The sequence below is a fragment of the Actinoplanes sp. NPDC051388 genome, assembly GCF_055586225.1.
Genome location: NZ_JBVJIP010000029.1, coordinates 57672 through 110374, shown reverse-complemented (window position 1 = coordinate 110374; position 52703 = coordinate 57672). Strand labels below are relative to the sequence as shown.

The window sequence follows — 52703 nt, the reverse complement described above, 5'->3', positions numbered from 1 at the left end:
CTGGGCAAGCCGGTTGACCTCGGTGAAGGGTTCGCTGCGCATCAACATGAGTGCCACCTCCTGTGTCTCGACTGGTCGGTCAATGCGCGATACCGACTTTCTATCACGTCATCGTAGCGATGACAAGTCTGTTGTCAACGAAAAGATGACGCCGAGGCCGACCCGCGTGCGGGCCATCGGCGCTCCGCTGAGCGCTCGTCCGGTCCTGCTAATTTGACGGCTGTGCGCCGGCTATCGATTGCGGTGGTGATCGCGCTCTTCGCGGCCGTCACCGCCTGCTCGTCAGATTCCACATCGGATGCCGCTGCGCCGGGCGGCACGCCGTCGCCCTCGGTCTCCGCGTCGACCGTGGCGCTCAAGTCGCAGGCCGGCTGGTGTTATGCGCGCAATCGCAAGCCCGCCGGCACGTACCGGAAAGTGGAGTGTGCCGACCCGGCGGCCGAGGCGACGGTCGTGCAGATCAACTTCGCCGACGACACGGCCTCCGGTGGCGAGTACGAGTACGACTGCACCGTCGACGAGATCGACTTCTTCCTCGACCTGGACGCGCAGCCGCCGATCGAGGAGGCCTACACCGGGAAGGGCCGGCAGTTCGCGTGCATGAAGGTCACGAAGGGGCCGCACGCGGGCGAGTCCGGTGGTGGCAAGGCCCCCATCGCTGTCGGTGACTGCGTCCACCCGAGCGAGCCGGTCAAGAGCGGGCTGCTGGAGACGCGGTACGTCGGCGAGATCCGGTGCGCCCAGGCGGACGTGTTCCGGCCCGCCTACCGGGTCACCGCGATCGGCAAGGGCGTCAGCTGTCCGTCCGGCACGGCCCTGACGTTCGTGATCACGCCACTGGGTTCGACCAGTGGCGAGACGGCCTGCGCCGACCAGATCTGATCGTCCTGATCAGGCCGAGCGGGTCAGCCGGCGGACCGCGAGCGCTCCACCGACCGCGGCGATCACGGCCAGCGTCACCAGGGCGGTCACGTCGTTGCCGCGGCCGATCCAGGGCGAGCGGATGGCGTCGACCAGCAGCCCGGTCGGGGTCCAGCCCGCGATCGTGTTGAGCGCGGCCGGCATCACTCCCGGTGGCGGGCCGCCGCCGACCAGGAAGAACGTGCCGAAGAACAACAACAGCCCGACGCCCTGCGCGGCTCGTGCGGTCGGCAGCAGCGAGCCGAGCAGCGTGCCGAGCGCCGCGAACGCGAGAATGCCGAGCACGAAACCCAGGACCACGCCCGGCACCGACTCGGGTCGCGCCACCTCCCAGCCCCAGTTCGCCAGGACCAGCATGAGCACACCGCCGACGGTGGCGAGGGCCGCGATGACCACGGTCTGCGCGACGACCAGTGAATGGGCCGGCACACCCGCGGCGCGGAATCGGCGCAGCACGCCGCTGCTGCGATAGGCGGCGAGGTGGGTGGGAGTGCCCATGAACCCCATCGCCGCGATGGCCGCACCGAGATAGGACGTTACGTAGAACTCGGCGCCGCCGACGCCTTCGAAGACCGGGTCGGTGTCGCCGCTGAACGAGGCCAGCAGCAGCACCATCAGCAGGATCGGGAACAGCAGGCTCACCACGAGCACCACGGGCTCCCGGCACAGCAGTCTGAGTTCGGTCCGGACCACCTCGCCGATCATGATCCGCTCCCATCGGCCAGGCTGCGACCGGTCATCGCCAGGAACACGTCCTCGAGTGAGGGATGGTGCGTGCGGAAGTCGGCGGGCAGCACGTCGTGCGCGACCAGCTCGGCCGCCACCGCCACGGTCGCCGCGCCGGATCCGGTCACCGTGACCAGACCGGCGTCGACGGTGACCGCATCGACTCCGGGCACCGCGGACAGGTAGGACGGGTCGTGGCCGTCGACGCTGAACGTCGTCCGCACGGCGCCGCCACGATCGGCGGTCAGTGCCCGCGGGGTGTCGAGCGCGACCACCCGCCCGCGGTCCACGACGGCGACCCGGTCGCAGAGCACCTCGGCCTCCTCCATGAAGTGGGTGACCAGCACCACCGTGGCGCCGCGATCGCGGACCCGGCGGACCAGATCCCAGGTGGCGCGGCGGGCGGTCGGGTCGAGGCCGGTGGTCAGCTCGTCGAGAAAGACGATCTCGGGCCGGCCGAGCAGGGCGAGCGCCAGGAACAGGCGCTGCTGCTGGCCGCCGGAGAGCGTGGCGTACGCACGGCGCCGCAGATCGTGCAGCCCCCACTCGGACAACACCGAGCTCACGTCGATCGGCCCGGGATGGAGCCCGGCGAAGAGCCGGACCGCCTCGCCGACCCGCAGGCGCTCGGGCAGCGCGGAGGACTGCAACTGTGACCCGGTGCGGCGACGCAGCTTCTCGGCATCGCGGCTCGGATCCAGCCCGAGCACCGTGAGCCGGCCGCCGTCGCGCCGCCGCAGGCCCTGCAGGATCTCCACGGTCGTGGTCTTGCCGGCCCCGTTCGGCCCCAGGAGCCCGAAGATCTCGCCCCGCCGCACGTCCAGGCTGACGTCGTCGACGGCCACCGTGTCTCGGTAGCGCTTCTTCAGATTCTCCGCGGTGATGACGGTTTCCATACCTGGACGCTAGGCAGGCGGCAGCGCCGGGTCGTCCGCGAAAAGTGGTACAGCTTTGGAGGTATGCCGTCACTCGCCGGGCCGGACCAGCCCGGTCTCGTAGGCGAGGGCCGCGGCCTGCACCCGGCTCTCCAGACCCAGCTTGGCCAGCACCCGCGAGACATGGGTCTTCGTGGTCAGTTCGGCGATCCGCAGCCGCGCGGAGATCTCCCGGTTGGAGCAGCCGCGAGCGACCAGCGTCAGCACCTCCCGCTCCCGGTCGGTGAGCGCGTCGAGCCGCCGGGGCGTCGGCCGCTCGCGGGCGAGCCGCGCCGCCACGAGATGGTCGACCAGCCGGCGGGTGGTGGCCGGCGAGATGACCGAGCCGCCGGCGGCCGCGGCCCGGATCGCGTCGAGCAGCTGGGCCGGCGGGGTGTCCTTGACGAGGAACCCGGCCGCACCGGCCTCGAGCGCGTCGAACGCGTTCTCGTCGGTGTCGAATGTGGTCAGGATCAGCACCTCGGGCGGCATGGCCAGGGCGCGGATCTGCCGGGTCGCCTCGATGCCGTTGGTGTGCGGCATGCGGATGTCCATCAGCATCACGTCGAGCCGGTGGCGGCGCGCCAGGTCGACGGCGGTGCTGCCGTCACCGGCCTCGGCGACCACGTCGATCCCCGGATCGGCGTCGAGCAGGGCCTTGAAACCCGCGCGGACGAGTTCCTGGTCGTCGACCACCACCACCCGGATCATGCGTCCGCCCTCATCGGTTCCGTCTCGTCGAGGGGGAAGCGGGCCACCACCCGGAACCCCCGGTCGACCCAGCCGGCCTCGAAGTGACCGTCGTAGAGAGCGACCCGCTCGGCCATCCCGCGCAGACCCTGACCCGGTGCCGGCCCGCCGGCCGCCGGGCGATGGCCGGCGTTGCCCACCTCGACGTCCATGCCGCCGGGCCGGTAGCGGATCGCGACCGTGGCCGCCGCGCCCGGGGCGTGCTTCACCACGTTCGTCAGCGCCTCCTGGACGACCCGGTAGGCGGCGAGATCGAGGCCGGCCGGCGGCTTCCGGACCGCGCCTTCGATGGTCAGGGTGACCGGCACGCCGGCCGCGCCGACCTGGTCGATCAGCCGCGGCACGTCGGCCAGGCCCGGCTGCGGCTCGGGCTGCGGGCCACGGGGATCGGGATCGCGCAGTACGGCGAGCATCCGGCGCATCTCCACCAGCGCCTCCCGCCCGGTCCGCTCGATGACGCCCAACGCCTGCGCCGCCTCGTCCGGCCGCGTGGTGGCCAGGTGCGCGCCGACGCCCGCCCGCACGGTGATGACGCTCATCGCGTGGGCGATCACGTCGTGCAGTTCACGGGCGATGCGGCCACGTTCCTCGGCGACCGCGCGGTCGGCCAGTTCCCGCCGGGCCGCTTCCAGCGCGGCGGTCTTCGCCTCGAGCTGCAGAGCGTACGACCGGCGGCCGGTCATCGCGACCCCCAGACCCCACACCACGAAGTAGATCAGCGCGATGTAGCCGACCTCGCTGGTGTCGGCGTTCCAGAGATCGGCGATCGCCGCACCGGCCATCCAGGTCGGCGCCAACAGCCCGAACGCGCGGATCCACATCGGCTTGTCCCACGCACCGACCGCGTAGACCGCCGCGAGCGCCGGCAGCGACTGCACGATGTTCGGGTCGTGCCCGGTCTCGAGCCAGAACGGGTACGCGACACAGAAGACCGCCACCACCACGAGCGGATGGCGACCGACGGCGAGCAGGGGGAGCGTGTTGAGGGCGAGCAGCGCGACGTCCCGCCCGGTGTGGCCCGGCACGAACCCGCCCTCGCTGAACACGGACGCCGTCCACACCGCCGTCAGCACTGCGGTGACCGCGAGCACGCGCCGGAATGAGTCCGTCATGTCAACCGGTCACGTTAGCGGCTGCCCGGCGCCGCATGAAGACCCCGGGCCGCGGCCGGTCGGCGGGATGTTCGACGATCGCGACGCCGGGCGGTGCGGCGTACCCTCGCTCATTTCGCGCGATCGGTGTCGATCCCGCCGGCGGCGAGCGTCGCGTGCCGGGTGAGATCGACCAGCGACTCGGCCGCCGGCCGCGCGGCGTAGCCGGGGTCGGCGAGCATTTCGGACGCGATCGCGTCGATCGCGCCGTTGAGACCGATCGCAGCGGTGCGGGTGTCGAACTCTCTGAAGTGTCCGCTCCGCTGTCCGCGGGCGAAGATGTCCGCCACCACTCGCCACCGCTCGGGTGCGGTGCGCATGTTGGTGCCCGTGACGAGCTCGGTGGAGGCGACGCCCTCGACCAGGATCCGGACGCCCGCGGGATGGTCGGCCAGGTAGGCGATGAGGGTGTGGACATACGCCGCGATGGCGTCGGGTGGGGAAGCCGCGGCGCTCAACGCCTCGGACAGTCGCCCGGTGAGGTGATCGAGGGTGTCGGTCAGCACCTGCCGGAGGATCTCCTCCTTGTTCTCGAAGTGGTAGAGCACCGCGGCCTTGGAGATGGACGCGCGTTCCGCGATCCGGGCCAGCGTGGCGTTGGCATAGCCGTGCTCGGCGATGAGGTCCACCGCGCAGGCGAGGATCTGCGCCCGTCGTGCCTCCTCGACGAAGGTGCGCCGCCGCCCGTCGTTCGTTCTCGTCACCGGGGTCTCCGATCCGCCGCCGTCGATCTGACCTCGTGGTAGCTTAACTGACCATACGGTCAGTCTACTGCGGGGGGAGTGCCATGTCGCACGACACCAAGGTGCAGGGCACGGGCCGGGTGCGGCGATTCGGGCGGGCCATGCGCAGGCACAAGTGGCGCGCCGGCTTCGCCCTCCTGGGCGTGACCGTGCTCCTTCTGACCGCGGGCATGTTCGGGGCGGCGGAGATCTGGCGAGTCGTCGACGACCGAAAGGCGACCATGACCACCGACGGGCCCTATCGCGGGACGGTCGAGTCCTTGAACTCCCACCCGCTTCCCGACTGGTACTCCGATGCCAAGCTCGGCGTGATGATCCACTGGGGTCCGTACTCGGTGCCGGGCTATGCCCCGAAGGGCACTTTCGCCGAAGTGTTGACCACCGACTACGACAACGCGATGGTCCTGCATCCCTATGCCGAGGACTATCAGAACGCCATGAAGGACCCGAGCTCGCCGACCGGCCGGCACCACGCCGAGCATTACGGCACGAAGCCGTACGAGGAGTTCGGGAAGCAGTTCGAGGCCGGCCTTGCGGAATGGGACGCCGACGCCTGGGCGAAGACGTTCCACGACGCCGGAGCGCGTTATGTCGTCATGGTGGCCAAGTACGCCGACGGCTATTCGCTGTGGCCCACCGACGTCGTCAACCCGCACCAGCCCGGCTGGCACAGCCGGCGCGACCTGGTCGGTGAGCTCGCCGCCGCGGTCCGGAAACAGGGCATGAAGTTCGGCCTGTACTACTCGGGCGGCGTGGACTGGACATTCCAGCGGCAGATCGTCAGGAGCCTCGGCGACTATGCCTACCTGCCCTACGGCGCCGACTACGCCGACTACGCGACAGCGCAGGTGCGCGAGCTCATCCAGCGTTACCAGCCCGATCTGCTGTGGAACGACATCCTCTGGCCCACGGGGCAGGAACGCCTGTCCGCGCTCATGGCCGACTACTACAACACGGTGCCCGGCGGCGTCCTCAACGACCGCTGGACCACCACCAGCTTCTGGCACCGGACCATGGGTCTCAAACCGATGCGCTGGGGCTTCGACACGCTCATGAAACAGGCGATCAAACACCGGCCGGAACTGACCACGTCGAACATCACGCAGCCGTCGGTGCCGCACAGCGACTTCACCACACCGGAGTACACGCAATACCCGACCACCCAGGCGAAGAAGTGGGAGATGGTGCGCGGCATCGGAAACTCGTTCGGGTACAACCGCGAGGAGACCGACGCCGACTACGCCTCCGTGGAAGGGCAACTCCTGCCGGACTTCATCACGGCGGTCGCGAAGAACGGCAACCTGTTGCTGAACGTCGGTCCGAGCGGCGGCGCGGGCGTTCTCGTCCCGGAACAGCTGACCCGCCTGCGCGGCATCGGCGATTGGCTCGCCACCAACGGCGAGGCCATCTATGACACGCGGCCCTGGCGGCAGGCGGAGGCGGTCACGACGACCGGCCTCCCGGTCACCTTCACCGAGAAGGACGGAGTCCTCTACCTGACGGTCATCGGACGGCCCACCGGCGCGAAGCTGGTCATCAAGGACCTCCGCATCGAGGGCGCCGCCCGGGCGCTGGGCGACGACTCCATCGTGCGGATCACGGCGGAGGGCGCGGACACCGTCCTCACCTTCGCCGAGCCACTCGACGGACGGTTCTCGCCCGTCATCAGAGTGGCCGGACCGTAGCTTCAGTTTCAGCCGCGGTCGATGATCTGGTCGGCCGGCAGCCGGGACGCGGAGGCAGCCACCACGTCGGCCGGGTCGGCCGTGCCGAGGCGCAACACCAGGAAGGGATGGCCGACGCTGGCGATCATCGCGCGCAGCGCCTGGCGGCTGGCGATGACCTCGATCGGGGCGCTGTGCGGCAGGACGGAGATGCCGTGCTCGGTGGCGGTGAGCCAGCCGGCGGACAGGGCTTCACCGGCGCGCAACCAGCTGATCTGCTCGTCGGTGTCGCCGTAGAGCATGACGAACACGGCGGCCTCGTCGTGCCCGGCGCTGATCCTGAGCGCTCCGCGGACGCCGAAGTCGCGGCCCGGCACCGTGGTCTGCGTGGCGCGGTCCGGGATGACGTCGTCCGGGACGCCGGTCCCGGCGGGCCGGGTGCCGCCGGTCCAGTAGGCGAGCTCGGTCTGCCAGGCCGGATCCGTGGCTTCGCTGCGCTGGGCGTGATCGGCCGCCGCGGCCAGGTCGAGGAGTTGTTCCGGGCGCAGCGTGTGCAGTCCGGTGTGCTGCGCCTGGATTGCCGTCGTGACGGCCGCCAGGCCGGCCGGGTCGACGGGCGTGTCGGAGACCGGCCGCCGGTCGGTGTGCCGCAGCGGGACGGTCTTCAGGTGCGACGCCGAATCCGGGTCGGCCGGCGCCCGGCCCTCGACGTGCAGGCGGGCGAGCAGGTCACGGTCGCCGCCCGGTGGCATGCGCGTCACGGTGGCCCGCCAGCCCTGTGCGCCCAGCGCGATGCGGGCGTGGTGCAGAGCGGCGCCGCAGCTCAAGGTCGCCAGCCGCTGATCGGGGTCGGTGACGGGCAGGACACGGTCGCGGACGAGATGCAGCTCGAGGGTGTCGGCCTTGAGCCGCCATCGCCACGGCTGGGTGTTGTGGATCGACGGCGCGTATCCCGCGGCGGCAGCGGCTTCGGCCAGGGCGTGGTGGGCGACTTCGGGATCGGTGGGGTGGGTCAGGGCGTCGGTGTCCACGGGTCGAATTCCTTCCGCTGTCAGGGTGCGGTCGGCAGCTGGGTGCCGTTGACGACGGGCGGATCGGTCGTGCGGGATCCGCGCGGCGGGTTGGCGAGCGCCGCGGTGTTCTCGCGGGCGAGGAAGGTGCCGAGTTCGCCGATGGTGCTCATCAGCGGGGCCGGGAAGACCACGGTGCTGTTCTTGTCGACGCCGAGCTCGACCAGGGTCTGCAGGTTGCGCAGCTGAAGCGCCAGCGGGTGCGCCATCATGATGTCCGCGGCGGCGCCGAGCGCGTCGGCGGCGAGCGCCTCACCCTCGGCCGCGATGATCTTCGCGCGCTTCTCCCGCTCGGCCTCGGCCTGCCGCGCCATGGCTCGTTTCATGGTGTCGGGCAGCTGGATGTCCTTGAGCTCGACGAGGGTGACGACCACGCCCCACTCCTCGGTGGCGACGTCCAGGATCTCGCGGATGTTGACGTTGATCCGGTCGGTCTCGGACAGCGTCTCGTCGAGGGTGTGCTGACCGACGACCTTGCGCAGGGTGGTCTGGGCGATCTGATTGATCGCCGTGCCGACGCTCTCGATGGCGACGACCGACTTGACCACGTCGACGACCCGGAAGTAGGCGACGGCGGAGACGTCGACGCTGACGTTGTCCTTGGTGATGATGCCCTGCGACTGGATCGGCATGGTGACGATGCGCAGGCTCACCCGGTGCAGCACGTCGACGAAGGGGATGATCACGGTCAGCCCGGCCTGCCGCACGCCGATCACCCGGCCCAGCCGGAACAGGACGCCCTGCTCGTACTGCTTGACCACCTTCAGGGCGAGCGACGCCAGGGCGAGGATCAACAGGACGATTACGAAGATCCACAGGTACCACATGGGGGATCCTGACTTCGGCCGTGGCCGGATATTTCGTGCCCGGGAACAAGTCTGCGTGCGAAACGCAACCGGTCGCTGCGGGGGCGACGGAACGCCGGACACCGCAAGGGCCAACTACCAGCCACCAGGGTCCGAGGCGACGACCCAATCGTACGCCTACCCAGGTGCTCGCCGGCGGCGGTTGTGCGGGCTGCGCGCTATCGGCGTACGTTGACGTTGTCGTCTCGGACCCGGTGGCCTTGAGCCCACCGCCGCCTTCGAAATCTCCGACAGCCGTGGATGACGGTCCGAGCCCTCGTCGCTGGACGCCCCGCGGACCTGCGTCATGAGCAACGCGAAGGAATGTGAGTGCGATGGTCGACATCGCCAACGGTCACGAAACGTCCGCCCCACAAACGCCTCCGGCCGCCACTGATCTCCCGGGCGCGGGAAACACCTGGGTCTTCCGTCGCATGTGGACGGCGCTGCCTTGGGTGCGCCGCAACACCTGGCTCGCCTGACATCTGATGGAGCCATACCCCGCCGATCCCCGATGGAGATCGGGCGACCGTGTGCTCGGCGCTGGACTGCGGCTGCTCGGCGCAGCGGTGGCCACTGTCGCGGTGCTGGGCCCGCTGGTGCTGGGCCTGCTGCGCTACCGGACCTCCCCGACAAGCTTGAATCAGATCGTCGGAGGTGATGCCGCCGCCCTGACCGTGGTCGCGCCGATCGCTATCGCCGCTGGCATCCTGGCGATCCGCGGGCATCCGATCGCCCCGATGCTCGCCCTGGCGCCGTCGGTCTTCGCGGTCTACACCTACACCCAGCTGATCCTCGGCAACGAGTTCCTGCGGATGCCGGGCAACGTCGAGCGGTACTTCCCCCTGTTGCTCGCGGTTTTCGTTCTGGCCGGCGCGATCGCACTACGCGCCTGGCGGACCGCATCATCGGCGGAGCTGCCGGCGATGTCCGCGGCCGCCGGCCGCAACCCGGCCTATGCGCTGCTGGGCGCCTACACCCTGATCGGCGCCTCGGTCGCCGGCATGGCGATCACCATGGCCGCGCGCGACGATCCCGACGCCTCTGCCGTCATCGTTGCCGGATCGGTCCTGATGACGGTCCTGCTGGCCGCGGTGACCTGCTCCCTCTACCGAGGGCTGTGGCGGCGGAGGCCGCGCGGGCCGGCGACCACCACGGCTCCACCGACCGGGCTGAGGAGCGCGGTATGACCGAGGGGCCCAGCGTGACGCTGTACTGGTTGCCGCTCGGTGCAGGTGGCCACTGCGTCCGCCGGAACGGGCGCGTCTTCGAGGCGCTCGTGGCGGCGCGAGAACATCGGGACGCTTGCGACCTCTACCATTCCGCGCTGCAGGTGCGCCTGGGCGCCGATCGGTTCGTCGTCGAGATGACACCGGTCATGGGCAACAAGGCCGCCGATCGCGGCGTCGTGCTCGAAGGCCCGGTGGGTTCCCGCCTGCTCAGCGGATCAAGGTTGTTCCGATACGAGGTCCGGCGGTGGCGTGGTGGCGCCATCCCCGACGTCCGGGAGGCCGTCGGGGACCCCCGGATCGTCAGTGCCGAGGCCGCCCGCGCCCGCGAGGTGCTGCGACTCGTGCCACTGGTGCCCGCACTCGTCTGGGGCCGCGACGAGAGCCGAGCCGGCGAAATGTGGAACTCCAACTCTCTGACCGCATGGCTCCTCGCCTGCAGCGGTCACCCGATGAGGGCCATCGAGCCACCAGCACACGGCCGCGCCCCCGGATGGCACGCCGGTCTGCTCGTCGCAGCCCGGCAGGGGCACGCGGCCGAAGGTCAGGCTGTGGGCCGGGTCCGGTAAATCGACCGACGTGCCCGGGCCGCCCGAGTAAAAGATCGCAGTCGCGGGTAAAGGCCCGCGAGTGACCACAGATGAGCGGGACCGGAGGACGACAGCCGAGACGATGCGTGCGACCGCCGAGGCTCTGGAGAGCAGCGAAGCGATGCTGCACGACTGCGCCGCGAGGTCGCCGGACGAGGCCACCACCAGGCGGTTGCACGCTCTCGGCGATGCGGTCACCCGTGAGGCCAAGGGCATCGAGAGAAGGGCCGACGCCGTGGAGCCGCGGACGGCTTCGGCCGGCTGACTCCGCGGACGCCGGCGGCTACTCTCCGGCGATGCGGCCGATCATCGCGTGGGCGGTGGCGGTGACCAGCGCCCGGTCGTGGGTGACGGCGAACTCGAACTCGCGGTCCCGGTCGAGCCCGACGCCGCCGAGATCGCGGGCGATCAGAGCGACCGAGACGTGCGCGCCGAGCACCACGACCGTCCACTCGCTGGCCAGGGGGTCCTGGACGGTCAGTGCGGTGCCTCGCACCCCGGGCGCCGGTTGGGCCGGCATGTCGACGCCGAGCGCACCCACATAGGGCAGCCGGCGGGCGAGGTCGGTGAAACGGCGGGCGGTCGACGGCCGGAAGAACTCGGCGCGCTCGAAGCAGGCGAGCAGCACCGGCGGCACGGGCGCCTGCATCGCCGTCAGTTCCAGCGCCTTGGACAGCGGCACCAGCAGGTGCTTGGGCGCGCTGCGGACGCTGCGGACTCCATCGATCAGCTCGTACGGCGTGCCTTGGAGCACCGGGCCGAGCGGGTGTGGCGCGAACCGTTCCGGCCGGAACGCCGACGTGTCGAAGCGGCGCTGCGCGCGGCCCCACAACCAGCCCTGGCCGAGGGTGGCGCCGAGCACCTGGGCCCGAGTCAGATCGGCTTCGGTTTCCACGCCTTCGGCGACGACCTCGGCCCCGGATTCCTCGGCGTAGGCGCGCACGGCGCCGGCCACCGCGATCGTGGCCGGATCGGAGACGGTACGCAGCAGCAGCAGGTCCAGCTTGACGACCTCCGGGCGCAGCAATGGGATGAACGCCAGCGAGGCCGGTTCCACCCCGATGTCGTCCAGAGCGATGCCGCAGCCGGCGGTGCGCAACCGCTCGGCCGCCGTGAGGACGCCGGCGAGATCGTCGGCCAGGGCCCGCTCGGTGATCTCCACGACCACCTGGACGTGATCCGCGCGGCCGGCGAGCTCTTCGAGCACGACGTCGAGGTTGCTGGTGAGAGTGCTGGGCTCGATGTTGACGAACAGGGTCACCGGCCGCCCGCCGGTCAGCCGTGCCGCGTCGGACAGCGCCGCGCGCAGCGAGGCCCGCTCGAGGTCGGCCAGGCGCCCGGTGGCGCGAGCGGCGTCGAGCAGCGTCAGCGGCGACTCCCAGGGCGTGCCGGCGGGTCCGCGGAGCAAGGCCTCGAAGGCCAGCACGGATCCGCCGTCAAGATCAACGAACGCCTGATAGACGCAGTGCAACTCGTCCGCGCCGGGAGCCAGCAGGTGGTCGAGGACCCTCCCGGTGTCGTCCAGCCGGGGGAGGATGGTGTTCGCTGAACCCATGTCCACCTCATCGGCCGGCTCGGCGCGCGGTTGAGCATTCCGAGGAGATAGCCGGGCCTAACTCCCGGCGTCGTGCGTCGCGCGGTTGGCCAGCACGTCGTCCATGTGCGTCTCGGCCCAGCTCTTGAGGTGGCGCATCGTCAGGTGCAGGGACAGGCCGAGGTCGGTCAGCTCGTAGGAGACCGTGACCGGGACGGTCGGCACCACGGTGCGGCTGATCAGCCCGTCACGCTCCAGCGAACGCAGGGTCTGCGTCAGCATCTTCTGGCTCACGCCGGCCAGCAGGCGGGACAGCTCCGAGTAACGCATCGGCCGGGGCTCGCCGGCGCACGCGGGTCCGCTGCCGAGCGCGGCCAGGATCAGCGCGACCCACTTGTCGGAGATCCGGTCGAGCAGCTTGCGGCTGGGGCAGACCGCCAGGAAAGCGTCGTACTCCGCCTTGGCCCGAACCCGTTTCTGGGCCGCCGTCGTGGTTGCCATCAACCGCTCCTCCCCACCGCCGGGTGACCAACGCACCTGGAAGTGCCTACTTCCCGATAGGAAGTTACTCCCTCAGAGTGAGCGGATGTCCAACGAACCGAAATACTCACTTCCCGGCGGCACCTGGATGCTGGGAGACCTGACCGTCACGCGGTTCGGTTACGGCGCCATGCAACTCGCCGGCCCCTGGGTCATGGGTCCACCCGCGGACCACGGCGGTGCGCTCGCCGTCCTGCGCGAGGCCGTCGGCCTCGGCATCACCCATCTGGACACTTCCGACGCGTACGGGCCCCGCGTCACCAATCGGCTGATTCGTGAGGCGCTGCACCCGTACCCGGCGTCGCTTCACGTGGCGACCAAGGTCGGCGCCGTCCGCGACGAGCAGGGTGGGTGGCCGCCGGCCCGCGACCCGCGGAGCCTGCGCCGAGCCGTGCACGACAACCTGGAGACGCTCGGCCTCGACCGGCTCGACGTGGTCAACCTGCGACTCGGCAACGCCGAGGGACCGCAGCCGGAATCCGTCGCCGAGGCGTTCGGAACCCTTGTCGAACTCCAGCGGGAGGGGCTGATCCGGCACCTCGGCGTGAGCAACGCGACGGCCGAACAGGTCCGCGAGGCGAAGGCGATCGCGCCGATCGTGTGCGTGCAGAACATGTACAACCTGGCGCACCGCCGGGACGACGAGCTGATCGACGCGCTCGCCGGCGAGGGCATCGCCTATGTCCCCTTCTTCCCCCTCGGCGGCTTCAGCCCGCTGCAGTCGTCGGCGCTCTCGGCCGTGGCCGCCCGGCTGCGGGCGTCACCGATGGCGATCGCCCTGGCCTGGCTGCTGCGGCGGTCGCCGAACATCCTGCTGATCCCGGGCACCTCGTCCACCGCGCACCTGCGCGAGAACGTCGCCGGCGCCGGCCGCACGCTCTCCGACGACGACTTCGCCGAGCTCGACAAGATAGGCGACTGACAGGTGGCTGGGCTCAGCGGGCGGGCATGACGCCGCTGATCTCTAAGCTGGGGTGATGAGGGTTCTGTCCATCCAGTCGGCGGTCGCGCACGGCCATGTCGGAAATTCGGCGGCCGTGTTCCCGCTGCAGCGCATCGGTGTCGAGGTCGTGCCGGTTCCGACGGTGAACTTCTCCAACCACACCGGATACGGCGCCTGGCGAGGGCCGCTGATCCCGCCGGCGGATGTGGCGGAGATCCTCCTGGGCGTGCAGGAGCGTGGGGTGTTTCCGCAGGTGGACGTCGTGTTGTCGGGCTACCAGGGCGGGGTGGGGATCGGTGACGTCATCATCGATGCCGTCCGCCGGGTGAAGGCCGCGAACCCCGCGGCGGTCTACGCCTGCGACCCGGTGATGGGCAACGCCAAGTCCGGCTGCTTCGTCGCTCCGGAGATTCCCGACCTGCTGCGCGACCGGGTCGTGCCGGTGGCCGACATCATCACCCCGAACCAGTTCGAGCTCGGCTACCTGACCGGCACCGAGCCGGCGAGCGTCGAGTCGACGCTCGCCTCGGCCGACCTCGCCCGCGCCATGGGGCCCTCGACCGTGCTGGTCACGAGCGTCGAGCGTCCCGACCGGCCGGAGGGCACGATCGAGATGCTCGTCGTGGACGGCGCCGGCGCCTGGCTGGTGAGCACCCCGCACCTGCCGTTCAAGGCGAATGGGTCGGGTGACGTCACGGCGGCGCTGTTCACCGCCCACTACGTCGAGACCGGGAACGCGGCGGTGGCGCTGGAGCGCACGGCCTCCAGCGTCTTCGATCTGCTCGAGACCACCCACCGGTCCGGCGAGCGTGAGCTCCAGCTGGTGCAGGCCCAGGAGTTCTACGCCACGCCGCGCATGCAGTTCAGCTCCGTGCAGGTGCGCTGAGCACGCTCAGCGCGAGGTCGAGCCGGGCCTGCACGTGGCTCGCGCGCAGGCGCCCGCCGGCCTGGAGGGTCGCCAGGCCGTGCAGCGTCGACCAGACCACTTCCGCCCTGGTGCCGTCGGCGTCGGGGAAGGCGTCGCGGATGCCCGCGAACGCCCGCGTGAGCGGCCCGGGTGTGTCGTGGGCGGCGAACGCCAATCCGGAGGGCAGCGAGAACATCGCTTCGTAAACCCGCGGGTGCGCGGCGGCGAAGTCGAGGTAGGCGCGCGCCCGCGCCATCGGCGTGTCGTCCACCGCCTCCAGCGCGGCGGCGATGTCGTCGAAGCCGGTGAGCGCCACCGCGTCGATGAGCGCCTGGCGGCCGGCGAAGGCCGTGTAGAGCACCGGCTGGGTGACGCCGAGCTCCCCGGCGAGGCGGCGCATCGTGACGGCGGCCCAGCCGCCGGCCTCGGCGAGCTCCCGGGCGGCGCGGATGACCTGATCACGCCTCAGGACGAGATCAGGAGCGGGTCTGGGGGACATGCGAGGTAGTCTACCATCGTTAAATAACGTCGTTAGACAACGCCTCGAAGGGACCCCTCCCATGCAACTCACCGCCCTGCTGATCGGGCTCCTCGCCTGTGTCGCCATCATCGTGCTCGGCGCCCGCTTCCTGTTGTCCCCCCGGCGGGCGACGCTCGACTTCGGCGTCGCCGCGGACAACGTCCGCGCGCTGACCCAGATCAAGGGCGTCCGGGACATCGCGTCCGGGGTGGTGCTGCTGGCGGTGTGGGCGGCGGCCGGCCGTACGGCGCTCGGCTGGGCGCTGATCGCCGCGGCCGTCACCCCGACGGCGGACGCCGTGATCGTGCTCGCCAACGGCGGGAAGCGTGCGACCGCCCTGGGCATCCACGGGGTCACCGCCGCCGTGCTCGTCGCGGCGGGCCTCATCCTGGCGCTGGGATCCTCATAGCGCTCGCAGGAAGGCGTCGAGTTCCAGCAGATTGATCTGCCCGTAGTCCGTCGGCTGCAGCACGATGACGAGTTCCCGGCAGACCAGCTCCTGCCGGGACCGCGCGACGAACGACAGCAGGACCATCCGCAACAGGCTTTCGCGGTCCAGCCAATGGATTCGGGCCAGGTCCGCGCCGACCAGCGGCATGGCGAGCCGTCCGTGCTGGGCATGCTGGAACGTCGCGTCCCAGAGCCGGGCCAGGCTGTGCCACAGGTCCTCGACCCCGGAACGGGCCACCAGGTCGTTGCCCATCCGGCTGTACGCGACGGCGAACACCCGGCGGTCCGGTGGCCCCACCGTCGCGACCGTCCCGATCGGATAGCGCGACAGCTTGCCGATCGGCTTGCGCGACCGGGGCTCCTCGCCGATCACCGGCGCGGCGGCCAGGGCGGCGTCCAGTTCGGCGTCGAGCCGGCACACGTCGCCGCCGTAGCGCCGGTGCAGGACCTGGCCCTGGACACTGCGCCGGTTGATGACCAGGTCGTCGGTGGTGTCGGTGTCGAAGGTGTCGGTGAAGCCGGCGACGATGTGCCCGGTCTCGTCGAGCAGGTCACCGGCCTTGAGGGTGATCGATAGATGCGGCCGGCCGAAGTCGCGGTGCACCTGGCGCCTGGGCAGCGTGCGGACCAGACCCCAGAGCAGGCAACACCCGACCAGGGCGATCGTCAACGCGAGCGGCTCGCGGAACTTGGTCCCGAACACCTGCCCGATGAGCTGCACGGCGGCCGCGACGAGTCCGAACGCGATGAGCGCGTGCGCGGCGAGCCCGACCAGGCCCCTGCGCGTCGTGAGAACGAGCAGCAGCCGCCTACCTGAGGTCATACAGCGCATCACCCGAGAACAGATGGAAGACCCAGTCGCCGACGGTGGAGAAGGCATCCGCGGAATTCTGCGGCGCGAACGCGATGGACAGCGTGCCGCCGCAGCACAGCAGGATCACGACGACGATGACGACCCGCAGCGACACGCGCAGGCGGGGCCCGAGCCCGGGCCGGCGGCCGCCGTCGGTGCGGTCGACCCGGCGCGCGACGCGGGTGAGGTACCGCTGCGCGTCGGCGGTGCGGCGAACCGGTTGAGCCGCGCGGTGTCGACGTACCCCGGCCGGCGGCGGCCGTCGAACTGCAGCCGCGACCGCATGTAGGGCGAGTCGAGCGCCCGCCGGGCCGCCTCGCCGATGCGGTCGCTGATGCTGTGGACGAACTCGATCCCGTCCGGCCCGACCGCCGGGTTGCGGCGCAGGATCGGCAGCTCGCGGCGCCACAGGTACGTCTTGGTGTGCGCCGAGTCGGTGAACACCAGCACCCGCCCGCTCGCCTGGCGGGCGAACCGTTCGGACAGCCGTTCCCACAGCTCTGCCCGTTCGCGCGGGCTCACGAGCCTGCGCCGCACGCTCGGGTTGTCCAGCACCTTCGCGAACCACGCGCCCCCCGGGGTCAAATGGATCGGCAGTGGGCGCGGCGCGTGTCCGGGGCGACGTGGATCGCGGGCGTAGGCCGCGGCCAGGTCCTGGTTGCTGACCGGTGCGCCGCGGCGCACCTGGTGCACGTGCGACCACAGCAGCGTGCCGCCGGCCGGTGTGCGCACGTCGGCAGTGTCCGCGAGCCGGCGCAGGTGCTCGATGACCGTGGTGCCGGCCGCCGCCTCGACCACGCTCCTGGCCAGCTCGGCCGCCTCCCGCGTCCGCCGGGTCTCGGCCCGGCGCTCCGCCGCGATTCGCCGGGCGTCCCTGACGAGCCGGTCGTCGTCGCCGGGTGCGGTCATGGCACGCTCTCCGCCGGGAGCAGGCTTCCCGCCGGGAGCAGCAGTTCCGAGACGACGGCGGCGCCGCCGGGGCGGCGCATGGTGGCGGTGCCGGTGAAGACGTTGACCCAGAGCAGCAACTCGGCGGCCGGGACGGTCCAGCGGGCCAGCCGGAACGGCTCGCGCTCGGCGGCGCGGATCTCCGGGTCGTCCCAGCGCTCGATCGCCGGGAACGCCGGATCGTCCCAGGCGCTGACCGCGCCCGGCGGACCCGCGACCACGGCGACCGCGCCGACGTACGCCTCCCAGGCCCGCCCGGCAGCGGCGAACAGCAGCTCGTTCTCACTCGGGTTCGTGACGCCGGCCTCCCACACCCAGTGGCTGACCGAGTCCTCGACCCGCTCGAACGTGTACACCGACCCGGTCGGCAACCGCACCGCCGGGTCCGGGTCGAGGTCGGTCAGCGCCCAGCCGGCGCCGGTCAGCATCGCCTCGAACGCGTCCGCCGCGCCCAGCGACGCCGCGGCCAGCGCCGGCCAGTCGACCCGGAGCAGCTCACGAACGTCAGCGGTGAGCCGCCCGGGATCGGCATCGGTGCGCTCGGTGACGGCCAACGATCCTCCTCCAGATCAGTGGCCACGAGCGTACGGACGCGGCCGCCGGACCGCCCCCGGGCGAACGGGCGACCCGCGACGGGGGATCAGATGCGGGCGCCGACCGGTGCGCCGTTGGACGGGCGCAGGAAGGAGGAGGTGCGCAGGGAGCCGTCGGCCTGCCGGGCGCCGGTGGTGGTGGCGGGATCGGTGCTGACGAACGACCACGAGCCGCCGATGTTCCAGGAGTTGCCGCTTCCGCCCGAGTCCGCGCCGAGGGAGACGTTGACGCCGTTCGCCACCGCGAGATTCCCGGTCAGCGTCGCGTCCGCGTCGGCGAAGTCGAAGCCGGTGCCGGGGTTGTCCCAGGCCGTGCACCGCTCGATCACCAGGCGCCCGGGGTTGGCGTTGTCGATGAATCCGCCCGACGCGTTGTCCCAGGCCATGCTGTTGCGCACGACATGCGCCGCGGGGAGGTCCTCGTCGCCGCCGCCGAGCTTGAAGCCGTTGCCGTCCCCGGTGAAGCCGGGCAGTCCCCAGCGGTTGAACCCGTTGCCGTACGCGATGCTGTCCTGCACCGACACGGGGGAGAGGAATTCCCAGAAGTCGAGCCCGTCGTCGGAGTTGTTCCACAGCCGCGCGCCGCGCACGACATTGCCCGCGCCGGAGCCTTCCTTGATGGCCAGACCGTCGGCGCTCTCCCCGCTGTTGCGCGGGTCGCGGTTGCCGTAGCTGTCGAGGTTGATGATCTGGTTGTCGCCGGACGCGCCCTGCAGATGGAAGCCGGACTCGTAGTTGTTCTTCGTGACCAGGCGCTCGAAGACGTTGTGGCCGGTGTCCAGGCCGAAGATCCCGTACGGGCCGTTCACGATCTCGATCCCGCTGAGGCGCCAGTAGTCGCCTTCCAGGTGAATGGCCCCGCGCTCGGCCCGGGGGATGCTTCCGCCGACCGGCGCCGGTGTGTGCGGCATGTTCTCGCCGTCGATGACGACCCGCTCGCCGGCGTGGTTCCGCAGGGTGATCGGCGCGCCGGCGGTGCCGTTCTTCAGCAGCCGGATGTTGGTGCTCGGCGCGTAGGTGCCGCCGCGCAGGGCGATGGTGTCGCCGGGCTGGGCGAGATCGACGGCGCGCTGGACGGTCCGCAGCGGCTGCGGGAGCGTCCCGGGATTGCTGTCGCTCCCGGTGCTCGCGACATACAGCGTCACCGCGGCGACGGCCGCGGCGGGCGGGGTCAGGCCGCCGCCGAGGAGCGTGGCGGCGGACGCGACGAGGGCGATCAGCTTCATGAGGCTTCTCCAGTGGTCATGGTTCGTTCACCGGCGGAGCCCACGCCGACACATCGATGAACCTGAGGCTAGGTATCGCGCGTGCCGGTCTCAAGCCCCGGGCGTGCGCAGGTTTGTTGCAGTGCGGCCAGCCAGGCCCGACGCTCCGGAAGTTTCGGCAAATGTGGCGGTCTCATGTGTGGATCAATGGTCGTCCGATCGGCAGGTAATGAGTCTCTAGCAGGTGATGCTTCGGCATCCTGCCGACTGGGTTTCCGAGATGTTTCTGGAAGTTGTTGACAAGTCTTCTGGCGACGCCATAGCGTCACGACCACAGCAATCAATGTCGATCGATGTCACGCAGGACGACGGAGGGAGCAGATACATGAACGACACCGCCACCCGATCCGGAGGACGCAGACGGATGCGGCTGTTCCTCGGTGCGATCTGCGCCACGGTGCTGGCCGCCGGCGGCACGATGGTCGCGGCGCCCAGCGCGTGGGCGGAGGCCGACCGGACCGTCTCCTCGAACACCGTCGGCACGCACAACGGCTACTACTTCTCGTTCTGGAAGGACAGCGGCAACGCCAGCATGACGTTGCGCGCCGACGGCCGATACTCCAGCAACTGGGGCAGCGGCACCAACAACTGGGTCGGCGGCAAGGGGTGGGCCACTGGCACCCGGCGGACGATCAGCTACTCGGGCAGTTACAGCCCGAACGGCAACAGCTACCTCGCCCTGTACGGCTGGACCCGCAATCCGCTGATCGAGTACTACGTCGTGGAGAACTTCGGCACCTACAACCCCAGCAGCGGCGCCACCTACATGGGCTCCGTGACCAGCGACGGCAGCAACTACGACATCTACCGCAGCCTGCGGGTCAACCAGCCGTCGATCGACGGCACCGCGACGTTCTACCAGTTCTGGAGCGTGCGCTCGCAGAAGCGCACCGGTGGCACCATCACCACCGCCAACCACTTCGACGCCTGGGGCCGCTCCGGCCTGAACCTCGGCACCAACCACGCCTACCAGATCATGGCCACTGAGGGCTATCAGAGCAGCGGCAGCTCCGACATCACGGTCAGCGAAGGCGGTGGCGGCGGTGGTGGCGGTGGTGGCGGCGGCGGTGGCAACTGCACCGCGACGCTGTCGGCCGGCCAGCAGTGGGGCGACCGGTTCAACCTCAACGTCGCGGTCAGCGGCACCAACAACTGGAACGTGACGCTCGGTCTGGGCGGCGGCCAGAGCCTGCAGAACAGCTGGAACGCCGCCGTCACCGGCACCAGCGGCAACATCACCGCCCGGCCGAACGGCAACGGCAACAACTTCGGAGTGACGATCATGGCCAACGGCAACTGGACCTGGCCGACGGTCACCTGCCAGACGAGCTGAAGCGGGCAACCGCAGCGTGGCGCGGCGGCTCCGGCCGCCGCGCTCGCAGCGCTCGCAGCGCTCAGGACAGGACCGGCTGCGGGGTTCTCAGGAAGTCCCGGATCTGTTCGGCGGGCATCGGCCGCCCGAAGTGGAAGCCCTGCATGAGCGGGCATCCCAGTCGCCGGAGCCGGTCGGCCTGGTCGGCGGTCTCCACACCCTCGGCCACCACCCGCAGATCGAGCACCTGACCCAGGTTGAGGATCATCTCCACGATCGCCTCGTCCTCCCGGTCGTGGCCGATTCCGGCGACGAAAGAGCGGTCGATCTTCAGCGCCTCGACCGGGAACCGGCGCAGATAGGTCAGCGACGAGTAGCCGGTGCCGAAGTCGTCGAGTTCCAGGTGGACGCCGAGCCCGGCGATCGCCCGCAAGGTTTCCGCGGCGGCGTTCGTATCCGTCATCAGGGTGGTTTCGGTGATCTCCAGTGAGAGCGCGCGGGCCTCCAGGCCGGTTTCGGTGAGGACCGCGGCAACCGTCGAGACGAAGGAGGGGTCGGCCAGTTGAGCACTCGCGACGTTCACCGCCACCCGCAGACCGGGCCGATCCTGCTGCCAGCGCACCGTCTGGGCGCAGGAAAGGGCCAGGATCTCCGCCCCGAGCGGCACGATCAGTCCGGTCTCCTCGGCCAGCTCGATGAAGTCGTGCGGGCCGAGCAGCCCGCGGGCCGGGTGCTGCCAGCGGGCGAGCGCCTCGAACCCGACGACGGTGGCGGTGGCGCCGTCGACGATCGGCTGGAAGAAGGGCCGGATCTGCCCGTCGCTGATCGCGTGCCGCAGTTCCTCCTGGGTCTGTAGCCGCAGTTCGGCGGCGATGCGCAGCGCCTCGTTGAAGACCGCCACCCGGCCACGGCCGAGCTGCTTGGCCCGATACATGGCGACGTCGGCGTCGCGCACCAGATCCTCCGCCGTCTGGTCCTGGGTACGGTCCGCGTAGGCGATCCCGATGCTGGCCCCGACGGTGACCTCTCGGGCGCCGGCGGTGCCCGTGACGATCGGCCGGCTCAGCTCCGCCACCAGCCGTTCCGCCGTCTCCAGCGCGGCTTCCGGCGCGGCCAAGCCCGTGCAGACCACCAGGAATTCGTCGCCGGCCAGCCGGGCGACCGTGTCCACGCTGCGTGAGATCGAGATCAGCCGCCGGGCGATCTCGATGAGGACCTCGTCGCCGATGTGGTGCCCGAGCGAGTCGTTGATCGGCTTGAACCGGTCCAGGTCGATGAAGAGAACGGCCATCAGGTTGCTGTCGCGCCGGCTGCGGATCAGCGCCTGGTCCAGCCGATCGAGCACGAGAGCCCGATTCGGCAACCCGGTGAGCGTGTCGTGGGTGGCCTGTTGGGCGAGCCGGTTCGTGGCGGCTTCGGTCTGCGCGACCGTCTCGTTGAGTGCTCGCGCCACGAAGCTCAACTCGTCGCGCGTCTCCACCGCGGCCCGCCGCGTGAGATCGCCGCCCGCGACGGCGTGCAGGGTCGCCACGATCCGCCGGATCGGCCACGCGACCGACAGATAGAAACCGACGAAGAGGTACGCCGCGAGCAGCACCGCCAATCCGGTGGCCAGTTGAATCCGGTCGGCCCGGCCGGAGAAGCCGTCGATGCGGACCTGGAGGAGCCGGTCCAGCGCGGTCGCGGTCTGGGCGGCGAAGGCGGTGGCCGCATCCCGGACGGCATCGGAGGCATTCGCCGGTATGTCGCTCGGCCGGCGGTTCTTGACGGCCGCCGTCAGGGTGGCGTTCAGGGTGCCGATCGCCTCGTCCAGGCGCCGGAAGTTCTGGCCGGTCTCGGCGCGTACGCCGGGGTCTCCGGTTACGGCCATGGTGGTCGTGACCGCGCGGGCGATCGTCGCGCGGGTGGCCGCGAGAATCCCGTTGGTGAGCCCGAGATCGATCAGCGCGTCCGTCCGGGTGCTGGCCGGCGCCGAGGTGGCCAGCACGGCCAGATCCGCGCCGCGCCCGGCGTTGTCGAGCACGACGGGCAGGCGGAACTGCAAGGTGTCCATCAGGTAGTAGCTGTCGAGGTCCGGATCGAGAGTCAGGTTCGATGCATCGCCGACGCGCAGGATCAGATCGGTGAGCGCCCGCATGGCCGCGTTGTAGGCCTCGTAGCGCCGGCCGGCCGGACCGGCGGCCCGCTGCGCGGCGATGATCTGGCGCCGGGTGGCAGCCCAGGCGTCGCCGATGCCGAGACCCGAGGACAGGCGGCGGTCGACGGCATCCACCGTGCCGAGCTCGCGCTCGAACGCCATGGCGGGCCGGTCGCCGGTGACCGCGACGTGGCGGGCCTGAGCCACCCGGGAGGTCAGATCCACCAGTGGCGCCAGGTAGGCGACGCCGTTGCGCTCCTTGGCGCTGAAGGCGACCTGGTCGCGCTGCAGATCGACGTACGCGGCGGTCACGAACCCCAGCGGGATCAGCAGCACCAGCCCCACCACGACGAACTTCTGCGGGTAACGCAGGCGGCCGATCAGCGCGGCAGCCGCCCCGAACAGTAGACCGACGGCTCGAGTGACCACGATCTCCGCTCCTCGTCAGCCGCAGCCGATGCGACTCCCTTCCTATCGGCAGTTACTCGCGCATCGTGAGGCATTCGCACAGTTGCGTTACTTCGTGACTTCGATGACCTGGCCGGCGGCCCGCCGGCGTCACCGCGGCGATGAGTTCGGCGCGTCCATTCCGTGTCCAAGGATCGTCATGCCGCCGGTGGCCGCCCGCGTTTCCCGGGTCCAACGGCCCTGCTCGGCTCGCGTCCCGGCTCCTACGGTCAAGGCAGGCGAACAGACCCCAGAGGAGACCGCGATGGAAGCCGTGACCAGGTGGCGGCGCTGGATGTACCGCTCCGGCCGTCCCAACCGGCTCGCCCGGGCCATGAACCGGCTGTCCGCCTGGCAGTTCGGGTCGACCCTCGCGCCGTCCAACTGGGTGACGCTGGAGGTGACCGGCCGCCGGAGCGGACGGACCGTCACGTTCCCGGTGGTGGTCGCGGACCACCGGGGCGCGCGCTACCTGGTCTCGATGCTCGGGGAGCGGGCGAACTGGGTGGCCAACGTCAGGGCGGCCGGCGGTGCCGGAGTGCTGCGGCACGGGGTGCGGGAGCCGATCCGCCTGATCGAGGTCGACGTCGCCGAGCGGGCGCCGATCCTGCGGGCGTATCTGGCCGTGGCGCCCGGCGCGAGAGCGCACTTCCCGGTCGACCGGGGCGCGCCACTCGCCGAATTCGAACGCGTGGCGGCGGACTACCCGGTCTTCCAGATCACTGAAGGACGGGCGGCGACGCTGCAGTGAGCCACCCGGGAACGACCGAGCGACTCCGCGGCGGCCGGTTGTTCCGTCGCTGGTTCGTCTTCGTCACCGCGGGCGAGACCCTCGGGTTCCTGGTGCCCGCGTGCGCCGGGGCGTTGACCGTGCACGCGCCGGTCCCCATCGCACTGGCCGCGATCCTCGGGGCGGGCTTCGTCGAGGGGACACTGCTCGGGCTGGCTCAGGCCGTGGTGCTCAGGAGGGCGCTGCCGGGTCTTTCCGGACTCCGGTGGGTCGCGGCGACCGCGTCCGCCGCGGTCTTCGCGTACGCCATCGGCATGGTCCCGGCCACCTTCCCCGGCGCCGTGCGGGCCGCCGGACCGGTCGTGCTCGCTGGTGCCGGGGTGCTCCTCGGGTCGCTGTTGCTCCTGTCCATCGGGACAGCACAGTGGACGGTTCTGCGGTCCGTCGTGCCGCGGTCCGCGCGCTGGATCCTGAGCACAGCCCTGGCCTGGACCGCCGGACTGGGGGTGTTCCTCGCCTTCACGATGCCGCTGTGGCGGCCGGGACAACCGATGCCGGTGACCATCGCCATCGGCGTGGCGGGCGGTCTGCTGATGGCCGCCGTCAGCGCGGCGGTCACCGGCGAGGCCCTGCGCCGTTTGCTGCGGCGCTATCCGGCCGGCCCACCGGCGTCTCGGTGAGAAAGGTGGGCGTTCACATGACACGCCGCGCCCAGGGAACCAGCACGACCGGGCAGACCGCGTTCACCACCACGTCCTGGCTCACCGTGCCGAGCAGGAACGGCGTGCGCGGCGGCCCGCTGCGGGCGCCGACCACCAGCATCCGGCTCTGCCGGGCCGCCGCGAGCAGGGCGGTGGCCGGATCGCCGAAGGCGACCTGAAGCTGGATGCGGTCCTGGCCGGCGTCGCCGTCGAGCAGCACCGACAGCCGGTCGGCCAGCGCGCTCCGGGCCGACCGCCGCCGGAGCTCCCGGTCGGCGCCGCGCCGCTGTGCCTCCTGCGCGTCACGTGCCGGGGTGAACGTCGTCAGGCCTGGCTCGAGAACGTGGAGGAGCCGCAGCGGCAGGTGGTGCTCGGCGGCCTGCCGCAGCGCCGCGGTCACCACCTCGTGGTCGTGATCGCGGCCGTCGACGCCGGCGACGATCGGCAACGACGCCCAGTGCGCCCCGATGGTGAAGTCCATGCGCACAGCAGACGGCGTTCGCCGGTCCCGTGCTAGGTGCGTAGGTACCGACTTCCAGGGTCCGTTGTGTCGTGGCCGCCCACAGCCAGCACGGTGTCGCGGATGTCGCGGATGATGCTGTCGACGTCGTCGATCTGATCCTGCAACCGGCCGCGGACGGCGTTCTGCGGGATGCGGTTGGCGACGTTCTGCAGCTCGAGACCGTGCCGGAACAGCCGCTGGATCGCCCGCCCGCGCAGCGCATCGCCGATGGCCTCGCGATCCTCCAGCAGCCGCAGCCGCTCGGTGTCCGCACGAGCCGCAGTCAGCTCCAGGACCAGCGCGGCCTGTGCCGCCACGCCGGTCATCAGTTCGTGATCCAGCTGGTCGAACGGATGGTCCTCGGTGCCACGGGCGGCGAACAACAGCCCGGTCAACGTCCCGTCGGAGCTGAGCGGCGCGATCATCAGGTGCCGCATCGTCCCGGCGCGCGGATCGGGGCGGAACGGCACGGCGTCCGCCTCGGTGACCGTGAGCAGGTCACGGCCGCGGACCGTACGAAACGGTCCAGCACGACCCGCGCGTCATTGCCGGTGAGCAGCTCGGTCGTCGCCTCCGTGAGCGCGCTCTGCCAGGCCTGCCGGCGCCGTCCCTCGGCGAGCAGGGTGGCGTTCTCGATCGCCACACCGGCCGCCGCCGCGAGAGCGTGCACGAGTTCCTCGTCGTCGACGGTGAACTCGAGTCCGTCGCTCTGCTCGGTCAGGTAGAGGTTGCCGTAGACCCGGTCGCCGAGCCGGATCGGCACGCCGAGGAACGTCCGCATCGGCGGGTGATGCTCGGGGAAACCGACGGAGGAGACGTGCTCGGCGATGTTGGCGAGCCGCACCGGCTCGGGGTGGTCGACCAGCAGGCCGAGCATGCCCTTGCCTTCCGGAAGCCGTCCCACCAGGCGCACCAGGTCGTCGTCCATGCCGGTGTGGATGAATCGGGTCAGCGTCCCCTGGGACACGACACCGAGCGCGGCGTAGCGGGCATCCACCAGGTCGCGGGCCGCCTCGACGATGTGCCGCAGCACGTCGTCGAGATCGTCGGCGCGAGCCACCGCCAGATAGGCGCGGAGCAGCCCGCGCAGGCGGCCCTGGGTCGCCTGCACGTCTCGGGCGCTGCTGACCAGTTGCTCGAGGATCTCGTCGAACTGGAGCCGGGCCGCCTGTGCGAAACCCAGGCCGCCGACCGGGTCATCCCGGTCGGGCACAGCCGTTGCCGCCATCGTGCATCCCACCCGCCGATGTCGTCGTCGGATCGCTCTCGACAGCGTCAGCATGGCATCGTCCGGGTGTTCGGAACACCCCCGCGGCGGGGGCATCACAGGTGCGACGGGTCAATGCCTCAGCACGAAGCCGCCCGACCGGGTCGACCGCCGCTGAGGCCCCGGTCGGGCGGCTGGATCGATGCCGCCGGAATCTTCTGTTGTCGGCCGCTGCCCGGTTGGCGGGCATCGGCCCGTCGTCAGATCAGCCAACGGTGGCGCTGCACGAAGGGCAGTTCCGCCCACCGGCGGCCCAGGCCCCAGGTCCGGCCGGCGTAGGTGACGGCCAGCACGATGGCGCCGACGGCGTACATGAAGTGGTAGTCGGTGATCGGGTTGGTCGACGAGGTCGGCTCACCGGCGCTCGTCTGCCGGGCGAGCGGCCATTCGGCGATCCACATCATGGCCATCATCAGGGTCGCGGCGCCCGCGGCGATCCGCAGGCCGATGCCGGCGATCAGCGCCACGCCGATGCCGAGCAGGCCGAGCATGAACAGCCAGTTGGTCAGCGATGCGCCGGCGATCGAGTGGAAGAACCCCTCGAACGGGCCGACCGCCACTGAGGACAGGAATCCCTTGGTGGGGGAGCCGCCGTTGATCCACGCGCGCTCCGAGGTGGTCGCGAAACCCCAGCCGAAGGTCTTGTCCAGGAACGCCCAGAGGAACAGGAATCCGAGGGAGATGCGGAAGAAGGCGAGCACTCGGGCTGCCGTGGGGCTGATCGTCGAGCCGGGGGCCTCGGTGAGTTCGAGGCGCGCCGCGGTCCTGCGGCTGGTCGTTGTCATGGTGTCCTCCTATGTCGATGTCGACACCCTCACGATGCGCCGATCCGATCGAGGACACCCGGGCCCCAACGCCCGATCCGGCCGGGACCAAAGTCCCGACAGGTCTCCCGAGCCGCGGCCGGCCCCGGGAGATCGGGACCTTCGACCCTGACTCGCGGCGGTCGTCCGCGAAACGCTGAACGGGCCGACGAGCCGTGAGGTGACATCATGCGCGGGCGGCGGTCTGACCCAGGCGGTGACGTGCGGCCCGATCGATCGATGGAGTGGTCATGTTTCCTGATACCGACATCCTCGCCGCTCAGCCGTTGCTGACCGGCCTGACCGAGCACCAACTGCTGTTGCTCGCACCCCTGTTCACCCGCTCGATGTTCCACGCCGGCAACCGCATCTTCGAGCCGGGCGACCCGGCCGAGCAGTTCTGGCTGATCACCGATGGCCGGGTGACGGTCGACAGCGAGCTGACCGGCCACGCCAACGTCGTGCTGGAAACCCTGGGCGCCGGCTCCGTGCTCGGCTGGTCGTGGCTGTTCCCGCCGTACCGGTGGCATTTCGGGGCGGTCGCGGTGGCCACCACCGAGACTCTGGCGTTCAACGGCTCGCTGGTGCGCGCGTTGTGTCAGCGGGACCCGGGACTGGGCTTCGAGTTGACCACGCGCTTCCTGGAGGTGATGGGGTTGCGGCTGCAGAGCGCGCGGCGCCGGCTGGAGGAGTGCCGGCGGGCCACCGGCGGTGGCGATCCGCGATCGTGAGGCGACGCGGGGATGCGTCCTGCGATACCGCCCGTTGGCTCTCCCGCCGGCAGTGAGTTCCCGGCCGAGATCTCGCTGTCCTCCATCACCGGTGAACCCCTCGCCCAGCGCACCATTCTGATCACCAAGCCGTTCACTCCCGCCGAGCTGCTCAGCAGCCTCGGCGAGGCTCTGAAAGACACGTGACCCGTCGGCGCCGGTCTCACCGCTCGACCACCAGGCGGTGCGCCCGCAGCACGCGGGCCCACCAGGGGCGGCGCGCGCCGTCTCGCAGCGGAGGGCCGGCGGTGCGCTTCAGGCTGACCCAGCCGCCCGGGCCCATCGACACCGAGCCGATCGCCGGGCGGCGCCGCACCGCCACGGCGGCCGCGACCGCGACCGCCGTGGTGGCAAGGGCGGCCAGAGCGGCCAGGCCGAGACGGGTGACGTCGACGGCGGGACGGTAGACGACCGAGTGCTCGTCGACGACGTAGGCGCCGATCGGGCGTTCGCCCTGGCGTACCTGGACAACGGTTGTCATGACACTCTCCTTCAGCGGCTGTCGGCGGTCGGCTCGCCGGCCGTGCCGGCGGCACGGCCGGCCTCGAGCCGGGCGATCGGCACCCGGAACGGCGAGCACGACACGTAGTCGAGACCCGCGTCGTGGAAGAACCGGACGGACGCCGGGTCGCCGCCGTGTTCGCCGCAGACCCCGACGGTCAGGTCGGGCCGGGCGGCGCGGCCACGTTCGACCGCGATCCGGACAAGTTCGCCGACGCCGGCCGGATCGATGGTCTCGAACGGTGATGTAGCGAATATGCCCAGGGCCAGGTATTGGCTGAAGAACGCGCCTTCCACGTCGTCGCGGGAGAATCCCCAGGTCATCTGGGTGAGGTCGTTGGTGCCGAAGGAGAAGAACTCGGCCGCGTGGGCGATCTCGCCGGCGGTGAGTGCGGCCCGTGGCACCTCGATCATGGTGCCGATCCGGATCGGCGGTGCGCCGTCCACCTTGGATAGCACGGATTCGGCTTCGGTGCGTACCGTCTCGAGTTCCTGGACGGTGGCGACCAGCGGGACCATGATCTCCGGTCGCGGGTCGCCGCCGGCGGCGACCCGCATCGCCGCGGCCTCCGCGATGGCTCGCACCTGCATGGCGAACAGGCCGGGGACGACCAGGCCGAGCCGTACGCCGCGCAGCCCGAGCATCGGGTTGGCTTCGTGCATGCGGCGTACGGCCGTCAGCAGCCGCCCGTCGCGGCCCGGATCCAGACCCAGCGCCTCGGCCCGGGCGATGGTGGCGGTGAGCTCCTCGAGCGGTGGCAGGAATTCGTGCAGGGGCGGGTCGATCAGCCGGATGGTGACCGGCAGGCCGTCCATCGCGGTGAAAAGCTCGACGAAGTCGGCGCGTTGCAGCGGCAGCAGGTCGGCGAGCGCCGCCTCGCGTTCGGTGTCATCGACGGCCAGGATCAGTCTCTCCACGAGGGTCCGCCGCTCGCCGAGGAACATGTGCTCGGTGCGGCACAGCCCGACGCCGGTGGCGCCGAACCGCCGGGCCCGGGCCGCGTCGGCGCCGGTGTCCGCGTTGGCGTGCACGCCGAGCCGGCGTACCGCGTCGGCGTGACCCATCAGCCGGTGCACCGCGGCGATCAGCGGGTCGGCCTCCGCGGCGAGTTCGCCTTCGAAGTAGCGGACCACCGGTGACGCGTGCACCGGCACGGCACCGGCGTAGACGTTGCCGGTCGTGCCGTCGAGGGAGACGATGTCGCCCGCGTGCAGGACCGTGCCGCCGATCGTGGCCTCGCCATTGTCCAGGTCGATGACCAGTTCGTCGGCGCCGCAGACGCAGGTCTTGCCCATGCCGCGGGCGACCACGGCGGCGTGCGAGGTCTTCCCTCCGCGGCTGGTCAGGATGCCCTGTGCGGCGATCATGCCGGGCAGGTCGTCGGGGTTGGTCTCGCGCCGCACCAGGATCACCGGGCCGTCCGCGGCCGCGGCGTGCGCCGAGTCGAAGACGATCGCGCCGACCGCGGCGCCCGGCGAGGCCGGCACACCGGTGGTCAGCGGCGCGGGGGCCGCGGCGGAGTCGAAGCGCGGGAACATCAGCAGCGCGAGTTGCTCGCCAGAGACCCGTTGCAGCGCCTCGTCGAGCGTGATGAACCCCTCGTCCACCAGCTGAGCCGCGATCACGAAGGCGGCGGCCGGGGTGCGCTTGCCGACCCGGGTCTGCAGCATCCAGAGCTTCCCGCGCTCGACGGTGAACTCGATGTCGCACAGGTCTCGGTAGCGCTCCTCCAGCCCGCTCATGACCGACATCAGTTGGTGGTAGCTCGCCGAGTCGATGCGTTCGAGCTCGTGCAGACCGACGGTGTTGCGGATGCCGGCCACCACGTCCTCGCCCTGGGCGTTCTCCAGGTAGTCGCCGTAGACGCCGCGCCGGCCGGTGGCCGGGTCGCGGGTGAACGCCACGCCGGTGCCGGAGCCCGGGCCGAGGTTGCCGAACACCATCGCCATCACGTTGACCGCGGTGCCGAGGTCCTGCGGAATCCGCTCCTGCCGCCGGTAGAGCACGGCCCGCTCGGCGTTCCACGAGGAGAACACCGAGGTGATCGCCAGGAACAGCTGCTCGTGCGGCGCCTGCGGGAAGTCCCGGCCGGTGTGTGCGTGGAAGACCTTCTTGTACGCCTCCACCAGGTGCTGCAGGTCGCCCGCGCCGAGCTCGGCGTCCGTGCCGACGCCGGCCGCCGCGCGGGCCGTGGTGAGCGCCGCCTCGAACTCGTCCCCGGGCACGTCGAAGACGGTCTTGCCGAACATCTGGATGAGCCGCCGATAGGAGTCCCAGGCGAATCGCGCGTCGCCGCTCTGCTGAGCCAGGCCTTGGACGCTCATGTCGTTCAGCCCGATGTCGAGGATCGTCTCCATCATGCCGGGCATGGAGAACTTGCCGCCCGATCGCACCGACAGCAGCAGTGGGTCGCGCGGATCGCCGAGCCGCTTGTCCAGCACGGTCTGGATCCGTTGCAGGTGCTTCTCCACCTCGCTGAACAGTCCGGCCGGCACCGAAGCGGTGCGCAGGTAGTCGCGGCACGCCTCGGTGGTGATCGTGAATCCGGGCGGCACCGGGAGACCCATGCGGGTCATCTCGGCGAGGTTCGCGCCCTTGCCGCCGAGCAGGTCCTTGAGGTCCTTGTTGCCGTCCACGAAGTCGTACACGTGCTTGGTCATCTCGGCGGTCCGCTCTCTCGTCCGATCGTGTCCTCTCCGTCGTACCGCCGGGCCGGTCCCACTCAGTAGGGCCGGACGACCCTGCCCGCCGGTCCACGCGTCAGGCAACGTCGAGGGAGAAGCACAAGTTGAGGAGGCATCATGAGAGGACTCGTCTTCGGCGGTCCCGGTGAGCGCAGCTGGACCGAATTGCCGGACCCGCGGATCGAGGATCCCCGGGACGCGATCATCCAGGTAGACGCGGTCACCATCTGCGGGACCGATCTGCACATCCTCGGCGGGGACGTGCCCGCGGTGGAGCCCGGGCGGGTGCTCGGCCACGAGGCGGTCGGCACCGTCGTCGAGGTCGGCGGCGGAGTCTCCGGACTGGCTCAGGGCGACCGGGTGCTGGCGTCGTGCATCTCCGCGTGCGGGATCTGCCGGTACTGCCGTCAGGGCAGCTACGGGCAGTGCCTCGGTGGCGGCGGCTGGATTCTCGGTCACCTGATCAATGGCGTGCAGTCGCAGTATGCGCGGATCCCGTTCGCCGATCTCTCGACGTACAAACTGCCGTCGCAGGTGTCGAACGAGTCGGCGGTGCTGCTGGCCGACATCCTGCCCACCTCGTACGAGGTCGGTGTGCTCAACGGGCAGGTCCGCCCGGGCGACACCGTCGTGGTGGTCGGCACGGGACCCATCGGCCTCGCGGCCATCCTTACCGCGCGGCTGTTCTCGCCGGCGCACATCATTGCGGTCGACAAGGCGGAGAGCCGTCTGCAGGCGGCGAAGTTGTTCGGTGCGGACATCACCGTCAAAGCCGACGCCGACCCGTTGGCGACCGTGCGGTCACTGACCGGCGGGCTCGGCGCCGACGTCGTCATGGAGGCGGTCGGCACCCCCGGCACCTTCGAGCTGTGCGCCGCGCTCGTGCGGCCGGGCGGACGGGTGGCGAACATCGGCGTGCACGGCAAGCCGGCCACGCTGCATCTCGAGGACCTGTGGATCCGCAACGTCACCATCACCACCGGGCTGGTCGACACGTACTCGACGCCGAAGCTGCTGGACATGCTCGTCGCCGGGCAACTCGACATCGGGCACATGGTGACCCACCGATTCGCGCTGGAGAACATCATGGACGCGTACGACGTGTTCTCCCGGCCGGGCGAGACCGGGGCGCTCAAGGTCGTGCTCTCGCGATGAGCCGGACGAAGTGGTTCGCGGGCGGGCTCGCGGTGGTGGCGGCCGCGTACTCGCCCTGGGCGCGGCGCTGGTACCTGACCTGGGGAGCCACCGCCGCGGAGGTCGAGCGGGTCCTGCCCGGTGACGAACTGCTTCCCGATCCGGACCTGCTCAGCACCCGTGCGATCACGGTTCGCGCGCGGCCCGAACGGATCTGGCCGTGGCTGGTGCAGATGGGTAGCGGCCGGGCCGGCGCGTACACCTATGACTGGATCGAGAACCTGTTCGGGCTCGGCATGCACTCGGCCGACGAGATCCTCCCGCAGTTCCAGGACGTGGCCGTGGGTGACGTCCTGCCGATGGGCACGGAGGGGCCAGGCATGCGTGTGGAGATCTGCGATGCCCCGCGGACGCTCGCCTTCCGCTCCGAGGACGGCCAGTGGGTGTGGATCTTCGTGCTGACCGAACAGGACGGTGTGACACGGCTGATCAGCCGGAACCGGATCGCCGACCGGGATTCCTCGATCGGCCGGCGGCTGGCAGATCGACTGATCATGGAACCGGGCAGTCTGGTGATGGAACGCAAGATGCTGTGCGGCATCCGCGACCGCGCAGAGTCCGCCGCACCCGCCTGACCGGCCGGCCGGCCGAGACATTCGTCAGGAGGAAGGAGCTCATGGATACCGGACGGCCCTGCAGATGGCATACGGCGCGCTCGGTCTCACCGTGCTGGCGGTACCGCTGCTGCCCGGCACCAGCCGTCATCTGGCGCGCCGGCCCGGACACGCCGGCCGCGGACCGCTAGGCACGCTGATGCGGCGGCCTGGACCCACGACCTCATCCGAGCCTTCGAACGCCTCACCGCCCTACCCGAACCCGTTACCTGACAACAGAATCCACCGCCCACCCGACCAGGACCACGGAGAAACCCGGCCTACGGCCGGGCGACACAGCCTGCCCTACCACCAACGCCGGCACCGATCCCTCATCCAGCAACCGCCGAAACGATCAACCACCGCTTAATGAAAGACGGAGGCTAGTATCACTGCCCCCCTTGTCGTCCGACTGCAGGGTTCAAATTGCGTGCAGCCGGGACCGCACGCGGCCGGCGGGGAGCGTTGTTGCGCTCAGGGCTCAAGCCGGCATGTTGCGGTGCTGGCCAAGCAGGGCGTGCTCATCACGGTCACTGATCGGTTCGGCGTCGGCGGTCGGCACCTGCTGGTGCGCTGACGCCAACGAGGACCGGGCGCAGGGACCGATCCTGCGCAACCTGCACGGCCGGCGGATGGATCGGCACGCCGCGACCCGCCGTAGCCGCGAGTCGGGGGCCCTGCGCGAGCAACCGGACGAGGTATGGCTGCCGCTCACCGCCCTGCTGAACTCCGCCGTCGCCGTGCTGGCCGGCGGGATCGCGAGCATCGTCCTGCTGCTCGCAGCGGGCAAGTGGGTGCTGGCCGCGATCTTCGCCGCCAGCACGGTGCTTGTCGTCGCCGGGGGTTACGCGGCCGCGCTCCCGCAGGCGCGGGCGTACGGCGAGAACATCCGGGCGGCATTCGATTTGCACCGCCATGACCTGCTCACCGCGTTGCGCCTGGAGCCGCCGCACGACCTGCTCGGCCGAGCGGCGGCTTGGAAGAGCCACGCAGTGGGCGTACCGGGGCGAGCCGCCGCAGACCTACAAGCACCCGGCCCCGAAGAGCAGTGACTGACCCGGCCAGCAGTGAAAAGCACCCGGCCCCGAAGAGCAGCGACTGGCTCGACCAGCCGTGAAAGGCGCAGCCGTTGGCCCGCCGCGCGGCGCTGCAGCTGGTCCCGACCGCGTGTCGCCAGCCCAACGGCGCCATCACCCCTGGCCTGGACGGGCCAGGCGATCAACGCAGCGTGATTTGATCACGCTGCCGGATACCCGCCTGGCGCTCCGGCCACATGCTCATTTGCCGATGACAATGCGCTGTCTGGAAAAATATGTTCCGAAAAAGTGTTACGCCGACGCGTCTCCGTCTGACGTGTATCGAATGACTATTGCGCGACCACCTCAGTGCTTCGCTCCGCTTGTGAAGCCAGGAACACTCTGGATATATTGCCGACAGTCAATGGAATCTTTCGAATTCACTGATAGCGATCGTCGAGGGCGGCTCGGACAACCGCGCGAGCCGTACCCGCGGCACCTTAGGACATGACATGCGATCCTCGATGCGCCGCCGGGTGGCGGCTGTTGGTCTTGCGGCCGCCCATCTCGCGGCAGCCGAGGCCATCTCCACCACCGGGTCTCGAGCCCTTTTGACGCCGTCGTCGCCCCCGGCCTCCGCTCCGAGCTCCATCCCGCCGGTGTCCTCGGGCCGCCGACATCCTCGTCGTCCCGGGTTCGCTACCAGGTGACCGGCGAGCGGGACGGCGCCAACACCAGCCCCTCCGCCTTCGCCCTCCCATTGACAAGGAGCACCCATGATCCGACGACGTGTTCCGGGTTCCCGTGCAGCCAGGGCGGCCGAAGTCGCCGTATCGGCCGCGGTTCGCCCGGCGGCACAACCTCCGGCTAGGTATGCGTTGAGCCGGCACCCGAGGAAAAGACGGCGTACGGCGGGCCGTGTTGTCGCGGCGCTGGCCGGCGCCGTGGCGGCGCTCACCGCGATCCCCTTGGCCCTGGTGATCATCGCACCAAGCGCGTCGGCGGCGACGAACCAGTTTCAGGGCGTCAACTGGGCCCGCGCCGGCGACAACTTCACTGGAGGGCCGCTGGTCCTGTATGGGTTGAGCAGCAGCGACAGCTACACCACCGTCCGGGCCAAGGCGGACGCCGTCTTCGCCGGCTTCGAGCGCAATCTCGGCGCGAACACCGTCCGGCTGCCGATCAACACCTACTCCGTCGGTACGACATGGTGGAACGCCTACATCGGCGTCGTCGACTCGGCGACCGCCCGGGGTCTGAAGGTCATCCTGTCGTACTGGGACGACGGCAGGGCGTCCACCGGTGGCCGCCTCACCAACACCGCCGCTTTCGATACCATGTGGAACACCGTCGTGGACAAGTACGGCTCCAACTCCCTCGTTCACTTCGAGCCGATGAACGAGCCGCACGGGTACACCGCCGCCGAATGGAAGAACGTGGCCGCCGCATGGCTCACCGCGCGGCCGTCGGTACCCCGCAACCGCATCTTCATCAGCGGCTCCGGATTCAACCAGGATGTCAAGACCATGTGCGCCGATAGCCGCTTCGAAGGGACGTACCTGTCCTTGCACCATTACACCTTCTTCAGCGGTGCGAAGACGTACGACGCGTGGGTGGAATACCTGAGGGACGCCATCGGCAACTGCGCCGGCCGCACCATCATCGACGAGTTCGGTGCGCCCATGGACACGGGCCTCAACTACGACGACCTCAACAGCACCGACAACTTCGTCCGCTATTTCCGCGCCACCACCCAGGTGCTCCGCGAACTCGGCATGGGCTCCGTCTACTGGCCCGGTGTCGGCGGCAAGATCACCGCTGGGCAGAACGACGACTGGTACGCCATGCAGAAGCTGCAGGGCAGCGGTACCAACCTGACCCTGACCACCCCCAACGCCACCGGCGCCGGACGGTTGCGGTACGCCTGGGGCCTCACCGGCACGGACCCAGGCCCTGACCCGGTGCCCGGCAACCGGCTACGCAACACCGGCTCGGGCCGTTGCCTCGACGTTCCCGCCGCCAGCACCGTTAACAACACTCAGGTCGCCATCTACGACTGCGGCACGGGCACGAACCAGCAGTGGACCAGCACCTCCGCCCGGGAGTTGCGGGTCTACGGCAACAAGTGCCTCGACGCCCGAGGCACAGGCACCGCTAACGGCACGGCGGTCGGCATCTACGACTGCAACGGTGGCACCAACCAGCAGTGGACCATCAACGGCAACGGCACCATCACCGGAGTGGCCTCCAGGCGCTGCCTCGACGTGACGCAGAACGGCACCGCGAACGGCGCCCGCGTTCAGCTGTGGGACTGTACGGGCGGATCCAACCAGTCATGGTCCCGCGCATAACGCCCTGCGTGCGGGCAGCGACCCTTCGTCCACGGACCGGTGGGTGCGGCTCGACGAGCATGCGCACGCCAACGGGGGACTGTGCCAGGACCGGCTCTGGCGCACTTTCGGTGGTGACCGTGGGTGATCGGTGAGGTGATCCGGGTGGGTCAGCACCAGGCTGGTCAGCCGGCGTGGCGACATCGGCGGCCGGTCGCCTTCGACGCGGCCTTGGGTGATGTAGCGGACGAGCAGGTTCATGCTTCCCGCATATCCCAGGGCTTCGATCTCCCGGAACAGCTCAAGATTACCGACGGCGGGTTCTTGCTCCCGGCGGCGGCGCAGGTGTTCTCGGTAGGGGTCGACCAGGGTCGGCCGGTATTGCGGAGCTCGTTGCAGCCGCTCGGGTTCACCGGCTCGGGCGTAGCGTTTGATCGTATTGAGCGACACGTTGAGCCGGCGGGCACATTCGAGCAGGCCGACGTTCTGCTCGAGCAGGGCGTGGATCTGATGCCAGCGTTCCCGGGTGGTCTGAGCGCGGGGGCCGTCCTGTATGCGGCCGGCCTTGGCCCAGCACGCGCTGTGCGCGGCGACTTCTCGGCGGGCGGCCTCGCCCAGTCCGTGCCACAGGTGCCATTGGTCAGCGACCTGGATCGCGTCGGGCAACGCCCGGCGGACCGCTTCGGCGTAGGCGCCGGAACGGTCCCGGCAGACCACCTCAACACCCGGGTGCTGTCGAAGCCACGCCTCCAGGGTGTCAGCGTTGCGGTCGGGCAGCACGTCCACCCGCCTGCGGGTTTGCGCATCGATCAGCACGGTGGCGTAGCGGCTGCGTCGCCGCAGCGCGAAATCATCCACGCCCAGCACCCGCGGAACCAGCGTCGCGGCATACGGCATCCGTAGCAGTGCCCGGACCGTGGAATGACGAGATAGCGGCACCGCCAGCTTCGACAGCAACCGGGCTGCGCCACGCCCGGCCAGTTCCCGAGCGACCGCGCCGACGAGAGCCTGCAGGCGCACGGTCCGCCGCTGATATCGGTGCAGCACTCCCGGGACCGTGCTGCGCCGCCAGGCCGGCCGACGGCGTTTGTCGTGGCCGGACCGGGCCGTGCTCTGCGCTCTGGTCCGCGGTCTTCCGTGTGAGCTGTGGGGGCATCGGATCGTCACGCCGGCCACGCTGATGTTCTGGCACCGGCGCATGTCAGCCGCACTGGACCTACCCCAACCGGCCCGGACGTCCGCGGATCAGCGACGAGATACGCGACCTGGTCCTGCGGCTGGCCCGCGAGAATCCCGGCTGGGGGCACCGCCGCGGGCTAGGAGAACTCGTCGGGCTGGGCCTGCGGGTCGGCGCCGGCACCATCCGCCGGATCCTCACCGCCGCCAGGATCGGCCCGGCGCCCCGCGAGGCCGACACCGGCTGGCGGACCTTCCTGCGAGCGCAGGCCTGCGGGCTGCTCGCGACCGACTTCTTCCATATCGACGCCATCACCCTGCGGCGGCGATCCGTGCTGGTCGTGATGGAGATCGCCGCTGGTCGGGTCCACATCCTCGGCGTCACCGCCCACCCGATGGCCGAGTGACCACCCAGCAGGCCCGCAACCTGGTCATGGATTTGGGTGAGGGAACTGCGTCCTTCCGGTTTGCTGATCCGCGATCGAGACGCGAAGTTCACCGGCGCTTTTGGCGAGGTATTCGCCGCCGAAGGCGTGGAGGTTGTCAAGACTCCACCGCGGACGCCGCGGGTCAACTGCTATGCGGAACGGTTCGTCCGTAGCGCCCGCGCTGAGTGCACCGGCCGGGTGCTGATCTACAACGAGCGGCACGCTCGCAGCGTCTTTGCCGAGTACGAGACTCACTTCAACGACCACCGTCCACACCAGAGCCTCGACCAGCACCCGCCGAATCACGATCCAGCCCGTCGTCGCGCTCGACGCACCGGTACGGCGACGACGCTGATCACACGAGCCGCAGGTCACAGGCCATGCGGCAAGTTTTGGCACGGCACAGGCCTCTACTCGCCGGCGCGGTGAAGCGCCGCCGTCATCCTGATGTGGTGGGGAGAGTGGTGTCAATGCCGCGTACCTCAGCAGGTCGGGAGCCCCAGCGTCGCGTGGGCGGCCCGTGCGAGCTCGGCGGGGAGGACCGGGTATCGCCGTAGGCGCGGAATCCGCGCGCAGTCGTCAATGATCGTCTTGGCCGCCTTGACCAGCGTCGCCGCGCGGGCGTCGGCCAGGTCGGGCCGGGCCACCGACAGCCAGTGCTGCCACTCCGCGACGTAGTCGGCCTGGACCCGGTCGAACCGCTCCCGGACGGCCTCGGGCAGGTAGAGCCGTTCGGTGAGCCACACAGCCAGCAGCTCGCTCGCCTCGATCGCGACGCGGATGTAGCCGCGGATCAGGAGGGGAAGCACCTCCACGTCGGGGCCCGGCGTGCGCATGGCGCGCGTCATCTCCAGTGCGAGCCACTCGTGGAGCCGGTTCACCGCGGCGACCAGGAGCTCGGCCTTGTTGTCGAAGTAGCGATACAGGGCTGGGCCGACGATGCCGAGCTGGCCGCCGATGTCGTCGATGCTGACCCCGCCGAACCCCTTGTCGCGGAACGCGCCGGCGGCGGCGTAGATAAGCTGCTCACGCCGTGCGATCGATGTCCTGCCGGCCTGCTCGACGACGGGTTCACCCGCGGGCGCGGCGGGCCCGGCGATGACCCGCTTACTTGCCCCGATGAGTTCCTCCGCGAGGCGCTGACGTGGCAGCGGGCTGTCGTAGAGGCCGTGGCCTGAGACGAGGCTGACGAGGACCCAGCTGCGGATGCCGGCGGTGACATCATCGAGGTCGTCGCGACTGGGCGCGATGAAGAGTTCGTCGAGCTTCTCCGCGATCCACCGGGTCTGCCGCCGGACCAGTCGGTAGTCGTCGGTGCCGAGGTGGCGTGCTTCTCGCTGCCACAGCAGGGACAGTCGGCGGCTGTCCAGCGCGGCATCGGTCACCGCCGCGAGACCGGCGTCGAGGCTGACGGCCGGTTGCTCTGTGAGTGCGGTGAGGGTGTCGATGACGTGCTGCTGGTCCTCCCGCACGACGTGTGCGAGCAGAGCCTGCTTGTTCTCGTAGTGGCGATAGAGGGCGCGCGCGGTGACGCCGCTCGCCTCCGCGATGTCGTCCATGCGGACGGCGTGGAAACCGCGGACGCTGAAGAGCTCGCCGGCGTGCTTGGCGATCTCGGCTCGCCTGTTGCGGGGTCGGGATCGGGGCGGTGACTCTGCCGCGGCAGAGTCCATGAGCCATCACCTCCTTTGCACCTACCCGGGCATGGTATCGACGGGTCCGGGTCGGCTGTCGGCCCGGACCTCGCCGGGGAGACGGCAAGCGGCTCAGGCGCCGGAGGAGCCCGGCGCACCCGTGCGCCCGACCTCGGCGGTCGCGAGCACCGCCTTCGACTGCCCTTGGACGAACTCCTCGAGCGTGGTGGCGTTGCAGCTCGTGTAGAGCGTGTCCAGGTCCTCGCCGCCGAAGGTGCACGCGACGGCCTGAGCTCCGGTGACCGGCACCTTGTCGGTGATCTCGCCGCCGGCGACGACGCGGTAGAAGCCGCTGTCGTCGCCCATCGCGAGGGCGTTGCCGAACCACACGCCGCCGTCGCTGTCGAGGGCGATGCCGTCGGGGTTGAACGAGTCCTCCAACTGGGCCCAGGTTCGTTGGTTCGAGAGCGAGCCGTTCTGCTCGATGTCGTAGGCGGTGATGCGGTGGCGGAACGTCTCGGCGACGAGCAGGGTCCCGTCGGGCGTGACGGCCATGCCGTTGGGGAAGAGCACATCGCCGTCGACTCGGCGGAGCGTGCCTGCCGGGTCGATGTGCGCCAGCGCAGTCGGCTTGGGATCCTCGGCGCCGATGGTGAACCCGAAGTTGCCGACGTAGGCGTGGCCGTCCGCGGTGACGAGCATGTCGTTGCCCGGTCCGCCCGCGATGCTGCTGAAGTCGGCGTACGTGGTGAGCGACCCGTCCGGGGCGATCTGCAAGACAGTGGCGTCGGCCTGTGACACCACGAGCGTCGAGCCGTCGGGCAGGAAGCCCAGGCCGGACGGTGAACCGGGGATCTCGGCGACTGTCGTGGCCGTCCCGTCGGTGGCGAAGGTCAGCACCTTCTTGCTGAAGAAGTCGCTGGCCCAGAGCGCCCCGCCGTGCCAGCGCAGGCCTTCGAGGAACTGGTGGCCCGAGGCGAACTCGGTGAGGGTGTGCAGCTTCATCGTCGACTCCGATCGATGGTCAGTGGACGGCGGACTCGGCGGCCGCGCGCGTCAGCTCGCGGAGCCTGAACTTCTGGACCTTGCCGCTGGCGTTGCGCGGCAGCTCGTCGAGCAGGAGGAGACGCTCGGGGATCTTCTGGCGGGCCATCCGCCGGGCCGTGAGCCACTCGACGATCTCGGGCAGCGTGACGCCTGCGCCCTGCTCGGAGACGACGACCGCGCAGACGAGCTCGCCCAGCACCGGGTTCGGCGAGGAGACGATGGCGACGTCGGCGATCGCGGGGTGCTCGAACAGGTGGTCCTCGATCTCCTTGGCGCTGATGTTCTCGCCGCCGCGGATGATGATGTCCTTCTGCCTGCCGATGATCTCGACGTAGCCGTCGGCGTCGATGCGCGCGAGGTCGCCGGTGTGCAGCCAACCGTCGTCGGTGAACGCGTCGACGTTGAGGGAGCTGTCGAGGTAGCCCAGGAACAGCTCCGGCCCGCGCACCTGCAACTCACCGTCCGGCGCCACGCGCACCTCGGCCCCGCCGATCGCCCTCCCGTCGGTCTGCGCTCGCTTGCTCACGGCGTCCGCGTCGTTGGCGGCGGTCGCTGTGGGGTACTCGGTCGACCCGTAGCCGCGGCTGACCATGCATCCCAGAGCCGCGGTCGCCGCCCTGATCAGCTCCGGGGGGACATCGGCGCCGCCGCACGCGAAGACGCGCAGCGAGCTGGTGTCGAAGGCCTGCCGCTGCGGGTGGTGCACGATCCCGTGCAGGAACGGAGTCGCGGCCACGGAGAAGCTGCACCCGTGCTCCTGGATGAGCTCCAGGGCCCGCTCGGGCTCCCAGACGTCGAGCAGGACGACGGTGCCGCCGAGCATGCACGGCAGCTGCATCCCGTAGAGGACCCCGATGATGTGGCCGACGGGGGAGGGCATGAACACGACGTCGGACGCCGAGAGCCCGAAGAACTCGACGATGCTGCGGTTCTCGTAGTCCAGCGTGTTGTGGCTGTGCAGCGCACCCTTCGGCACCGAGGTCGTGCCGGAGGTGTAGAGCAGCAGCGCGATGTCGTTGGCGTCGCGCACGCCGTGCTCGGCCGGCTCGGCCCGCCCTTCGTCGAGCAGATCGTCGAAACCCGTGCGGGCACCGTCGCTGCGGGCACCCACCACGACGACGGCCGGCAACGCGGGGAGCTCGCCACGGATGTCGTCGATCATGGCGGGGTAGTCGAAGCCGCGGAACTCGAGCGGGACCACCACGACCTTCGACGCCGCCTGGCGCAGGATGAACGCGGTCTCCTGATGGCGGTAGATCGGGATGATCGGGTTGCTGATCGCCCCGAGCCGGATCGCGGCGAGGTGGACGATGATCGCCTCGGCCCAGTTCGGGAGCATCCACGACACCACGTCGCCGCGCCTGATCCCGCGCCCGTGCAGCGCCGAAGCCAGGCGGTTCACGCTGTTGTCGAGCTCGCGGTAGGTCCAGGACCGGCCTCTGTCGACGACTGCAACCGCGCCGGGTGTACGGGCGGCGACGTCGGCCAGGTATCCATCGACCAGATTGCCCGCCCAGAACCCCGCCTCCGTGTCGCGACGAACGCGCTCCTCGTCGAGTCGTGTTGCCTTCACGTCTACCTCCCAGGGTCGTGGTCGGTGTGGGCCCGGTCGCGGTCCAACACGGTGGCGCCGATCCGCATCTGGAGCTCGGTCGTGTCGCCGTACCACCCGCGCAGGGCCAGCGCGCGCTTGTAGTACGAGCTGACGTCGCTCTCCGTCGTGAAGCCCATGCCGCCGTGCAGCTGGATCGCGTCCTCGCAGACCCGCACCGCGACCTCGGCGGCGTGGGCCTTCGCGGTCGCCGCCAGGAGGTCCAGGTCGGTGACGGCGGCCTCGTCGGCGTCGGCGAGCGTCGCGCAGCACAGGTTGTGCAGCCCCGTCGACTGCGCGTACATGTCGGCGGCGATGTGCTTGACCGCCTGGAAGCTCCCGATCGGGCGTCCGAACTGCTCGCGTCGAGCGATGTGCTCGACGGTGCGTTCGAGGCTGCGCTGGGCGAGTCCGCTGAGCTCGCACGCGATGAGGAGCCTCGCCCACGAGCGGATGCGGGTGACGAGCTCGTCGCCTCCGACACGCGCCGACCCGTCGACGTGGACCCCGTCGAGGACGACGCGCGCGAACGTGGTCGCCGGGTCGGCGCTCTCCCCGTCCTCGATGCGCACGCCCGGCGCCGCCGGGTGGACCAGGCACACGGCGGCACCCGTCTGCGTCGTCGCGACCACCACGAGCAGGCCCGCCTGCCGGGCGAAGCGGACGACCTCGACCGTGCCGAAGAGCCGCTGCTCGCGCAGCGTCACCGAGCCGAAATAGGCGGCCCAGTCGTCGGTGGCACCGGGGTCGACGAGCGCGAGCGGGACGCCGGTCTCGACCGCGGCGGCGACGGCCGGTGCCTGCTCTCCGTCGGCGGGGCTCAGCAGCGCCGGAAGCAGGACGTCCTCCAGCAACGGCCCGACGACCAGGTGCCTGCCGAACTGGACGAAGACCGGGCCGAGCAGCGAGAGCGGCGCGCCGAGCCCGCCGTGCCGCTCGGGCACGGCGAGCGCGTACCAGCCCAGCTCGGCCAGCTCGGCGGCGAAGCCCGGGTCCCAGCCCCCGCTATCGAGGAGCGTGCCCCGCCGTTCCCCGTCGTACGCGCGGGCGAGGTACTCGTCGACGGCGGCCCCGAACTGGTCGGAGAGCACGGTGTCAGCCACGGGGCAGTCCCAGGTGTCGTTCGGCGATGATGGTGCGCTGGATCTGGGACGAGCCGCCGTAAATGGAGGCTGCCCGCGAGTAGAGGTGCTCGTGAGCCCACCGCTCGGACGCCAGGCCGTGCGGCCGGGCTCCGGGCACCGTGCGCAACGGGCCGAGCAGGCCGGCGATCTCGGCGAAGACGGTCTGCTCGACCTCGGTGAGCAGCAGCTTGTCGACGGAGTCCATCGGCGTCGGGCCCGTGTCGGCGACCAGCCGGGCGGTGGTCTGGCGGGTCTGGGCGTCGAGGACCCGCATGGCGACGTGGGACCGGCCCACGGCGGCCCGAGCCCGGCGTTCGGCCGGCGATCCGGGATCCGCGCGATGCTGTCGGATCTGCTCGACCGCGTCGTCGAGTGCTACCCCGCACTCCACGCGGCGGCGCAGCGTGGCGCCCGCACGTTCGCTGCCCAGGGTGTGCGTGGCGATCGCCCATCCCTCGTTCAGACCGCCTAGGAGGTTCTGCCGAGGCACTCGGACCTCGTCGAGGAAGACCTCGCAGAACTCCCGGTCACCGGTCATCTGCGTGATGGGCCTGGTGGTGATACCGGCGCTGGCCATGTCCACGAGCAGGTAGCTGATGCCCGCCTGCTTGCGCACGGAGGTGTCCGTGCGCACCAGCATCGCGCACCATTGCGACAGGTGCGCCCAGCTCGTCCAGATTTTCTGGCCGGAGACCACGAAGTCGTCGCCGTCGGCCACCGCCCGGGTCTGCAGCGAGGCGAGGTCGGAGCCTGCGTTCGGCTCGGAGAAGCCCTGGCACCAGATGTCGTCGCCGGACAGCAGCCGCGGCAACAGGTCACGACGCTGCCAGTCGGTGCCGTAGCGGTCGATCGACGGTCCGACGACCTCTAGACCGATCAGCCCGACGGGCTGGGGCGCCCCGGCCCGGACGAGCTCCTCGACGAACACCAGTTGATGCAGGTGAGTGAGGTCTTGACCGCCCGCCTCCTTCGACCACGCGATGCCGCCCCAGCCTGCCTCGAACAGGGTCTTCTGCCACTGGCGCAGAACCGCGAACCGGGCGTCGAGATCGAGCGGCACCTCCGGGAGCTCGGCTTCGGAGAGCCATGCCCTGGCCCGCGCCCGGAAGGCGTCGAGGGACTCGGCTGTCGTGCGCGTCGTCGTTGCCATGTTCACCGTCCCGTGTAGACCGGCGCGCGGCGCTCGAGGAACGCGTTGACGGCCTCTTTCGAGTCGTCGTAGCCGGACAGCTCGCGGGTCAGGCCCTGCTCGAACTCGTAGCCCGGCTTCAACTCCATGTACTCGATGCCGTTGAGGCTCCGCTTGGCCAGCTCCAGCGTCACCGGGCTGTGCCGGGCGATCGATCGCGCCAGCTCCTGGGCAGACTCGAGCAAGCGCTCCTCCGGGACGATCTCCACGATCCCGCCGTAGGGCAGCAGCTTCTCCGCCGGGTGCAGATCGCCCGTGTAGTGCATCAGGCGAACCACACCCTGTGGCACCAGCCGCGAGAGGTGCTTGGCGCCGCCCAGCACGCCGACGTTGACCTCCGGCGTGGCGAACCGTGCCCCCTCTGCCGCTACGACCAGGTCGCACGAGGCCGCGATCGCGAGACCGGACCCTACCGCGACCCCGTGGACCGCGGCGATGACCGGGAACGGTGAGTCGTAGATCGCCCAGAACGCCTCCCGGGCGAGCTTGAGACGCTCAGGGGCGTTGTCCGGGTCCAGGGTCTGGAACTCGGCGAGGTCGTTGCCCGCGCAGAAGTGCTTGCCCCGCCCCGCGAGCACCACGACCCGGGCCTGCGGCAGGTAGTCGACCAGGTGGCCGAAGAACTCTCGGATCTCGCCGTACAGCTGATGGTCGGTAGCGTTGACCGGTGGCCTGTTGAGCCACACGGTGGCGACCGGGCCGTCGTCCTGCCACTCGATGAACTTCAGTTCCTCCATCGTTGTCCGTCTCTCCATTCGGTTCGGTCAGCGGTCGAAGGCGGCAGCGAACGCCTCGAGCTCGCGCGGTATGTCGTGACCCGCGGGCTGGAAGTGCACGAAGGAGCAGCCGCCCTCCTCGAGCGCGGCGAACCTGTCCTGCCATTCCTTCGGGGAGAGCGCGACGCCGGCGGTTCGCAACACCTCGCCGTTGACGAAGGGGCGATCGACGTCGTTGATCCCGACCACGTGGCGGTCGTGCAGCGCGAGGTGGCGCAGGTTCTCCGGGATGTGGTCGTAGGCCGCGGCCCAGATCTTGCCGGCCTCGCCGAGCAGCTCCTCGATCACGTCGTGCTCCACCGCCCAGTGCAGGTAGAGCCCTGCGGCGTGGCCGGCAGCGTCGATCGCCCGCTCGGACCCGGGGTCCTCGCCCTCGTCGAGGACCGTCCCAATCACCATCATCATCTGCTGGTCGAACCCCGGCTCGGGCAGGGTGATCCGGATGAGCTCGGCGCCGAGGGCGCGCGCGACCCGGGTGCCCTTGGGGCCTTCTCCGGCGACACCCCACGACACCGTGACCGGCAGGCTCGGACCGAAGCGGTCGTCGGGGTGGATCAGCTGCATGATCGCCCCTTCCCACTCGACCTGCTCGCCACGCAGCAGGGCTTGCACGGTGCGGGCGTAGTGCTCGACCTTTGCCCACGGCACCGGCGGCTGCCCCATGGCCAGCCGTCCGGTGAACCCGCTGCCGATGCCCACCAGCACACGTTCCTGCCCCGCGGCGTGCACCAGCGTCGTGATCGCCGACGCCGTCACCATCGGGTGCCGCAGGCTCGGGATCAGCACGCCAGGCCCGAGAACGATCCGGTCGGTCAGCTCGGCTGCCCGATTCAGCACCATCCACACGTCGGGATAAAGCGCGGGGGAGTCGTAGCAGAACGCCCTCTCGTAGCCGAGTCCCTCGGCGATGCGGATGTGCTCCGGGGTCTCCAGCGACGTTGCGAACGAGCAGCCCAGCCTCATCGTGGTCTCTCTCGGTCGGAGTGGTCACACGCCCTCAGAACCAGGGGTGTCGTACGTCACAGGCTAGGACGGCTGACTCGAGCTTGTCAATGATCGATAACTTCGTCTTGACCTTGGAGCAGCCCTGGCCCGTCGCACTGACGGCCGATCGGCCCCACGCGGTCGTGGAACCCGGTCCGGCGACCAGAGCGTGTATCGGACATACCTCCTGTTCAGAAGGATTCAGTCGTCGAACCTGACCCAGGCAGATGACTCGCGCGTCGATGGCCCCCGTGTTGAGCGAACTGAGCCTGTCCGCTGATGTCTATAATCGCTCACGTGCAAAAGAGATGGCGCGCATCGGTTGTCCCGCTCCATCTCGTCATCGACCCCGGCCGGACGGTTGGCGCAGCCACGGGCAACCACGACACGGAACGGAGGATCGACATGCTGATCCACTGCCTCACGCTGAGGTTCAAGGAATCGACGAGAACGGCCGACATCGAGGCGTTCGCGAAGGCGCTCGCGGACCTGCCGGACCAGCTCGACTTCGCCATCCACACCCGGCAGGGTCCTGACCTGGGCGAGCGCCCGACGAACGCCGACTACGCCGTCGTCACCGAGTTCGCGAACGCCGAGGACTTCTCCGCCTACCTCGCCCACCCGGCGCATCTCGCGGTGCCCCGGGACCACGTCGAGTCCATGCAGAGCGTGCAGTTCCTGCTGGTCGAGGCCCGAGATTGACGTCCCGCCACGTGTGAGCGACGCGACGCCGGCGATGCAGCGCTGCGGTTGCCGCCGAACCGGACCGCTGGGGACCGTCGTCGATGTGCTGGCGGCAGGCTGCGCGCACGGGCGTCGGACGATGCGGGTCCGTCGCCCACGCCGCTAGGAGGGCCGCTGGATGCGCTGGTTAGTTGACGTGTCATGCGCGTGATTGTCCGGTCCCGGTGAGGTTGGCAGTTCTGAACGATCCGGGCGGCGGCGCTCGACATGCACCGACGTCGCGGATGTAGGTGCTCGGCCATTGCGGGCGCGTCCTCGACCGCAGTCACCCCAAGACCGCCGGGAAGCGACACCACCCGCTGCGGGATCGCGGTTAGGCCCGCTCCGCGCGCGGCCGTGGCGACAGACAGTGGGCGCGGGTGGCCACGGTGAGCACTGCTCAGGCCACGTGGATGATCACCCGCCGGACGACCCAGCCGCCGTCCTTTTCCACAATGTCGAAGTCCCCGGAGACGTCGGTCAGCTCACCGTTGTCGGTAACCAGGGTGAACAGCGAATTGCCGTCATCACTCCAGTGGAAGGTATCGGCGATCCCGATCCGGCCCAGCCACGACAGGTCCTGCTTCCAGGTTCCTGCCTCAAAGCCCCACGCCGGATCGTCGGCATCCATGTCGAACGCGACAATGTCCTGCCACAGCGACCAAACCTGGTACGGCCAGTCCAGGCTGTGGTGATCAACCGCCTGGTCGGCCTCGTCGAGCTTCTGCTGGGCAAGCAACCCGAAGAACGAGCGAATGATCGACTCTGCGGCGCTCCTGGACGGCCGCTCCAGCAGGGGCTTCATGGCCGGAGATCCTATGCCGCCCGAACGACTACCCCCACAAAGCCGGCGCTGGACCGCCAGAACGCCGGAGTCTGCCGCGATCCGGTGCGCTGGACTCCACGCCACAAGCCGCCGGTACGGCCGCACTGATCAGGCAGTGTCCCGTATCGCCGAAGGTTGCGAGTGATCTTGCGAGAGTCAGGATTAGCCTGCGAGTCGCTGCCGGGATCGGGTGATCGATGCCAAGAATGGTTGCCGTGACGGCGACCTTGGGCGGGGTCAACGCCGCGCAGCAAGCGTGACACCGCGGGGTCGAGAATGGGGCAAGGATGAAGGCGGTCCGTTTCAATCAGTTTGGGGGCCCGGAGGTCCTCGAGATCGTGGATCGGCCCGATCCGCGTCCGGGTCCGGGCCAGGTCCGGATTGCGGTGCGCGCGGCCGGCGTCAACCCGAGCGACTGGAAGAAGCGCAAGGGCCTGATGGATGGGAGCTCCCGCAGACCCTGGGCTACGAGGCGGCAGGCGTCGTCGACGAGCTGGGCGACGGCGTTGCGGACGTGGCGGTCGGCGATCGCGTGTTCGGCTTCTCCGCCGAGGGGGCGGCTCAGGCCGAGCTGGCGGTGCTGTCCTACTACGCGCCGATCCCGCCATCGCTTGACTTCCCCGGTGCAGCCGTGCTGCCGACCGCCATCGAGACGGCCACCCGCGCGCTTGACCAGCTCGGCGTCGGGAGCGGCAGCACGCTGCTCATCAACGGCGCCTCCGGAAGCGTCGGCAGCGCCGCGGTTCAGCTCGCCGCGGCGCGCGGCGCACACCTGATCGGCACCGCCAGTCCGGCCAACCACGAGTACCTTCGCTCGCTGGGGGCCGAGCCCGTCGCATACGGCGCGGGTCTCGTCGAGCGGGTTCGCGCGCTCGCGCCCGGCGGCGTCGACGTCGCGCTAGACGTCGCCGGGAGCGGGGTGCTTCCAGAGCCCATCGAACTCGCTGGCGGTGCGGAGCACGTCGTGACGATCGCCGACTTCGGCGGCGCGCAGGTGCATGGGGTGACGTTCAGCAGCGGGGACGCCGGTCGTGCGGTCCAGGCGCTCGCCGCGATCGCAGAGCTGATCGAGTCCGGGCGCTTCTCGCTCCCCGTCGCGCAGATCTTCCCGCTCGCCGAGATCGCGGAGGCGCACCGCGTCAGCGAGGACGGTCACCTGCGCGGGAAGCTCGTGCTGCTGGTCGGCTGAGCGCAGACGCGGTCCTCGGGGCGAGCGTGCTCGCCCGGGCTCGGTGAGAGCTGTGGCGTGTTCTCGCGCGACTCCGGCAAGAGCCGCTCGCAGGCCAGAATGACTCTGCGAGTCGCTGCCGGAGTTGGGCTGATCGCTGCCGGAGATGTTCGGTGTGACGGCGACCTTTGAGCGTGGTCTCCGATGCTGCTGGCGTGGAGTTGGGCGGGTTCCGGCTCGGGTACGTCGGGGCCGATGGGACGCGTACGGGCTTTGCGGCCGAGCCGGTCGAGTGGCGGAAGGACCGGAGGAGGGCTGGTTCAGTGTGAGTCTGGTCTGGAGATTTCGATGCCGGCGGAGCGGAGCTTGGTTTCGACGAGCGCGGCCAGCCGGGCTGCGGCTGAGTCTGGCTGTTCGCGGTGGTGGGCGATCAGCCTGTACCGGGTTGCGGCTTCGGTGTGGGCTTGCAGACCGGTCACAATCTTTAGCTGTGCGGGGTTGGCGAGGTAGTGGTCGGCCATGTCGGTAGCCAGTTCGGCGACCCGGGGGTCGTCGGGTTCCCAGCCCGCAACCTCGGCAGTGCGCTTGGCCAAGGCGACGAAGCGGGGGTCTTGGAGGGCTTGCTCGACATGGGTGAGGTAGTCGTCGAACCCTTCGGGGACCAGGGCCTTGGCCAGCACGAAGGATTCTCGGGCGATCGTCACGTCATCCGGGGTGAAGCCGATGCTGGGCATTCCTTCCAGCAGCGCTACGGCGCGGTCGGGTAACAGGGCCCGGTCACCGGAGGCGAGCCGGTGCAGCGTGTCCCGCCGCGCGACCAACTCGTCGATCCGTTCGGTGAGGTGCCGTTCGACGTCGGCGAGTGAGGCAGCGAACGACGCGGCGTCGGAGTCGAGCAGAGGGCCGATTTCGGCTAGCGGGACACCGGCGGCGGCCAGTGTCCGGACCTGCACCAGCCGCAACAGGTCGTCCGATCGATATCGCCGGTAACCCGAGCTGTCGCGTGCTGGTTCGTCGACCAGGCCGAGCTTGTGGTAGTGCCGCACCGTTTTGATCGTGATGTCGGCGAATGCGGCCGCCTGGCTGATCGTCAGTCCGGCGGCCGGGTGGCTCAGCGGGCCTCCTGTTCGGCAGCGGCGGCGATCTCCCGTACGGCGGCGGCGACGGCCCGGAAGTCCCTGCGCAGGATCTGCGTGTGATTGCTCGTGACCTTCGCGCTGATCCGCAGGTTCGGGTTGCGGTGGAGCACCGGATCGAGAGAGGCGCGCATCTGCTCCATCTCCTCCTGGCCTCCGCCGAGGTTCGCACCCGTGGCCAGGACGTAGCGCACCGGGCAGGTCAGACGGTCCAGGACCGGCCCGAGGGCAGCGCAGATCTCGTTGATCTCGATGCCGACCTCGGCGTGCTCGTCGGCGGTCATGCTGGCGGACAGGCCCAGCGGACGCGCGAGCGGCAGGAAAAGCCGCATCCGGCGAAACGCGCGCCGGATCCGCTGCCGGTTCTCCTCGCCGGTCAGCCCCCACGGCACCGCGCCGTCGACCGAAACCACGCCCGCGACGCGGTCCGGGTTGCGGTCGGCCCAGTGCGCAGCGAGCGCCGCACCGTAGGACCAGCCGACCAGCAGCGGCCGGTCCACACCGGTCGCCTCGACAACCGCGTCGATGTCGCGGAGGCACGCCTCGAAGGAGTAGTCCGCCGACCGCTTCGACGCTCCGCGGGCGCGCTCGTCATAGGTGACGTGTCGCCAACCGGTGCCGAGATCGGCGATCACGGGTCGCCAGGACCGCTGACTGGCATAGGAACCATTGAGATAGACGACCGGAGGCCCGGGGCCGCGGGTATCGGTGACCGAAAGGGCCGTGTCGTCGACCGGCACCATGCCGGTCCATGGTGAGGTGGTTGAACTGGTCAGGCGGTTAGCATCCATGCGGTCAGCATCCACCTTGACCTAAGGTCAAGGTCAAGGTCGATCTGCGGCGCCGACTCGGTTCAGGTACACGACCACGCCGGGCCGCAGCGTGCGGGCCGGCTCAGTGGGGCGATGCGCCGGTGTCCCCAGCCGGGATTTTCGCGGGCGAGCCGGAGGACCAGGTCGCGTATCTCGTCGCTGATGGGTGGGCGTCCGGGCCGGCTGGGGTAGGTCCAGTGCCGGCTGTCCAAGCGGCGGTGCCAGGACAACAGCGTGGCCGGGGTGACGATCCGATGTCGCCACAGCTGGCGCGGCAGGGCACGAACCAGCGCCGACAACACGGCCCGGTCCGGCCACGACAGGCGCGGCCGACCGACCTGACGACGCAGCACGGCGACCTCGTGGCGCAGCACCAGCAGTTCGGCGGCCATCGCCGTATCGCCGCGGCTGGCCCGCGGTAACCAGCCGAATATCCGAACGGCGGTCAGGTACATCAGGCGTACGAGCATGCTTTCGATCGTGCGCGACGGCCACAGAATCGCAGCTCACGTCATGTGCGACAGTTCTGGCGCGGTACACCCACCTCGAACGCCTCGCCCGAACTGTTATGCCGAACGGCTCGTCCGTAGCGTAAGAGCCGAGTGCACCGACCGGATGCTGATCTCAACGAGCGTCACGCCAGTGCCGTACTCGGCGTGTACGAGCGTCACTTCAACGATCACCGTCCTGCGTTGCTGACCTCGTCCGAGCCCCGAAGGATCAGACCGATGCCTTCGGTGTCGTCAGGCCGGCGGCGACGATCGGTTACATCGTCCCACTCTCGCCCGTCCCAGGTCGGCAGGCGCACGGCGTTGTGGGTGAACCGCGCCCGGTAGGCCGAGGCGGTGACGCCGTAGTGGGCCCGAAATCGCCTGGCGAAGTAGTTCGGGTCCGGCCAGCCGACCGACTCGCCGATGCGGCCGATCGGATCGTCGGTGTGCAGCAGGCGCACCGCTGCCAGTTCGATGCGATGCCGTGCCAGGTAGGCGATCGGCGGTAGTCCGGTCGCGGTCTTGAAGAGCCGGACAAGGTAGCGAGGCGCGAGATGCACCGCGTCAGCGAGCTCGGTAAGTGTCCAGGGGTAAGCCGGACGCGCCTCCATCATCTGCATGGCGTCGACCACGGCGCCGTGCGTGGTGTGCCTCAGGCCCGCGGGCATGTCGTCGCCCTCGGGGACCACGGCTCGCGCAAGACGGTTGAGGAAGAGCGACAAATGGCCGATGATGTCACCCCTGTGCAGGCCTACCGGCTGCAGCCGCAACTCGTCCAGCGCCTCGAGGTGGGCGACGCATTCGGCCAGGGCGGCCTGGTCGAGATGGGTGGTGAGGATGCCGCGCCGCCGCCCCGAATAAGGACCGCTCCACAGCAGGTACCCGAGCAGCGGGTCCTCACGGGTCCACGCAAGTTCGTGTCGGAGCAACTCGGTGGAGAAACAGCAGTTGTACATGTCGAGGAACCGGCAATCCTCATAACCGTGCCACACGCCCGGGCGAAGGATAAAGACGTCGCCAGCGGTAACCTGCTGTCGCCCGGCCAGGCTGTGGTGGATCCCCTCGCCGGAGAGCATCACCGCGATTTCGACGAAGCTGTGTGTGTGCGCCGGACCTGTGTCCAGCTCGACGTAATGCCCGGCGAACACGACTGAGCCCTCGATTAGATGGAACTGATCGCTCGAGGCGTCGACCGGCAGCTCGGCCATCCAGATACTGTACGGCCTCTCCGTCAAGGCCTTCCAGGAGAGTTCCGTGCTAGTACCGGTGAATTACGGGCTATGCCGTGCGTCACTTCAGCTGCAGGATCGGAGCCAGGCGAAATCTTCTGGCCACCCATCCGAAAAGAAACCGACATCCTCTCGAGCCTTGCTTGAATCGTTTCATGACCTAGGAGATCCATGCCTCCACCCGCCGCTCCTACTCCAGTTCGCTTCGAACACCGCACCGGCGAA

General features: G+C 70.0%; 56 protein-coding genes and 2 pseudogenes (1 of these 58 only partly in view). 22 read left to right on the top strand and 36 right to left on the bottom strand.

Annotation, left to right across the window (positions count from 1 at the left end; translation table 11 throughout):
• On the top strand, positions 1-217 hold a 217-nt coding region (locus tag ACZ6TI_RS45060), incomplete at its 5' end, for a hypothetical protein (RefSeq protein WP_465351447.1).
• A 5-nt stretch (positions 218-222) separates the two neighbouring features.
• Complete coding sequence (locus ACZ6TI_RS45055; RefSeq protein ID WP_465351446.1) at positions 223-882, top strand: hypothetical protein; 660 nt, start codon at positions 223-225, stop codon at positions 880-882.
• Between the two features lie 9 nt (positions 883-891).
• On the opposite strand, the gene ACZ6TI_RS45050 is transcribed toward ACZ6TI_RS45055, so the two are convergent.
• From ACZ6TI_RS45050 to ACZ6TI_RS45030, 5 genes are all read right to left on the bottom strand, one after another.
• Positions 892-1626: an ABC transporter permease gene (locus ACZ6TI_RS45050; RefSeq protein ID WP_465351445.1), complete on the bottom strand. Its 735-nt coding sequence runs from the start codon at positions 1624-1626 to the stop codon at positions 892-894.
• Complete coding sequence (locus ACZ6TI_RS45045) at positions 1623-2543, bottom strand: ABC transporter ATP-binding protein (protein WP_465351444.1); 921 nt, start codon at positions 2541-2543, stop codon at positions 1623-1625. The genes ACZ6TI_RS45050 and ACZ6TI_RS45045 overlap by 4 nt, the downstream gene beginning before the upstream one ends.
• A 69-nt stretch (positions 2544-2612) precedes the next feature.
• On the bottom strand, positions 2613-3272 hold the full coding sequence (locus ACZ6TI_RS45040; RefSeq protein WP_465351443.1) for a response regulator: 660 nt from the start codon (positions 3270-3272) through the stop codon (positions 2613-2615).
• Positions 3269-4423, bottom strand: coding sequence for a sensor histidine kinase (locus tag ACZ6TI_RS45035; RefSeq protein WP_465351442.1), 1155 nt, complete (start codon positions 4421-4423; stop codon positions 3269-3271). Before ACZ6TI_RS45035 ends, ACZ6TI_RS45040 begins: the two co-directional genes overlap by 4 nt.
• Positions 4424-4533: 110 nt before the next feature.
• A complete protein-coding gene (locus ACZ6TI_RS45030) occupies positions 4534-5166 on the bottom strand; it encodes a TetR/AcrR family transcriptional regulator (RefSeq protein ID WP_465351441.1) in 633 nt (210 codons plus the stop codon).
• A gap of 83 nt (positions 5167-5249) precedes the next feature.
• Between ACZ6TI_RS45030 and ACZ6TI_RS45025 the strand changes: the two genes are divergently transcribed.
• Positions 5250-6890: an alpha-L-fucosidase gene (locus ACZ6TI_RS45025; RefSeq protein WP_465351440.1), complete on the top strand. Its 1641-nt coding sequence runs from the start codon at positions 5250-5252 to the stop codon at positions 6888-6890.
• A gap of 8 nt (positions 6891-6898) precedes the next feature.
• On the opposite strand, the gene ACZ6TI_RS45020 is transcribed toward ACZ6TI_RS45025, so the two are convergent.
• Together ACZ6TI_RS45020 and ACZ6TI_RS45015 are read right to left on the bottom strand one after the other, a co-directional pair.
• Entirely contained in the window at positions 6899-7900 is a 1002-nt protein-coding gene (locus ACZ6TI_RS45020) for an Acg family FMN-binding oxidoreductase (protein ID WP_465351439.1), read from the bottom strand.
• 20 nt (positions 7901-7920) lie between these two features.
• On the bottom strand, positions 7921-8766 hold the full coding sequence (locus ACZ6TI_RS45015; RefSeq protein WP_465351438.1) for a slipin family protein: 846 nt from the start codon (positions 8764-8766) through the stop codon (positions 7921-7923).
• Between the two features lie 551 nt (positions 8767-9317).
• Here ACZ6TI_RS45015 and ACZ6TI_RS45010 point away from each other — a divergent pair.
• The 3 genes from ACZ6TI_RS45010 to ACZ6TI_RS45000 all read left to right on the top strand — a co-directional run bounded on the left by ACZ6TI_RS45010 (position 9318) and on the right by ACZ6TI_RS45000 (position 10868).
• On the top strand, positions 9318-9974 hold the full coding sequence (locus ACZ6TI_RS45010; protein WP_465351437.1) for a hypothetical protein: 657 nt from the start codon (positions 9318-9320) through the stop codon (positions 9972-9974).
• Positions 9971-10582, top strand: a complete 612-nt coding sequence (locus ACZ6TI_RS45005; RefSeq protein WP_465351436.1) for a hypothetical protein — start codon at positions 9971-9973, stop codon at positions 10580-10582. Before ACZ6TI_RS45010 ends, ACZ6TI_RS45005 begins: the two co-directional genes overlap by 4 nt.
• Before the next feature lie 103 nt (positions 10583-10685).
• Positions 10686-10868 carry a hypothetical protein gene (locus tag ACZ6TI_RS45000; protein ID WP_465351435.1) on the top strand — a complete coding sequence of 61 codons (183 nt, stop codon included), beginning with the start codon at positions 10686-10688 and terminating at the stop codon, positions 10866-10868.
• A gap of 18 nt (positions 10869-10886) precedes the next feature.
• On the opposite strand, the gene ACZ6TI_RS44995 is transcribed toward ACZ6TI_RS45000, so the two are convergent.
• A complete protein-coding gene (locus tag ACZ6TI_RS44995; RefSeq protein WP_465351434.1) occupies positions 10887-12158 on the bottom strand; it encodes a sensor domain-containing phosphodiesterase in 1272 nt (423 codons plus the stop codon).
• A 57-nt stretch (positions 12159-12215) separates the two neighbouring features.
• Entirely contained in the window at positions 12216-12638 is a 423-nt protein-coding gene (locus tag ACZ6TI_RS44990; protein ID WP_465351433.1) for a winged helix-turn-helix transcriptional regulator, read from the bottom strand.
• Positions 12639-12723: 85 nt separating this feature from the next.
• On the opposite strand from ACZ6TI_RS44990, the gene ACZ6TI_RS44985 reads away from it, so the two are divergent.
• Both ACZ6TI_RS44985 and pdxY read left to right on the top strand, forming a co-directional pair.
• Positions 12724-13599, top strand: coding sequence for an aldo/keto reductase family oxidoreductase (locus tag ACZ6TI_RS44985; protein WP_465351432.1), 876 nt, complete (start codon positions 12724-12726; stop codon positions 13597-13599).
• 55 nt (positions 13600-13654) lie between these two features.
• Positions 13655-14506: a pyridoxal kinase PdxY gene (gene pdxY, locus ACZ6TI_RS44980; RefSeq protein WP_465351431.1), complete on the top strand. Its 852-nt coding sequence runs from the start codon at positions 13655-13657 to the stop codon at positions 14504-14506.
• On the opposite strand, the gene ACZ6TI_RS44975 is transcribed toward pdxY, so the two are convergent.
• Positions 14484-15026 (bottom strand): TetR/AcrR family transcriptional regulator, encoded by a 543-nt coding sequence (locus tag ACZ6TI_RS44975; protein WP_465351430.1) that lies wholly within the window; start codon positions 15024-15026, stop codon positions 14484-14486. The two genes, pdxY and ACZ6TI_RS44975, sit on opposite strands and share 23 nt — an antisense overlap.
• Positions 15027-15087: 61 nt before the next feature.
• Between ACZ6TI_RS44975 and ACZ6TI_RS44970 the strand changes: the two genes are divergently transcribed.
• Entirely contained in the window at positions 15088-15456 is a 369-nt protein-coding gene (locus ACZ6TI_RS44970; RefSeq protein ID WP_465351429.1) for a DUF4267 domain-containing protein, read from the top strand.
• On the opposite strand, the gene ACZ6TI_RS44965 is transcribed toward ACZ6TI_RS44970, so the two are convergent.
• The 5 genes from ACZ6TI_RS44965 to ACZ6TI_RS44945 form a co-directional block, all read right to left on the bottom strand.
• A complete protein-coding gene (locus tag ACZ6TI_RS44965; RefSeq protein ID WP_465351428.1) occupies positions 15451-16320 on the bottom strand; it encodes a macro domain-containing protein in 870 nt (289 codons plus the stop codon). The two genes, ACZ6TI_RS44970 and ACZ6TI_RS44965, sit on opposite strands and share 6 nt — an antisense overlap.
• Positions 16307-16465: a hypothetical protein gene (locus tag ACZ6TI_RS44960; RefSeq protein WP_465351427.1), complete on the bottom strand. Its 159-nt coding sequence runs from the start codon at positions 16463-16465 to the stop codon at positions 16307-16309. Before ACZ6TI_RS44960 ends, ACZ6TI_RS44965 begins: the two co-directional genes overlap by 14 nt.
• Entirely contained in the window at positions 16435-17259 is an 825-nt protein-coding gene (locus ACZ6TI_RS44955; RefSeq protein WP_465351426.1) for a hypothetical protein, read from the bottom strand. The genes ACZ6TI_RS44960 and ACZ6TI_RS44955 overlap by 31 nt, the downstream gene beginning before the upstream one ends.
• A complete protein-coding gene (locus tag ACZ6TI_RS44950) occupies positions 17256-17852 on the bottom strand; it encodes a hypothetical protein (protein WP_465351425.1) in 597 nt (198 codons plus the stop codon). The genes ACZ6TI_RS44955 and ACZ6TI_RS44950 overlap by 4 nt, the downstream gene beginning before the upstream one ends.
• A gap of 86 nt (positions 17853-17938) precedes the next feature.
• Complete coding sequence (locus ACZ6TI_RS44945; RefSeq protein ID WP_465351424.1) at positions 17939-19117, bottom strand: right-handed parallel beta-helix repeat-containing protein; 1179 nt, start codon at positions 19115-19117, stop codon at positions 17939-17941.
• Between the two features lie 364 nt (positions 19118-19481).
• Here ACZ6TI_RS44945 and ACZ6TI_RS44940 point away from each other — a divergent pair, with 364 nt between their 5' ends.
• On the top strand, positions 19482-20489 hold the full coding sequence (locus ACZ6TI_RS44940; protein WP_465351423.1) for a glycoside hydrolase family 11 protein: 1008 nt from the start codon (positions 19482-19484) through the stop codon (positions 20487-20489).
• 61 nt (positions 20490-20550) lie between these two features.
• On the opposite strand, the gene ACZ6TI_RS44935 is transcribed toward ACZ6TI_RS44940, so the two are convergent.
• A complete protein-coding gene (locus ACZ6TI_RS44935) occupies positions 20551-23034 on the bottom strand; it encodes a putative bifunctional diguanylate cyclase/phosphodiesterase (RefSeq protein ID WP_465351422.1) in 2484 nt (827 codons plus the stop codon).
• Positions 23035-23317: 283 nt separating this feature from the next.
• Here ACZ6TI_RS44935 and ACZ6TI_RS44930 point away from each other — a divergent pair, with 283 nt between their 5' ends.
• Positions 23318-23803, top strand: coding sequence for a nitroreductase/quinone reductase family protein (locus tag ACZ6TI_RS44930; RefSeq protein ID WP_465351421.1), 486 nt, complete (start codon positions 23318-23320; stop codon positions 23801-23803).
• Complete coding sequence (locus ACZ6TI_RS44925; RefSeq protein WP_465351420.1) at positions 23800-24462, top strand: hypothetical protein; 663 nt, start codon at positions 23800-23802, stop codon at positions 24460-24462. Before ACZ6TI_RS44930 ends, ACZ6TI_RS44925 begins: the two co-directional genes overlap by 4 nt.
• 13 nt (positions 24463-24475) lie before the next feature.
• Here the strand turns inward: ACZ6TI_RS44925 and ACZ6TI_RS44920 are convergent, their stop codons facing one another.
• From ACZ6TI_RS44920 to ACZ6TI_RS44905, 4 genes are all read right to left on the bottom strand, one after another.
• Positions 24476-24964 carry a universal stress protein gene (locus tag ACZ6TI_RS44920; protein WP_465351419.1) on the bottom strand — a complete coding sequence of 163 codons (489 nt, stop codon included), beginning with the start codon at positions 24962-24964 and terminating at the stop codon, positions 24476-24478.
• A gap of 32 nt (positions 24965-24996) precedes the next feature.
• A complete protein-coding gene (locus ACZ6TI_RS44915) occupies positions 24997-25455 on the bottom strand; it encodes a GAF domain-containing protein (RefSeq protein WP_465351418.1) in 459 nt (152 codons plus the stop codon).
• Positions 25410-26213: a GAF domain-containing protein gene (locus ACZ6TI_RS44910; RefSeq protein ID WP_465351417.1), complete on the bottom strand. Its 804-nt coding sequence runs from the start codon at positions 26211-26213 to the stop codon at positions 25410-25412. The genes ACZ6TI_RS44915 and ACZ6TI_RS44910 overlap by 46 nt, the downstream gene beginning before the upstream one ends.
• Positions 26214-26452: 239 nt before the next feature.
• Positions 26453-27037: a DoxX family protein gene (locus ACZ6TI_RS44905; RefSeq protein WP_465351416.1), complete on the bottom strand. Its 585-nt coding sequence runs from the start codon at positions 27035-27037 to the stop codon at positions 26453-26455.
• A gap of 269 nt (positions 27038-27306) precedes the next feature.
• Here ACZ6TI_RS44905 and ACZ6TI_RS44900 point away from each other — a divergent pair, with 269 nt between their 5' ends.
• Positions 27307-27786 (top strand): Crp/Fnr family transcriptional regulator, encoded by a 480-nt coding sequence (locus tag ACZ6TI_RS44900; RefSeq protein ID WP_465351415.1) that lies wholly within the window; start codon positions 27307-27309, stop codon positions 27784-27786.
• Positions 27787-27798: 12 nt separating this feature from the next.
• Positions 27799-27972 (top strand): hypothetical protein, encoded by a 174-nt coding sequence (locus tag ACZ6TI_RS44895; RefSeq protein ID WP_465351414.1) that lies wholly within the window; start codon positions 27799-27801, stop codon positions 27970-27972.
• 16 nt (positions 27973-27988) lie between these two features.
• Here the strand turns inward: ACZ6TI_RS44895 and ACZ6TI_RS44890 are convergent, their stop codons facing one another.
• Together ACZ6TI_RS44890 and ppdK are read right to left on the bottom strand one after the other, a co-directional pair.
• Positions 27989-28306 (bottom strand): hypothetical protein, encoded by a 318-nt coding sequence (locus ACZ6TI_RS44890; RefSeq protein WP_465351413.1) that lies wholly within the window; start codon positions 28304-28306, stop codon positions 27989-27991.
• 11 nt (positions 28307-28317) lie between these two features.
• On the bottom strand, positions 28318-30987 hold the full coding sequence (ppdK, locus tag ACZ6TI_RS44885; RefSeq protein ID WP_465351412.1) for a pyruvate, phosphate dikinase: 2670 nt from the start codon (positions 30985-30987) through the stop codon (positions 28318-28320).
• A 141-nt stretch (positions 30988-31128) separates the two neighbouring features.
• Between ppdK and ACZ6TI_RS44880 the strand changes: the two genes are divergently transcribed.
• The 4 genes from ACZ6TI_RS44880 (at position 31129) to ACZ6TI_RS44865 (ending at position 36165) form a co-directional block, all read left to right on the top strand.
• Complete coding sequence (locus ACZ6TI_RS44880; protein ID WP_465351411.1) at positions 31129-32166, top strand: alcohol dehydrogenase catalytic domain-containing protein; 1038 nt, start codon at positions 31129-31131, stop codon at positions 32164-32166.
• Positions 32163-32780, top strand: a complete 618-nt coding sequence (locus ACZ6TI_RS44875; protein WP_465351410.1) for an SRPBCC family protein — start codon at positions 32163-32165, stop codon at positions 32778-32780. The genes ACZ6TI_RS44880 and ACZ6TI_RS44875 overlap by 4 nt, the downstream gene beginning before the upstream one ends.
• 650 nt (positions 32781-33430) lie before the next feature.
• The gene (locus ACZ6TI_RS44870; protein ID WP_465351409.1) at positions 33431-33850 is read left to right on the top strand and encodes a hypothetical protein; all 420 of its coding nucleotides are present in this window, start codon (positions 33431-33433) and stop codon (positions 33848-33850) included.
• 740 nt (positions 33851-34590) lie between these two features.
• Complete coding sequence (locus ACZ6TI_RS44865) at positions 34591-36165, top strand: RICIN domain-containing protein (protein WP_465351408.1); 1575 nt, start codon at positions 34591-34593, stop codon at positions 36163-36165.
• A 117-nt stretch (positions 36166-36282) separates the two neighbouring features.
• Here ACZ6TI_RS44865 and ACZ6TI_RS44860 read toward each other — a convergent pair.
• Positions 36283-37209, bottom strand: a pseudogene (locus ACZ6TI_RS44860) (transposase); the annotation flags it as partial.
• Between the two features lie 251 nt (positions 37210-37460).
• Entirely contained in the window at positions 37461-37712 is a 252-nt protein-coding gene (locus ACZ6TI_RS44855) for a hypothetical protein (protein ID WP_465351407.1), read from the bottom strand.
• 51 nt (positions 37713-37763) lie between these two features.
• On the opposite strand from ACZ6TI_RS44855, the gene ACZ6TI_RS44850 reads away from it, so the two are divergent.
• The gene (locus ACZ6TI_RS44850) at positions 37764-38177 is read left to right on the top strand and encodes an integrase core domain-containing protein (RefSeq protein WP_465351406.1); all 414 of its coding nucleotides are present in this window, start codon (positions 37764-37766) and stop codon (positions 38175-38177) included.
• 53 nt (positions 38178-38230) lie between these two features.
• On the opposite strand, the gene ACZ6TI_RS44845 is transcribed toward ACZ6TI_RS44850, so the two are convergent.
• The 7 genes from ACZ6TI_RS44845 to ACZ6TI_RS44815 all read right to left on the bottom strand — a co-directional run bounded on the left by ACZ6TI_RS44845 (position 38231) and on the right by ACZ6TI_RS44815 (position 46072).
• On the bottom strand, positions 38231-39421 hold the full coding sequence (locus ACZ6TI_RS44845; protein WP_465351405.1) for a TetR/AcrR family transcriptional regulator: 1191 nt from the start codon (positions 39419-39421) through the stop codon (positions 38231-38233).
• A gap of 93 nt (positions 39422-39514) precedes the next feature.
• Positions 39515-40387 (bottom strand): SMP-30/gluconolactonase/LRE family protein, encoded by an 873-nt coding sequence (locus ACZ6TI_RS44840; protein ID WP_465351404.1) that lies wholly within the window; start codon positions 40385-40387, stop codon positions 39515-39517.
• Between the two features lie 19 nt (positions 40388-40406).
• Positions 40407-42002, bottom strand: coding sequence for an AMP-binding protein (locus ACZ6TI_RS44835; RefSeq protein WP_465351403.1), 1596 nt, complete (start codon positions 42000-42002; stop codon positions 40407-40409).
• A 2-nt stretch (positions 42003-42004) separates the two neighbouring features.
• A complete protein-coding gene (locus tag ACZ6TI_RS44830) occupies positions 42005-43123 on the bottom strand; it encodes an acyl-CoA dehydrogenase family protein (RefSeq protein ID WP_465351402.1) in 1119 nt (372 codons plus the stop codon).
• Positions 43116-44294 carry an acyl-CoA dehydrogenase family protein gene (locus tag ACZ6TI_RS44825; protein ID WP_465351401.1) on the bottom strand — a complete coding sequence of 393 codons (1179 nt, stop codon included), beginning with the start codon at positions 44292-44294 and terminating at the stop codon, positions 43116-43118. Before ACZ6TI_RS44825 ends, ACZ6TI_RS44830 begins: the two co-directional genes overlap by 8 nt.
• Positions 44295-44296: 2 nt before the next feature.
• Positions 44297-45070: an enoyl-CoA hydratase-related protein gene (locus ACZ6TI_RS44820; RefSeq protein ID WP_465351400.1), complete on the bottom strand. Its 774-nt coding sequence runs from the start codon at positions 45068-45070 to the stop codon at positions 44297-44299.
• 27 nt (positions 45071-45097) lie between these two features.
• Complete coding sequence (locus ACZ6TI_RS44815; protein WP_465351399.1) at positions 45098-46072, bottom strand: LLM class flavin-dependent oxidoreductase; 975 nt, start codon at positions 46070-46072, stop codon at positions 45098-45100.
• 426 nt (positions 46073-46498) lie between these two features.
• On the opposite strand from ACZ6TI_RS44815, the gene ACZ6TI_RS44810 reads away from it, so the two are divergent.
• On the top strand, positions 46499-46795 hold the full coding sequence (locus ACZ6TI_RS44810; RefSeq protein WP_465351398.1) for a Dabb family protein: 297 nt from the start codon (positions 46499-46501) through the stop codon (positions 46793-46795).
• A gap of 421 nt (positions 46796-47216) precedes the next feature.
• On the opposite strand, the gene ACZ6TI_RS44805 is transcribed toward ACZ6TI_RS44810, so the two are convergent.
• Positions 47217-47621 carry a hypothetical protein gene (locus ACZ6TI_RS44805; protein ID WP_465351397.1) on the bottom strand — a complete coding sequence of 135 codons (405 nt, stop codon included), beginning with the start codon at positions 47619-47621 and terminating at the stop codon, positions 47217-47219.
• A 308-nt stretch (positions 47622-47929) separates the two neighbouring features.
• Here ACZ6TI_RS44805 and ACZ6TI_RS44800 point away from each other — a divergent pair.
• Positions 47930-48831 (top strand): annotated as a pseudogene (locus ACZ6TI_RS44800) (NADP-dependent oxidoreductase).
• Positions 48832-49130: 299 nt separating this feature from the next.
• Here the strand turns inward: ACZ6TI_RS44800 and ACZ6TI_RS44795 are convergent.
• The 4 genes from ACZ6TI_RS44795 to ACZ6TI_RS44780 all read right to left on the bottom strand — a co-directional run bounded on the left by ACZ6TI_RS44795 (position 49131) and on the right by ACZ6TI_RS44780 (position 52457).
• Positions 49131-49898: a MerR family transcriptional regulator gene (locus tag ACZ6TI_RS44795; RefSeq protein ID WP_465351450.1), complete on the bottom strand. Its 768-nt coding sequence runs from the start codon at positions 49896-49898 to the stop codon at positions 49131-49133.
• 23 nt (positions 49899-49921) lie between these two features.
• Positions 49922-50737, bottom strand: a complete 816-nt coding sequence (locus ACZ6TI_RS44790) for an alpha/beta fold hydrolase (RefSeq protein WP_465351396.1) — start codon at positions 50735-50737, stop codon at positions 49922-49924.
• 62 nt (positions 50738-50799) lie between these two features.
• A complete protein-coding gene (locus tag ACZ6TI_RS44785) occupies positions 50800-51228 on the bottom strand; it encodes a hypothetical protein (protein WP_465351395.1) in 429 nt (142 codons plus the stop codon).
• 209 nt (positions 51229-51437) lie between these two features.
• Positions 51438-52457, bottom strand: coding sequence for an AraC family transcriptional regulator (locus tag ACZ6TI_RS44780; protein WP_465351394.1), 1020 nt, complete (start codon positions 52455-52457; stop codon positions 51438-51440).
• Positions 52458-52649: 192 nt separating this feature from the next.
• Between ACZ6TI_RS44780 and ACZ6TI_RS44775 the strand changes: the two genes are divergently transcribed.
• A protein-coding gene (locus tag ACZ6TI_RS44775; protein WP_465351393.1) for a glycoside hydrolase family 78 protein crosses the window boundary here: on the top strand, positions 52650-52703 show its beginning. Its footprint extends 2736 nt past the window's final position; 54 of the gene's 2790 nt are visible here — the first part of the coding sequence; the start codon lies at positions 52650-52652; its stop codon lies beyond the right edge, outside the window.

What these genes read in the sequence shown, in the direction of transcription:
- ACZ6TI_RS45050 (WP_465351445.1), bottom strand. Translation starts at nt 1,626, where the DNA reads ATGATCGGCGAGGTGGTCCGGACCGAACTCAGACTGCTGTGCCGGGAG.
- ACZ6TI_RS45045 (WP_465351444.1), bottom strand. Translation starts at nt 2,543, where the DNA reads ATGGAAACCGTCATCACCGCGGAGAATCTGAAGAAGCGCTACCGAGAC.
- ACZ6TI_RS45040 (WP_465351443.1), bottom strand. Translation starts at nt 3,272, where the DNA reads ATGATCCGGGTGGTGGTGGTCGACGACCAGGAACTCGTCCGCGCGGGT.
- ACZ6TI_RS45035 (WP_465351442.1), bottom strand. Translation starts at nt 4,423, where the DNA reads ATGACGGACTCATTCCGGCGCGTGCTCGCGGTCACCGCAGTGCTGACG.
- ACZ6TI_RS45025 (WP_465351440.1), top strand. Translation starts at nt 5,250, where the DNA reads ATGTCGCACGACACCAAGGTGCAGGGCACGGGCCGGGTGCGGCGATTC.
- ACZ6TI_RS45015 (WP_465351438.1), bottom strand. Translation starts at nt 8,766, where the DNA reads ATGTGGTACCTGTGGATCTTCGTAATCGTCCTGTTGATCCTCGCCCTG.
- ACZ6TI_RS45005 (WP_465351436.1), top strand. Translation starts at nt 9,971, where the DNA reads ATGACCGAGGGGCCCAGCGTGACGCTGTACTGGTTGCCGCTCGGTGCA.
- ACZ6TI_RS45000 (WP_465351435.1), top strand. Translation starts at nt 10,686, where the DNA reads ATGCGTGCGACCGCCGAGGCTCTGGAGAGCAGCGAAGCGATGCTGCAC.
- ACZ6TI_RS44995 (WP_465351434.1), bottom strand. Translation starts at nt 12,158, where the DNA reads ATGGGTTCAGCGAACACCATCCTCCCCCGGCTGGACGACACCGGGAGG.
- ACZ6TI_RS44990 (WP_465351433.1), bottom strand. Translation starts at nt 12,638, where the DNA reads ATGGCAACCACGACGGCGGCCCAGAAACGGGTTCGGGCCAAGGCGGAG.
- ACZ6TI_RS44985 (WP_465351432.1), top strand. Translation starts at nt 12,724, where the DNA reads ATGTCCAACGAACCGAAATACTCACTTCCCGGCGGCACCTGGATGCTG.
- pdxY (WP_465351431.1), top strand. Translation starts at nt 13,655, where the DNA reads ATGAGGGTTCTGTCCATCCAGTCGGCGGTCGCGCACGGCCATGTCGGA.
- ACZ6TI_RS44975 (WP_465351430.1), bottom strand. Translation starts at nt 15,026, where the DNA reads ATGTCCCCCAGACCCGCTCCTGATCTCGTCCTGAGGCGTGATCAGGTC.
- ACZ6TI_RS44970 (WP_465351429.1), top strand. Translation starts at nt 15,088, where the DNA reads ATGCAACTCACCGCCCTGCTGATCGGGCTCCTCGCCTGTGTCGCCATC.
- ACZ6TI_RS44965 (WP_465351428.1), bottom strand. Translation starts at nt 16,320, where the DNA reads ATGACCTCAGGTAGGCGGCTGCTGCTCGTTCTCACGACGCGCAGGGGC.
- ACZ6TI_RS44955 (WP_465351426.1), bottom strand. Translation starts at nt 17,259, where the DNA reads ATGACCGCACCCGGCGACGACGACCGGCTCGTCAGGGACGCCCGGCGA.
- ACZ6TI_RS44945 (WP_465351424.1), bottom strand. Translation starts at nt 19,117, where the DNA reads ATGAAGCTGATCGCCCTCGTCGCGTCCGCCGCCACGCTCCTCGGCGGC.
- ACZ6TI_RS44940 (WP_465351423.1), top strand. Translation starts at nt 19,482, where the DNA reads ATGAACGACACCGCCACCCGATCCGGAGGACGCAGACGGATGCGGCTG.
- ACZ6TI_RS44930 (WP_465351421.1), top strand. Translation starts at nt 23,318, where the DNA reads ATGGAAGCCGTGACCAGGTGGCGGCGCTGGATGTACCGCTCCGGCCGT.
- ACZ6TI_RS44920 (WP_465351419.1), bottom strand. Translation starts at nt 24,964, where the DNA reads ATGGACTTCACCATCGGGGCGCACTGGGCGTCGTTGCCGATCGTCGCC.
- ACZ6TI_RS44910 (WP_465351417.1), bottom strand. Translation starts at nt 26,213, where the DNA reads ATGGCGGCAACGGCTGTGCCCGACCGGGATGACCCGGTCGGCGGCCTG.
- ACZ6TI_RS44905 (WP_465351416.1), bottom strand. Translation starts at nt 27,037, where the DNA reads ATGACAACGACCAGCCGCAGGACCGCGGCGCGCCTCGAACTCACCGAG.
- ACZ6TI_RS44900 (WP_465351415.1), top strand. Translation starts at nt 27,307, where the DNA reads ATGTTTCCTGATACCGACATCCTCGCCGCTCAGCCGTTGCTGACCGGC.
- ACZ6TI_RS44895 (WP_465351414.1), top strand. Translation starts at nt 27,799, where the DNA reads ATGCGTCCTGCGATACCGCCCGTTGGCTCTCCCGCCGGCAGTGAGTTC.
- ACZ6TI_RS44890 (WP_465351413.1), bottom strand. Translation starts at nt 28,306, where the DNA reads ATGACAACCGTTGTCCAGGTACGCCAGGGCGAACGCCCGATCGGCGCC.
- ppdK (WP_465351412.1), bottom strand. Translation starts at nt 30,987, where the DNA reads ATGACCAAGCACGTGTACGACTTCGTGGACGGCAACAAGGACCTCAAG.
- ACZ6TI_RS44880 (WP_465351411.1), top strand. Translation starts at nt 31,129, where the DNA reads ATGAGAGGACTCGTCTTCGGCGGTCCCGGTGAGCGCAGCTGGACCGAA.
- ACZ6TI_RS44875 (WP_465351410.1), top strand. Translation starts at nt 32,163, where the DNA reads ATGAGCCGGACGAAGTGGTTCGCGGGCGGGCTCGCGGTGGTGGCGGCC.
- ACZ6TI_RS44870 (WP_465351409.1), top strand. Translation starts at nt 33,431, where the DNA reads ATGGATCGGCACGCCGCGACCCGCCGTAGCCGCGAGTCGGGGGCCCTG.
- ACZ6TI_RS44865 (WP_465351408.1), top strand. Translation starts at nt 34,591, where the DNA reads ATGATCCGACGACGTGTTCCGGGTTCCCGTGCAGCCAGGGCGGCCGAA.
- ACZ6TI_RS44845 (WP_465351405.1), bottom strand. Translation starts at nt 39,421, where the DNA reads ATGGACTCTGCCGCGGCAGAGTCACCGCCCCGATCCCGACCCCGCAAC.
- ACZ6TI_RS44840 (WP_465351404.1), bottom strand. Translation starts at nt 40,387, where the DNA reads ATGAAGCTGCACACCCTCACCGAGTTCGCCTCGGGCCACCAGTTCCTC.
- ACZ6TI_RS44825 (WP_465351401.1), bottom strand. Translation starts at nt 44,294, where the DNA reads ATGGCAACGACGACGCGCACGACAGCCGAGTCCCTCGACGCCTTCCGG.
- ACZ6TI_RS44820 (WP_465351400.1), bottom strand. Translation starts at nt 45,070, where the DNA reads ATGGAGGAACTGAAGTTCATCGAGTGGCAGGACGACGGCCCGGTCGCC.
- ACZ6TI_RS44815 (WP_465351399.1), bottom strand. Translation starts at nt 46,072, where the DNA reads ATGAGGCTGGGCTGCTCGTTCGCAACGTCGCTGGAGACCCCGGAGCAC.
- ACZ6TI_RS44810 (WP_465351398.1), top strand. Translation starts at nt 46,499, where the DNA reads ATGCTGATCCACTGCCTCACGCTGAGGTTCAAGGAATCGACGAGAACG.
- ACZ6TI_RS44805 (WP_465351397.1), bottom strand. Translation starts at nt 47,621, where the DNA reads ATGAAGCCCCTGCTGGAGCGGCCGTCCAGGAGCGCCGCAGAGTCGATC.
- ACZ6TI_RS44790 (WP_465351396.1), bottom strand. Translation starts at nt 50,737, where the DNA reads ATGGATGCTAACCGCCTGACCAGTTCAACCACCTCACCATGGACCGGC.
- ACZ6TI_RS44785 (WP_465351395.1), bottom strand. Translation starts at nt 51,228, where the DNA reads ATGCTCGTACGCCTGATGTACCTGACCGCCGTTCGGATATTCGGCTGG.
- ACZ6TI_RS44780 (WP_465351394.1), bottom strand. Translation starts at nt 52,457, where the DNA reads ATGGCCGAGCTGCCGGTCGACGCCTCGAGCGATCAGTTCCATCTAATC.